53 protein-coding genes (1 of these 53 running past the window's edge) are annotated in these 57,671 nt (G+C 38.5%); 1 reads left to right on the forward strand and 52 read right to left on the reverse strand.

Annotation, left to right across the window (positions count from 1 at the left end):
- Nucleotides 1–128: 128 nt before the first annotated feature.
- The 3 genes from gap to HMPREF1639_RS00445 form a co-directional block, all read right to left on the reverse strand.
- Complete coding sequence (gene gap / locus HMPREF1639_RS00435; RefSeq protein ID WP_036762078.1) at nucleotides 129–1,136, reverse strand: type I glyceraldehyde-3-phosphate dehydrogenase; 1,008 nt, start codon at nucleotides 1,134–1,136, stop codon at nucleotides 129–131.
- Nucleotides 1,137–1,239: 103 nt separating this feature from the next.
- Complete coding sequence (locus HMPREF1639_RS00440; RefSeq protein ID WP_036762079.1) at nucleotides 1,240–2,265, reverse strand: sugar-binding transcriptional regulator; 1,026 nt, start codon at nucleotides 2,263–2,265, stop codon at nucleotides 1,240–1,242.
- Between the two features lie 236 nt (nucleotides 2,266–2,501).
- Nucleotides 2,502–3,287: a Cof-type HAD-IIB family hydrolase gene (locus HMPREF1639_RS00445; protein WP_036762081.1), complete on the reverse strand. Its 786-nt coding sequence runs from the start codon at nucleotides 3,285–3,287 to the stop codon at nucleotides 2,502–2,504.
- A gap of 162 nt (nucleotides 3,288–3,449) precedes the next feature.
- On the opposite strand from HMPREF1639_RS00445, the gene HMPREF1639_RS00450 reads away from it, so the two are divergent.
- Nucleotides 3,450–4,808, forward strand: coding sequence for an MATE family efflux transporter (locus HMPREF1639_RS00450; protein ID WP_036762082.1), 1,359 nt, complete (start codon nucleotides 3,450–3,452; stop codon nucleotides 4,806–4,808).
- 207 nt (nucleotides 4,809–5,015) lie between these two features.
- Here the strand turns inward: HMPREF1639_RS00450 and HMPREF1639_RS00455 are convergent, their stop codons facing one another.
- From HMPREF1639_RS00455 to era, 49 genes are all read right to left on the reverse strand, one after another.
- Nucleotides 5,016–7,370: a sensor histidine kinase gene (locus tag HMPREF1639_RS00455; RefSeq protein WP_156955918.1), complete on the reverse strand. Its 2,355-nt coding sequence runs from the start codon at nucleotides 7,368–7,370 to the stop codon at nucleotides 5,016–5,018.
- A complete protein-coding gene (locus tag HMPREF1639_RS00460) occupies nucleotides 7,357–8,070 on the reverse strand; it encodes a response regulator transcription factor (RefSeq protein ID WP_036762087.1) in 714 nt (237 codons plus the stop codon). The genes HMPREF1639_RS00455 and HMPREF1639_RS00460 overlap by 14 nt, the downstream gene beginning before the upstream one ends.
- 77 nt (nucleotides 8,071–8,147) lie before the next feature.
- Entirely contained in the window at nucleotides 8,148–8,834 is a 687-nt protein-coding gene (locus tag HMPREF1639_RS00465) for a thiamine diphosphokinase (protein ID WP_052045358.1), read from the reverse strand.
- Nucleotides 8,835–9,494 carry a ribulose-phosphate 3-epimerase gene (gene rpe / locus HMPREF1639_RS00470; protein WP_036762089.1) on the reverse strand — a complete coding sequence of 220 codons (660 nt, stop codon included), beginning with the start codon at nucleotides 9,492–9,494 and terminating at the stop codon, nucleotides 8,835–8,837. It lies immediately after the preceding gene.
- Nucleotides 9,491–10,390, reverse strand: a complete 900-nt coding sequence (rsgA, locus tag HMPREF1639_RS00475; RefSeq protein WP_036762091.1) for a ribosome small subunit-dependent GTPase A — start codon at nucleotides 10,388–10,390, stop codon at nucleotides 9,491–9,493. The genes rpe and rsgA overlap by 4 nt, the downstream gene beginning before the upstream one ends.
- A gap of 62 nt (nucleotides 10,391–10,452) precedes the next feature.
- On the reverse strand, nucleotides 10,453–11,187 hold the full coding sequence (gene ymfI, locus HMPREF1639_RS00480; RefSeq protein WP_036762094.1) for an elongation factor P 5-aminopentanone reductase: 735 nt from the start codon (nucleotides 11,185–11,187) through the stop codon (nucleotides 10,453–10,455).
- A gap of 78 nt (nucleotides 11,188–11,265) precedes the next feature.
- Nucleotides 11,266–13,143 (reverse strand): Stk1 family PASTA domain-containing Ser/Thr kinase, encoded by a 1,878-nt coding sequence (gene pknB, locus HMPREF1639_RS00485; RefSeq protein ID WP_036762097.1) that lies wholly within the window; start codon nucleotides 13,141–13,143, stop codon nucleotides 11,266–11,268.
- A gap of 12 nt (nucleotides 13,144–13,155) precedes the next feature.
- On the reverse strand, nucleotides 13,156–13,905 hold the full coding sequence (locus tag HMPREF1639_RS00490; RefSeq protein WP_036762100.1) for a Stp1/IreP family PP2C-type Ser/Thr phosphatase: 750 nt from the start codon (nucleotides 13,903–13,905) through the stop codon (nucleotides 13,156–13,158).
- Nucleotides 13,906–13,917: 12 nt separating this feature from the next.
- The gene (gene rlmN / locus HMPREF1639_RS00495) at nucleotides 13,918–14,955 is read right to left on the reverse strand and encodes a 23S rRNA (adenine(2503)-C(2))-methyltransferase RlmN (protein ID WP_036762102.1); all 1,038 of its coding nucleotides are present in this window, start codon (nucleotides 14,953–14,955) and stop codon (nucleotides 13,918–13,920) included.
- Between the two features lie 22 nt (nucleotides 14,956–14,977).
- The gene (rsmB, locus tag HMPREF1639_RS00500; RefSeq protein ID WP_036762105.1) at nucleotides 14,978–16,321 is read right to left on the reverse strand and encodes a 16S rRNA (cytosine(967)-C(5))-methyltransferase RsmB; all 1,344 of its coding nucleotides are present in this window, start codon (nucleotides 16,319–16,321) and stop codon (nucleotides 14,978–14,980) included.
- A 72-nt stretch (nucleotides 16,322–16,393) separates the two neighbouring features.
- The gene (locus HMPREF1639_RS00505) at nucleotides 16,394–17,083 is read right to left on the reverse strand and encodes a zinc metallopeptidase (protein WP_036762107.1); all 690 of its coding nucleotides are present in this window, start codon (nucleotides 17,081–17,083) and stop codon (nucleotides 16,394–16,396) included.
- Nucleotides 17,084–17,097: 14 nt separating this feature from the next.
- Nucleotides 17,098–18,027, reverse strand: coding sequence for a methionyl-tRNA formyltransferase (gene fmt / locus HMPREF1639_RS00510; RefSeq protein WP_036762109.1), 930 nt, complete (start codon nucleotides 18,025–18,027; stop codon nucleotides 17,098–17,100).
- Nucleotide 18,028: 1 nt separating this feature from the next.
- A complete protein-coding gene (gene def, locus HMPREF1639_RS00515) occupies nucleotides 18,029–18,484 on the reverse strand; it encodes a peptide deformylase (protein WP_036762111.1) in 456 nt (151 codons plus the stop codon).
- 16 nt (nucleotides 18,485–18,500) lie between these two features.
- Nucleotides 18,501–20,813, reverse strand: coding sequence for a primosomal protein N' (gene priA, locus HMPREF1639_RS00520; protein ID WP_036762113.1), 2,313 nt, complete (start codon nucleotides 20,811–20,813; stop codon nucleotides 18,501–18,503).
- 78 nt (nucleotides 20,814–20,891) lie between these two features.
- Entirely contained in the window at nucleotides 20,892–22,103 is a 1,212-nt protein-coding gene (coaBC, locus tag HMPREF1639_RS00525) for a bifunctional phosphopantothenoylcysteine decarboxylase/phosphopantothenate--cysteine ligase CoaBC (protein WP_036762116.1), read from the reverse strand.
- 108 nt (nucleotides 22,104–22,211) lie between these two features.
- The gene (gene rpoZ / locus HMPREF1639_RS00530) at nucleotides 22,212–22,478 is read right to left on the reverse strand and encodes a DNA-directed RNA polymerase subunit omega (protein ID WP_036762118.1); all 267 of its coding nucleotides are present in this window, start codon (nucleotides 22,476–22,478) and stop codon (nucleotides 22,212–22,214) included.
- Nucleotides 22,456–23,097: a guanylate kinase gene (gene gmk, locus HMPREF1639_RS00535; RefSeq protein ID WP_036762120.1), complete on the reverse strand. Its 642-nt coding sequence runs from the start codon at nucleotides 23,095–23,097 to the stop codon at nucleotides 22,456–22,458. Before gmk ends, rpoZ begins: the two co-directional genes overlap by 23 nt.
- Before the next feature lie 13 nt (nucleotides 23,098–23,110).
- Complete coding sequence (locus tag HMPREF1639_RS00540) at nucleotides 23,111–23,992, reverse strand: YicC/YloC family endoribonuclease (RefSeq protein WP_036762123.1); 882 nt, start codon at nucleotides 23,990–23,992, stop codon at nucleotides 23,111–23,113.
- Nucleotides 23,993–24,141: 149 nt separating this feature from the next.
- Nucleotides 24,142–25,488, reverse strand: coding sequence for a glucose-6-phosphate isomerase (locus tag HMPREF1639_RS00545; protein WP_036762125.1), 1,347 nt, complete (start codon nucleotides 25,486–25,488; stop codon nucleotides 24,142–24,144).
- Between the two features lie 92 nt (nucleotides 25,489–25,580).
- Nucleotides 25,581–27,194 carry an NAD(P)/FAD-dependent oxidoreductase gene (locus tag HMPREF1639_RS00550; RefSeq protein WP_036762127.1) on the reverse strand — a complete coding sequence of 538 codons (1,614 nt, stop codon included), beginning with the start codon at nucleotides 27,192–27,194 and terminating at the stop codon, nucleotides 25,581–25,583.
- A gap of 166 nt (nucleotides 27,195–27,360) precedes the next feature.
- Entirely contained in the window at nucleotides 27,361–27,735 is a 375-nt protein-coding gene (locus tag HMPREF1639_RS00555; protein ID WP_036762131.1) for a hypothetical protein, read from the reverse strand.
- An 8-nt stretch (nucleotides 27,736–27,743) separates the two neighbouring features.
- On the reverse strand, nucleotides 27,744–28,811 hold the full coding sequence (locus HMPREF1639_RS00560) for an SEC-C domain-containing protein (RefSeq protein ID WP_036762134.1): 1,068 nt from the start codon (nucleotides 28,809–28,811) through the stop codon (nucleotides 27,744–27,746).
- Between the two features lie 175 nt (nucleotides 28,812–28,986).
- Nucleotides 28,987–29,421 carry a hypothetical protein gene (locus HMPREF1639_RS00565; protein WP_036762137.1) on the reverse strand — a complete coding sequence of 145 codons (435 nt, stop codon included), beginning with the start codon at nucleotides 29,419–29,421 and terminating at the stop codon, nucleotides 28,987–28,989.
- 12 nt (nucleotides 29,422–29,433) lie between these two features.
- Nucleotides 29,434–30,879, reverse strand: a complete 1,446-nt coding sequence (locus HMPREF1639_RS00570; RefSeq protein ID WP_036762140.1) for a hypothetical protein — start codon at nucleotides 30,877–30,879, stop codon at nucleotides 29,434–29,436.
- 27 nt (nucleotides 30,880–30,906) lie between these two features.
- Nucleotides 30,907–31,344 carry a type II secretion system protein gene (locus HMPREF1639_RS08880; protein ID WP_052045359.1) on the reverse strand — a complete coding sequence of 146 codons (438 nt, stop codon included), beginning with the start codon at nucleotides 31,342–31,344 and terminating at the stop codon, nucleotides 30,907–30,909.
- Nucleotides 31,345–31,468: 124 nt separating this feature from the next.
- The gene (locus HMPREF1639_RS00580) at nucleotides 31,469–32,521 is read right to left on the reverse strand and encodes a type II secretion system F family protein (RefSeq protein WP_036762143.1); all 1,053 of its coding nucleotides are present in this window, start codon (nucleotides 32,519–32,521) and stop codon (nucleotides 31,469–31,471) included.
- Nucleotides 32,487–33,728 carry a GspE/PulE family protein gene (locus HMPREF1639_RS00585; RefSeq protein ID WP_036762189.1) on the reverse strand — a complete coding sequence of 414 codons (1,242 nt, stop codon included), beginning with the start codon at nucleotides 33,726–33,728 and terminating at the stop codon, nucleotides 32,487–32,489. Before HMPREF1639_RS00585 ends, HMPREF1639_RS00580 begins: the two co-directional genes overlap by 35 nt.
- A 162-nt stretch (nucleotides 33,729–33,890) precedes the next feature.
- Entirely contained in the window at nucleotides 33,891–35,765 is a 1,875-nt protein-coding gene (locus tag HMPREF1639_RS00590) for a cation:proton antiporter (protein ID WP_036762146.1), read from the reverse strand.
- 17 nt (nucleotides 35,766–35,782) lie between these two features.
- Entirely contained in the window at nucleotides 35,783–36,343 is a 561-nt protein-coding gene (locus HMPREF1639_RS00595; RefSeq protein WP_036762149.1) for a nitroreductase family protein, read from the reverse strand.
- Between the two features lie 108 nt (nucleotides 36,344–36,451).
- Nucleotides 36,452–36,712 (reverse strand): hypothetical protein, encoded by a 261-nt coding sequence (locus HMPREF1639_RS00600; protein WP_036762152.1) that lies wholly within the window; start codon nucleotides 36,710–36,712, stop codon nucleotides 36,452–36,454.
- Nucleotides 36,713–36,923: 211 nt separating this feature from the next.
- Nucleotides 36,924–37,415 (reverse strand): DUF1097 domain-containing protein, encoded by a 492-nt coding sequence (locus HMPREF1639_RS00605; protein ID WP_036762154.1) that lies wholly within the window; start codon nucleotides 37,413–37,415, stop codon nucleotides 36,924–36,926.
- 168 nt (nucleotides 37,416–37,583) lie between these two features.
- Nucleotides 37,584–38,897 (reverse strand): GTPase, encoded by a 1,314-nt coding sequence (locus HMPREF1639_RS00610; protein WP_036762156.1) that lies wholly within the window; start codon nucleotides 38,895–38,897, stop codon nucleotides 37,584–37,586.
- Between the two features lie 8 nt (nucleotides 38,898–38,905).
- Nucleotides 38,906–40,309 carry a [FeFe] hydrogenase H-cluster radical SAM maturase HydG gene (gene hydG / locus HMPREF1639_RS00615; protein WP_036762157.1) on the reverse strand — a complete coding sequence of 468 codons (1,404 nt, stop codon included), beginning with the start codon at nucleotides 40,307–40,309 and terminating at the stop codon, nucleotides 38,906–38,908.
- Nucleotides 40,310–40,420: 111 nt separating this feature from the next.
- Entirely contained in the window at nucleotides 40,421–41,473 is a 1,053-nt protein-coding gene (gene hydE / locus HMPREF1639_RS00620; RefSeq protein WP_036762159.1) for a [FeFe] hydrogenase H-cluster radical SAM maturase HydE, read from the reverse strand.
- A 16-nt stretch (nucleotides 41,474–41,489) separates the two neighbouring features.
- On the reverse strand, nucleotides 41,490–41,741 hold the full coding sequence (locus tag HMPREF1639_RS00625) for a TM1266 family iron-only hydrogenase system putative regulator (RefSeq protein WP_036762160.1): 252 nt from the start codon (nucleotides 41,739–41,741) through the stop codon (nucleotides 41,490–41,492).
- A 252-nt stretch (nucleotides 41,742–41,993) separates the two neighbouring features.
- Nucleotides 41,994–43,871, reverse strand: coding sequence for a PTS fructose transporter subunit IIABC (locus tag HMPREF1639_RS00630; RefSeq protein WP_036762161.1), 1,878 nt, complete (start codon nucleotides 43,869–43,871; stop codon nucleotides 41,994–41,996).
- Nucleotides 43,872–43,884: 13 nt separating this feature from the next.
- Nucleotides 43,885–44,799, reverse strand: a complete 915-nt coding sequence (pfkB, locus tag HMPREF1639_RS00635; RefSeq protein WP_036762162.1) for a 1-phosphofructokinase — start codon at nucleotides 44,797–44,799, stop codon at nucleotides 43,885–43,887.
- 224 nt (nucleotides 44,800–45,023) lie between these two features.
- Nucleotides 45,024–45,773: a DeoR/GlpR family DNA-binding transcription regulator gene (locus HMPREF1639_RS00640; protein ID WP_036762163.1), complete on the reverse strand. Its 750-nt coding sequence runs from the start codon at nucleotides 45,771–45,773 to the stop codon at nucleotides 45,024–45,026.
- Nucleotides 45,774–45,797: 24 nt separating this feature from the next.
- Complete coding sequence (locus HMPREF1639_RS00645) at nucleotides 45,798–46,577, reverse strand: N-acetylmuramoyl-L-alanine amidase family protein (protein WP_036762164.1); 780 nt, start codon at nucleotides 46,575–46,577, stop codon at nucleotides 45,798–45,800.
- Between the two features lie 162 nt (nucleotides 46,578–46,739).
- Nucleotides 46,740–48,662, reverse strand: a complete 1,923-nt coding sequence (locus HMPREF1639_RS00650) for an OPT family oligopeptide transporter (protein ID WP_036762190.1) — start codon at nucleotides 48,660–48,662, stop codon at nucleotides 46,740–46,742.
- Nucleotides 48,663–48,756: 94 nt separating this feature from the next.
- On the reverse strand, nucleotides 48,757–49,659 hold the full coding sequence (locus HMPREF1639_RS00655; protein WP_036762165.1) for an alpha/beta fold hydrolase: 903 nt from the start codon (nucleotides 49,657–49,659) through the stop codon (nucleotides 48,757–48,759).
- A gap of 484 nt (nucleotides 49,660–50,143) precedes the next feature.
- Nucleotides 50,144–50,569 (reverse strand): flavodoxin, encoded by a 426-nt coding sequence (locus HMPREF1639_RS00660; RefSeq protein ID WP_036762166.1) that lies wholly within the window; start codon nucleotides 50,567–50,569, stop codon nucleotides 50,144–50,146.
- A gap of 13 nt (nucleotides 50,570–50,582) precedes the next feature.
- The gene (locus tag HMPREF1639_RS00665) at nucleotides 50,583–51,167 is read right to left on the reverse strand and encodes a DUF3793 family protein (protein WP_036762167.1); all 585 of its coding nucleotides are present in this window, start codon (nucleotides 51,165–51,167) and stop codon (nucleotides 50,583–50,585) included.
- Nucleotides 51,168–51,621: 454 nt separating this feature from the next.
- Complete coding sequence (gene glyS / locus HMPREF1639_RS00670; RefSeq protein ID WP_036762168.1) at nucleotides 51,622–53,691, reverse strand: glycine--tRNA ligase subunit beta; 2,070 nt, start codon at nucleotides 53,689–53,691, stop codon at nucleotides 51,622–51,624.
- Entirely contained in the window at nucleotides 53,684–54,568 is an 885-nt protein-coding gene (gene glyQ, locus HMPREF1639_RS00675; protein ID WP_036762169.1) for a glycine--tRNA ligase subunit alpha, read from the reverse strand. Before glyQ ends, glyS begins: the two co-directional genes overlap by 8 nt.
- Before the next feature lie 98 nt (nucleotides 54,569–54,666).
- The gene (locus HMPREF1639_RS00680) at nucleotides 54,667–55,272 is read right to left on the reverse strand and encodes a DUF4342 domain-containing protein (protein WP_036762171.1); all 606 of its coding nucleotides are present in this window, start codon (nucleotides 55,270–55,272) and stop codon (nucleotides 54,667–54,669) included.
- Nucleotides 55,273–55,309: 37 nt separating this feature from the next.
- Entirely contained in the window at nucleotides 55,310–56,056 is a 747-nt protein-coding gene (recO, locus tag HMPREF1639_RS00685) for a DNA repair protein RecO (protein ID WP_036762172.1), read from the reverse strand.
- An 86-nt stretch (nucleotides 56,057–56,142) separates the two neighbouring features.
- Nucleotides 56,143–57,519 carry a magnesium transporter gene (mgtE, locus tag HMPREF1639_RS00690; protein ID WP_036762174.1) on the reverse strand — a complete coding sequence of 459 codons (1,377 nt, stop codon included), beginning with the start codon at nucleotides 57,517–57,519 and terminating at the stop codon, nucleotides 56,143–56,145.
- Between the two features lie 12 nt (nucleotides 57,520–57,531).
- A protein-coding gene (gene era, locus HMPREF1639_RS00695) for a GTPase Era (RefSeq protein WP_036762175.1) crosses the window boundary here: on the reverse strand, nucleotides 57,532–57,671 show its 3' portion. The gene runs 763 nt beyond the window's last position; 140 of the gene's 903 nt are visible here — the last part of the coding sequence; its start codon lies beyond the right edge, outside the window; it ends in the stop codon at nucleotides 57,532–57,534.

The following is a 57,671-nucleotide window of genomic DNA, read 5'->3' on the forward strand; positions in this document are numbered from 1 at the left end:
GCCCTACGTGGACTTTCACCACAGACTGACGGCATGCCCGTCATACATAAAAAAGTCCGAGGGATTTCACCTCGGACTAAAATAACTTGCATCAACGAGGCTTTATCTTATTAAAAGCCAGGCCTATATTATTTAGTCATACTTCCAACTAAACCTAATGTTCTAACTAACTGAGAAGTATAAGACATTTCGTTGTCATACCATGCAACTGTCTTTACTAACTGCTTGCCAGCTACATCCATAACCTTAGTAAGTGTAGCATCGAATAGTGAACCGTAGCTAATACCTACTATATCACTTGATACTATTTCATCTTCAGTGTAACCAAATGATTCATTTGCAGCAGCCTTCATAGCAGCGTTGATTTCTTCAACTGTTGTATTCTTGTCAAGTACACAAACTAATTCAGTTATTGATCCTGTAGTTACTGGTACTCTCTGTGCAGCACCATCTAGCTTGCCAGCTAATTCAGGGATTACTAGGCCGATTGCCTTAGCAGCACCTGTTGTATTAGGGATTATGTTACCTGCAGCAGCTCTAGCTCTTCTAAGGTCACCCTTTCTGTGAGGACCGTCTAGAGTATTCTGGTCGTTTGTATATGCATGTATAGTAGTCATTAGACCCTCAACTATACCAAACTTGTCCTGTAGTACCTTAGCCATTGGTGCTAGGCAGTTAGTAGTACAAGATGCACCTGAAACAACTGTTTCACTTCCGTCTAGTATATTAGAGTTTACATTGTAAACTATTGTCTTAAGGTCTCCTGTAGCTGGTGCAGAGATTAGAACCTTCTTAGCTCCTGCTACTATATGAGCTTCTGCCTTTTCCTTTGATGTGAATAGACCAGTACATTCTAGTACTATATCCACATCTAGGTCACCCCAAGGAAGATTTTCAGGATTTCTTTCAGATATTACCTTTATTTCGTGTCCGTTTACTATAAAGGCACCTTCTTCAACAACTATTTCACCCTTGAATCTACCCTGAGATGTATCATACTTGAATAAGTGTGCCAACATATTAGCATCTGTCAAGTCGTTTATAGCAACTACATCAAACTTATCAGTTTCTTCCATCATCTTTCTTAAAGCTAGTCTACCTATTCTACCAAATCCATTAATTGCAACTTTTACCATTTTGTTACCTCCAAAAATACTTTTTGTTTTTATATTACCTAATTCTACCAAAATTAAGATTTTGTCTTTTACCTTCTACCATAACAACATTTCTGTTCTTGTGCTACCCCTGCTTGGACAGCCTGTTAATCAATTCTTTTGCACATTCCTCATCTGTTATCAAATTCAGATTCTTGTTCATCTTGTACAAGGCTAGGAAGGCATCTACCTTATCCTTGCCTGAAAATACCAAGCTTGCATTTTCAGAATTCTTATACATATCAATATCTATACCTACTGTATTGAGCTTCATGGCTATCTGACCATCTCTGTCAAAATAGTAACCAAAAGCCTCTCCTACTGCTTGTTTTTCCTTGAGTAGGTCGATTTCTTCCTGTGACATTCCTCGTCTCTGAGCCATTACGTCTGCCCTACCTATACTGAAGAATATCTTGTCAGCCTTCTTTAGATCGTCTAGCGTTCGTTTGATATCGGGTACCGACATGAGAGTATGTCTAGCATTTCCATCTAAATTATCCGGTATATATAAGAAATCAACTTGTGAGCCAAGTTTCTTTGCCGTCAGAGCCGCTATACTATTGGCCTGCAGGTCTATTTCTGCTCCAACACTTCCCCTTGTAGGCAGTATCTTTACTCCCTCAAATCCAGTGTTGGTATCAATATTCTCTGCCAACTCTCTCATAGTAGAGCCACCTGCTATAGCAATAATATCATCCCCATTAATTTTCTTTAAAAGATATTCAGCCGCAGCCTTGGCAACAGACTTGAGACTATTTTCTCCAACCTTCTTGGCTATGACTACATCCTTGATTCCAAGCAATTCTCTCAACTTCTCTTCCATATCACTGATGCCCATTATTTCACCCATGACAGTCTCTAGATTTTCCAAGACTTCCTTACCCTCACTAGTGATGGTCATACCGGATACATCTATGTTGATGAATTTATGTTCCTTCAAGAAGTCTATCTCTGTTCGAGTGGTCCTCTCACTTAGATTCAGTACCGAAGAAAGCATCCTTCTACCAATCGGTTGACTGATATTTATTTGCCTCAATATGGCATATCTCTTTTCCATTAAGTCAATAGCCTGAGGAATGATCTTCTTTTGAACTTCTATTAAATTTTTCATAAGTCTTCCTCCATTTTATATGGCTATCTGTGTCCCAGATGTATCTTATCCGTCCCACAATCTTATTATAAACTAGTGGGACAAATTTTGCAAGGCTTTTTTAAATTTATTTTTTATTTGCCTTTCTATTTTTAATATTACCCACAAAAACCCACAAATATCAATAAATTTCATATTTTCCCAAAAGAAAAAACAGGGGACGTTTTTTGTCCCCTGCCATCTATTATAACTACTAGTTACAAGACTCCAAAATATTTCAAGGCATACTCGACACCATCATCATCTATGTCCCTAGTAACGAAATCCGCTATTTCCTTTACTGGAGGATTGGCATTACCCATAGCAATTCCTCTTCCAACATATTTCAACATAGCTATATCATTGCCACCATCTCCAAAGGCCATACATTCATCCTTTGAAAGCTTCATGTAATCCAATACTATTTCTATTCCCTTGTCCTTACCGCCATCAGCTATGACAACATCCGCAAATTCAGGACACCACCTCAGCATCTTACAATTAGGCATGTGGTCCAAAAATTCCTTTTCATCTTCTTCGTCTACATATGCTAATAATTGGTAAGTGTTGTGACTATGTATCCTAGACAAGTCTTCAACCTGAGTATCATAGCCCGTACCACCAATCTTTTCCCTAAAATTCAAGACTCTCTCGTTAAGCAGGTTTATGTACATATGACCTTCTTCAACAAACTCACATGCTATCTTATTCTCTTCAATATAAGGCAACAAGGACTCTAGACTTTCTACTGGTATCGGCACATCTCTCAATACCTTGCCCTCATATATACAGTACTGGCCATTGAGCATTACATAGCCATCAAACTTAAAGTCCAACATACCTTCTATTGTATCCAACCAAGCTGGCGACCTTCCAGTTGCCAAGAAAAGCTTAATCCCTTTTTTCCTCAATGCCTCCAAGGCTCTCCTAGAAGATTCTGGAACCTGGTGGCTCTTCAGACTCAGAAGAGTACCATCAATATCAAAAAAAATTACTTTTACCATAACTTCCCTTCCTTTATCTATTATAAAATCTACCATCAACATTATAACACATAAAGCTGGAATAAAAAATTGAAAAAATAGTTGACTGCACAACCTTATTTTTGTTAAAATATTTCGATGGAAATAATAACTACAAAAGTAAGAAGGGAGACCCAGACAAAAATGACTAAGACTGATAAGGCCTTTAGGGACAACCCCCTAGGCTATGAAAAAATATCAAAACTACTATATAAATTTTCTCTTCCTGCCATCATTGGTATGTTTATAAACGCCTTGTACAATGTTGTAGACAGGATTTTTATAGGCAACAGCCCTGACCTTGGGGCCAACGGACTGGCTGCCTTAACCATATGTTTCCCTGCCATGATAATTATGATGTCCACAGGAATACTCTTTGGCCAAGGTGGGGCTACCCTATTTTCAATAAATCTAGGCAGACAAGATTACGAAAAGGCTGACAAGGCCCTTGGTAATGCCACATCCCTCCTAATTATATTTGGACTCTTGATTACAGTATTTGGTGAGATATTCCTAAACAAGATCCTAGTCTGGTTTGGTGCCAGTCCAGCCATCCTACCCCACGCCAAGGAATATATGAGGATAATTCTAATCGGTACCATATTCCAGGTAATTGGTATGGGTATGAACAACTTTTTGAGGGCAGATGGCAAACCCAAGCTATCTATGGTGACCATGTTCTTTGGAGCTGGTATTAATATCATATTAGACCCAATATTTATATATGTTTTCAGGATGGGTATGAGTGGAGCTGCCATAGCAACTATCACTTCCCAGTTTATATCCATGGTTTGGAGCATCCACCACTTCCTAAAGAAGGATGCACTTCACAGGATACAGGCAAAATACATGAAGCTAGATGCCAGCCTAGCCCTTGAGATAACTAGCCTAGGTATGCCTGGATTTTTGATTCAGCTATTTAGTAGTATCTTGAACCTAATCCTAAACAGGGCCTTGCTGGAATACGGTGGGGATATAGCCGTATCAGGTATGGGTATTGTAACCAGCCTAGCCATCCTCTTAGTACTTCCTGTTATAGGTCTGAACCAAGGACTCCAGCCTATAGTCAGCTTTAATTATGGGGCAAGAAAATTTGACAGGGTCAAAAAAGCTGCCATGCTTACGATTGTAGCTGCAAGCTGTATCACAGTATTTGGTTTTGTACTTACCAGAATCATACCAGACCTTCTAGTATCTATGTTCAACAGGGACAAGGAACTTGTGGATTTCGGCGTCCATGCCCTACAGACTTGGCTAATGTGCCTGCCTCTAGTAGGTTTTCAGATTATCGGTTCCAACTTTTTCCAGGCAATAGGTCTACCAAAGAGAGCCATGTTCCTCAGCCTACTTAGACAGGTCTTAATCCTGATACCAGCCATAATAATCCTATCAAATATGTACGGTATAAATGGTATCCTATTTGCAGCACCACTAGCAGACCTAGTAGCTGCCATAGTAACTGCCATATTTTTCTTTAGCTTTACTAAAAATCTAACAGACTAGACACTAGTATGGACTCTCAATGACGAGGCAAATATCCTATTTATCCAGACAATTTGAATACTATAATAAAACACACCGAAAATGACTTCTATACCAAGTTCGGTGTGTTATTTTATTTTATTTTATTATTAAGTTATCTATATTTTCTAATTACATGTAATCTTTAATTGTATAGTTCCTTTACTTATCTTTAAATCTTGAAATCTATTATTTACCAGCTCCATCGTTTGATTTATTAAAGGTAATAATAGCCTTGAACAAGTCACCGTCCAAGTCAATATTTAAGTCTCCACCCTGAACTTGAGCATAGCTCTTTGCTATAGATAAGCCTAAGCCAAAACCTTCAGTATTCCTAGACTTGTCACCTCGCCTAAACCTCTCAGTGATGTCTTCCCTGTCATAGTCTATTTCTGTTGCAGATATATTTTTAAAGACTATATTTACCAAGTCATCAAAGTCCTCAACTTCAATATATGCCCTAGACCCTTCCATGGCGTACTTGGCCATATTTACTAACATATTTTCAAATATTCTGTATGTCTTTTCCCCATCCAAATAAAGCATTATCTTTTTATCTGGGAACTTGGTCCTAAGAATCAACTTCCTTTCATTAAACCTATCCTCAACCTCCCAGATACACTGCTTGACCAATTCAACTACATCTATCTGATTTATGTCGAGTGTAATGCTTCCTGACTGGGCCTTGGATATTTCAAACATATCATCAATCAGTACTTTTAGCCTTTCAGACTTTCTAAATATGGTATCCACATACTCCCTAGATCTATTTGAGAGATCATCCTCGTTCCTTAGTAGATCAGAATAGGATATTATTGATGTCAGAGGCGTCTTTAGGTCATGAGATACATTGGAAATCAATTCACTCTTTAACTTTTGACTCTTTATTTCGTCCTCTACAGTCTTCTTATATGCCTCCTGTATGCTCATCAACTGTCTCTTCAATTCCTCATATATACCTACATCCTGACTCATAATATCTACATCCAAGTTACCCTTGGCTATATTCTCAGTCAGATTAAAAAGACTCCTGTAATCATCTTTACTCTCTCTGATTTCTCTAATTACTATTTTTTCAAATATGAACACAACTATAGCATATGCAAATATGATTAGGAACCAAGTCATGTTACTAGTAACAAATCCACTTACAATTAAAAATATAGATCCCAGACTCACAATTACAACGCCTAATATGCATAGCCTGTTATACCTCCTACTAAAGTCTACTTTAATAAATTTTCTTATACTATTGACTATAAAGTTGTAGAGGAATAAAAACATCTTAACCAACAAACTCTTCTTTAGGAAGTATTTTTTGACTCCAGTAGCTAGCACCATCCTAATCCAAGCTGCAAAAACAAATGATACTAAATAAACGATAAACCAATACCCTATATTTATACCATTTACCACCTGTTTAGATATCCATATAGGTATATTGTTGGCCATAACCACCTTCAATAGGTTACCATTTATAGTTTCTCTAACTATCTTGACTGGTACATCATTGCTAAGCAGGGAGTAGTCAAGCTTTATCAATATAGCTATCAAAAGCTCAAAAGGAAGCTTGAATACACTCTTTATCCCATAAAAACCTATCAAAACTTTTTTTGGAAGAAGTAGGGTAATTATAAATATTGATATTAAAAGAAATCTTGCTATACTCTCTATAAGAGAAAGTTTGCTCCTCTCAGCCCTATTAATATACCTACTGATGGTATCGTTACTGGCATAAAAATCATTATTTAATTTTCTAGGAACAGCATACATAAATAACCTGTTCTTGATAGGCTTGGTGTTATAACTATAAAAGTCACCTGGCAATTCACCATCAAAATTATATTTGACCTTCATCTTCCTATTTGATTCATGTCCCAACATAAAATCGTCTATCCTTTGCTTATTAAAGCCACTCGTATACAGGAGCCTGTATTTACCGTACTTGTCGTATTCTATCAAGATACAATTTCTAAAATCCTTGGATATAGCCTCATCTACAGATTTATATTCTTCGACCAACTTCTTGTAATTATCTTGACCTGGTTTGGCCTCCATATATTTCTTCAAGGTATTAACATAGTCCTTAAAATCATAGTTAGAAAAGGCATAGTCACTCTCTGTATTTATACAAGAAAACTTTATATTCCCATCGGACCCCTTGATCATAGACCCCAAGTCCGTATTGGCAGCCAAGTTAAATTCGTTTTTTATAGATATTTCATCTAGCTCACCGGAATAATAGTCTATACTAGCATTTTTAATAATGGAATTTATAGTTTCTTCACTAAGAAACAAATCCGCCGGGTCTACTGCCTTGTCCATTTCCGTCTGATAAGTCTTATAGTATAGATAAAAATTAGAGTCAAATATATCCGATGTATAGGCTTCTGTTTCAAAGGGATCGCCCTTTAACTCAGATATTTTTGTTTCTACATAGTGGTACCTATAAATCATATTAAGTGACAAAAAAAACAATATGAGTATGACTATACCACTAAATAAACGTCTCTTATTTATTTCGTCAATCTTAAATTTTGTCAATTTTATATCCAACTCCCCATACTACTTTCAAGTATTTAGGTTTTTTAGAATCGAGTTCTATTTTTTCCCTAATATTTCTTATATGAACCATAACGGTATCAGTATTGATGGCATTCTCATTCCAAACCTTCTCATATATCTCTTCTGATGAAAATACCCTACCTGGATTTTTCATCAGTAGGTTCAATATCTTAAATTCAGTAGGTGTAATCTTGACTGGATTATCATCTACACTTACAGTTCTCTTGTTTTCATTAAGCTCTAGGCCACCTATCACATAAACACCTTCGTCGTCTTTATCGCCCTTGTCATCTCCATTTATATTCATATACTTTGTGTACCTTCTCAGCTGTGAATTGACCCTGGCCAAGAGTTCCAGCGGCTTGAATGGCTTGTTTACATAGTCATCTGCCCCTATATTTAGGCCCATTATCTGGTCTACTTCTTCTGACTTGGCCGATAGTATAATCACAGGGAAGTTATGCTTTTCCCTCAACTTCATTATCATAGTTGCCCCGTCCATCACAGGCATCATCATGTCTATAATGGCTAGATGTATTTCTTCCTTTTTAAGTATTTTCAAGCCTTCCAGACCATTATTTGCCTTAAAAACTTTATACCCCTGGTTCAATAAATATATCTCTACTACGTCTGCTATCTCTTTTTCATCATCTACTACCAATATATTATATGATTTCATAGGTCACCTCATTTCTATAATATTATCTACCACTAGTTGGGTCAGACAATTACCCTCGACTAAGTATCTTATTTCAACTATCTTCCCCTCTTTATATTTCTTACAACTAGCATACAACCATCCCTGACATTTATAAAGGCTTCCTCTGCCTCCATTACATTGGATATGCCTCTTGTTATGGAATATTTCAAGTCTAATTCCTCAACGCTGTACTCCATATTAGCCAGGGTAATTCCCCTTGCATCGCCCATTATAGGTATGATAGAAACAATATCCCCGATATTACCCTTTAGGTTCATTTCATCATTTTTCAAAATATATATTTCTTCATTTTCCGATATAATCCTAGGATACATACCTCTTTCCAAAATATAATAGAGAAGTTGTATATTAGCTAGTTCATGATCTATACGTCCTCCTAGAGCTCCGTATATATCGATTCCTAAAAGCCCCTCTTCTTCAACTAACCAGACCGCTAATTCAGCATCAGTTTCGTCCTTTTTTGTGGGGAATTTTTTAAATACCACCTCAGAAGACTCATAATATTTTCTAATTTCTTCGTCTATTGAGTCTAAATCACCTAGTATATAGTTTGGCATTATCCCCATCTTGTAAAGGTGGTTGGCTCCACCATCGACAGCAATTATCAACTCATATTTATTATAATTCACGACATCCCTTATATAGTCATAGTCGTCTAACTGACCATTCAATACCAGGCAAGCTGTCTTGCCATGAATTATCCTGCTCACTAAAGTTCCCATTTATTCTCCATCTACAGCCCTTCTTAAATCCATTACTGCCTTGTCTATATCTTCTTTACCGAAAATAGCTGATCCAGCTACCAATACATCTGCACCAGCATCTACCAAGGCCTTGATATTTTCACTTGTAACTCCACCATCTACTTCTATCTCTATATCTAGACCCCTTTCGTCTATCATAGCCCTTAATTCCTTGACCTTGTCTATGACTACCGGTATAAATTTCTGTCCACCAAAACCTGGATTTACTGACATCAGTAGGACCATATCTAGGTCTGCCAATACATGTTGAATCATACAGACTGGTGTAGCTGGATTTAAAACTACGCCCGCCTTGATACCATGTGACTTGATATTCTGTATAGTCCTATGTAGGTGGGTACAAGTCTCCTGATGGACTGTAATTATATCACAACCTGCTGCAGCTAGGTCAGGTAAAAACTTGTCTGGATCAGATATCATAAGATGGGCATCAAATACCATATTTATATCCTTTCTCAGGCTCTTAATTATAGGAGCCCCAAAAGTTATGTTTGGCACAAAATGTCCGTCCATTACGTCTAGATGTAGGTATTCACATCCTGCCGCCTCTACCTTCTTACATGATTCTAATAGTCTAGCAAAGTCTGCTGATAAAACTGATGGTGCTAATTTCATTATAAATTCCTCCTAAGTTCTCTAATCTTCAAATTATTTATTTCATCTAGTATCTGTAGGTACGACCTGTACCTAGTCTCTGATATTTTTCCTGCCTCAAGGGCCTCTTTAACCGAACATGAGGGTTCATTTTTATGTATACATTTTCCTCCAAATCTACATCCATCATACTGGGCAAATTCTATAAAGTACTCCTGTAATTCTTCAATTTCTATGTCGGTTAGCTCGAAAGAACTAAAACCTGGTGTATCTGCTACTATAGCATTTTCACCTATCTTGTATAGCTGGGAATGCCTAGTCGTATGCTTGCCCCTGCCTAACTTTTGGGATATCTCAGCTGTATCAAGGGCAAAACCTGGCTCAATAGCATTTAATATACTTGACTTACCAACTCCTGACTGGCCTGCAAACACAGAAATACAACCCTCTAGCTCTTGTCTAACCTGGTCTATACCTTGGCCTGTCTTGACACTGACCGGTATGACCTTATAGCCTACCCTCTCATAGTCAGTTACAATACTGTCAACGATTGAGCCATCAGTATCTAGGTCTATCTTTGTCAAGATTATCCTAATATCTAAATTTTCTTTTTCTGAAAATACTATAAACCTATCCAAGAGAACCATATTAGGATTTGGCTCCTTAACAGAAAAAGTAATCAAAACCTTGTCAATATTTGCAACAGGTGGCCTTACCAACTCAGACCTTCTTTCATATATTTTTTCTATATTGCCTTTTTTATCGTATTCATCTATTATGCTGATAGACACCCTATCTCCTACCAAGGGGCTAAGTCCCTTCTTTCTAAAGATGCCACGAGCCTTACATTCATAAAGGTCTTGGCCTACTTCAACATAATAAAATCCACTGATACCCTTAATTATTATTCCGTCTTTCATTATACCTCCCAGTCTACATTACTACTTATATGATAACACAAGACTCCTGCCAGTTAAAGCTCCTAAATAACAAAACCACCATTGCTAGCCAGCACCTGACCCGTAATAAAATCAGCCCTGTCTGATGCCAAAAAGACAACCAAATTGGCTATATCTATAGGATAACCCAACTTCATAAGGGGAGTCTCATCCCTCAGATAGTCTATATCTTCCTGGCTAAATTCCTTCATCATATCAGTCATAATAACGCCTGGAGCAACTGCATTTACATTTATTCCAGAAGGACCAACTTCCTTGGCCAAGGCCTTTGTAAATCCAATAACACCTGCCTTGGAAGCTGAATAGGCGACCTCACAAGAAGCTCCAACCTGCCCCCACATGGAAGATATATTTATAATCTTGCCGCTATGGTTGGATAGCATATGCTTGAGGGCCTCCTTGGAACATAGGAAAACTGACTTCAAATTTGTATCCATCATTCTATCCCAATCGTCTTCTTCCATATCGGTAATCAAGCCCTCATAACTAATCCCCGAATTGTTGACCAGGATATCTATAGTTCCAAACCTATCCATGCAAAAATTAAACATGGCCCTTACCTGGTCTTGCCTAGATACATCCGCCTGAAAAATTTCTACTGGGTAATTTTTATCCTTTAAAATACTGGCTAGTTCTAGAGCTGCCTCTTCTGACTTATTATAGTTTACCAGCAGCCTATATCCTTCTTCGGCTAGTTGAATCACTACTTCTCTACCAATCCCCCTAGCACCACCAGTTACCAATGCTACCTTACTCATCTGATTTCCTCCTAAAAACAAGGAGCTACCTCTAGGCAACTCCTTGTCATAATCTACTCAATAATTATCAAAATTATCTTAGTTATTTGTTCCACCAATTATATTTTCACTAGTAGTACCACTTGAAGAATCTTGATTGTTATCAGGAACAATTATGCTACCACCGCTATTATTTCCATTATGACTAGTGTCACCGTTCGGCCTACTAGTACTTGGGTTTATAGGTCTGGATGGTCTACTAGGTGTCCTACTAGTTGAAGGATCTGTACTTCTGTTCGTATTACCATTAGAATCATTGCCATCCGGTATACTTGTATCTGGTTCTTCAATTATTGATGGCTTTTCCTGTTTCTCCTTCTTGCCCTTGCTGACAACTAAAGATACCTTTTGACCCTCATCACTAGAACCACCGACTAGACTCTGACTCAGAACTGTACCTTCCTTGGCATCATTATACTCATATTTTACATTGCCGAGAACAAGATTATTGTCATTCAATAACTTCTCTGCCTGACTTAAATTAAGTCCTACCACGTTAGGTACTGGAACCTTTGATTTACCCTTGCTGACAATTACGCTGACAGAATCACCCTTCTTAAGGGTTGTGTTCTCACTTGGTGTCTGAGTTATTATCCTGTCCTTGCTGACTCCATTACTGTATTCTTCTGACTTGACTACTAGCTTTAGACCTGTTCCCTCTAGACTCTTTTGTGCTTCTTCAACAGTCATGTTTACCACGCTAGGAACAGTTACATTTTCTGAACCATTTTTATTAAATAGGCCTAATCCAAAATACTTCATGAAAAAGGCTGCATAACCTATCAATATCAGTATAAGAATAGCTGCCAATACCTTGAGTCTTCTACGTGCCCCAGGTGTTTCCTTCTTCTTGGATTTATTTTTCTTTTTTTCTTTTTTCAACTCTCTCCTAGACTTAGGTTTTTCTTCGTAGTAGTCGTCTTCATCTTCATCATCATAGTAGTCTTCATCATCGTAGTAGTCGTCTTCGTCATAGTAATCTTCATCATCATAATCATCATACTGGACTGGCTTCCTACCATTGAAAACTTCTGGATCTCTCCTATCTACATCAGTCGTAGCAAAGTTGTTGTAGTCCTTTATATATGGAAGGTCTATATTTCTCTCTACAAACTCTATATCCTCTATCAATTCCTCAGCAGTCTGGTACCTATTAGCAGGCTCCTTCTGAGTCAACTTGCTGATAATAGTCCTAACGCTATTTGGAATATCTATCTTTTCCTGGTCTGTAAAGGCTATATCCTCGTTTATATGCTTCAAGGCTATAGATATAGGACTGTCACCACTAAATGGTACCCTACCTATAATCATTTCATATAGGACTATACCCAGTGAATATAGGTCGGCATTGCTTGTCAGGTGCTTGCCCTTGGCCTGTTCAGGAGATATATAGTGGACTGAACCAATCACACTCCCCATATTCGTCATAGTTGAACTGCTGACAGCCTTGGCAATACCAAAGTCTGCAACCTTTACCTGCCTACCATCCTTGGATATCAATATATTGTGAGGCTTTATATCCCTGTGAATTATACCACTTCTATGGGCTGCACTCAGTGCCCTAGCTATCTGCTTGGCTATATCCAGAGAAGTATATTCTTCCAGAGAACCCTCATTTTGTATTATTTCCTTCAAATTCTGACCATCTACATATTCCATTACTATGTAGTGGACCTTGCCGTCCTCACCTACATCGTACACATTCACGATATTTGGGTGGGATAGACTAGCTACGGCTTCTGCCTCCCTCTTGAACTTGACCAAAAACTCCTGGTCATCGACAAATTCAGGCCTCAATACCTTTACTGCAACAACCCTGTTTAAGAGTTTGTCCCTAGCCTGGTATACAAATGCCATTCCACCGTCGCCAATTTTCCTTAAAATTTCGTATCTATTTCCTAATACTGTAGCTCCCATAATAACACCACCTTACACCATAACTATTATTACAGTAACATTATCTTTACCAGATGCATCATTAGCCAAGTCCACTAGGTCTTGAGCTAGATCATCAGAATCGCTATTTAACAATGTTTGTTCTATATCTTCCCTGTCTACGGCACCTGTTAATCCATCAGTAGCCAATAATATTCTGTCACCCTCCTCAAGGTCTACATCATATATGTCCACCAATACTACCGGTTCCGTACCGACTGCCCTTGTTATCTTATTTCTATCCGGATGATTTCTGGCTTCTTCCTCAGTTATTATATTTGCCTTTACATATTCCTCTACAATAGAATGGTCATATGTAATCTTTTCCAAGCTTTCACCCTTTTTCAATATATAGCACCTACTATCTCCAACATTGGCTATATGGGCCTTGTTCTTGTATACTACTGCTAGAGTTAGGGTCGTACCCATACCGTCATAGATTATATCTTCCTTGGACTTGTCATATACCATTGAATTGACAGTGTTATAGGCCTGCTTGATTATATCTTCTATATAATCTATTTTCACTACGCCATTTTGTATCAAATTATCATTAAAAAATTCTATCAAATTTTCTACTGCTAGCTGGCTGGCAACTTCACCCTTATTGTGACCTCCCATGCCGTCTGCTATGGCAAAAATCCCTACATCACTACCATCTTCGGCTTCTATTATCTCACCCTTACAATAGTCTTCATTATTTTTTCTGACCATCCCTATGTGAGACTTAAACAAAAAATCCATATGAGTCCTCCTTTACCCCTTACTTACACTCCTTCTAAGCTGGCCACAGGCACCACTTATATCTGCCCCCATAGAGTTTCTAATAGTAACAGGTATATTATTTTTTTCTAAATAAGCTTTAAATTTATTTATGTATAAAATATCAGGTTTTTCAAAGTCCCTCTCCTCTATTGGGTTTATAGGGATTAGATTAACATGACACAACATTCCTTTCAGTAATTTAACTATTCTGTCTGCTTCCTTATTTGAGTCATTGACCCCCTTTATTAGGGAATACTCAAAGGTAATCCTCCTATTGGTCTTGCCAATATAGTAGTGACAGGCCTCTATTATCTGGTCTATCCTGTACTTGTTGGCAACAGGCATTATCTTTTGCCTCTCCTCGTCAAATGGTGAATGAAGTGATATGGCTAGGTTTATTGGAATCTCCAAGTCAGCCAGGTCCCTAATCCTATCTACTATACCACAAGTGGATAGGGTTATATGTCTGTTACCTATATTCAATCCATTTTCTTCATTTACCAGTTTCAAAAACCTTATGGAGTTTTCGTAGTTATCAAGTGGCTCGCCACTACCCATCATTACGATATTAGACACCCTCTTGCCCAGGTCTTCCTGGACCTTCATTATCTGGTCTAATATTTCCCATGACTCCAAATTTCTAGATAGGCCGTCTATTGTAGATGCACAAAATCTGCAACCCATCCTGCACCCAACCTGGTTGGATACACAGACAGTCAACCTGGTATCGTAGTCCATGGCCACTGTCTCTATTATATTTCCATCGTCTAGCTTAAATAGATACTTCTTTGTACCATCTATCTTTGAATCTAAACGCAGGTATTTTTCTATATTACCTATTCTTGAGTGCTCTTCTAGTTTAGACCTTAGAGACTTGGGTATATTATTCATTTCATCAAAATCCCTAATATTCCTATATATCCAAGAGTAGACCTGACTTCCTCTGAACTTTTTTTCTCCTATTCCAACTAGAAAGTCTTTGAGTTCACCCTCAGTCAAGTTTTTGAGCACAACACTTCCTTTATACATTATACCACACCTCTATTGATTTTTAAATTTTTTTCATTCTGCAAATAAAGAATCCGTCCATATCTTGCTGGTCTGGCAAAATCTTTATTAGTCCCTTATTGTCTAGTTCCAAGGACTTATCCACATGACTTATGTCGTCTAAGATGAAATCTTCGTGGTTTGACAAAAACTTTTCCACTATATCAACATTTTCTTCACAGAAGATTGTACAAGTTGAATAAATAAGTATACCACCCTTTTTTAGGTAGGAGCTAGCATTTTCCAGTATCTTATACTGAATTTCTGGCAGGCCTAGAACCTCGTCTTCCTTCTTGTACTTAATCTCTGGCTTCCTTCTCACTATGCCCATACCCGAGCATGGCACATCACACAGGACATAGTCAAAGCCACCTATATAATTTTCATTAAGAACTAGGGCATCACCTAGGCCTGGCTCCATATTTTTAAGACCCAACCTATTTGCATAGGCCTTCATCAGCTTGATCTTGTGCTCATATATATCCTGAGATATAATACTACCCGTATTTTCCATCAACTCGCCTATATGGGTAGACTTGCCGCCTGGTGCAGCACAGAGATCCAAGACTCTAGCTCCCTTATCTGGATTCATTACCTTGCCTACTAGCATTGAACTAATATCCTGTATACTAATATATCCCTCCCTAAATAGGGGGTGCTTGTCTATAGCCTTGAGTCCCTTCACCCTTATGGCCTCTTCAAAACCGACTATCCTACTGGCATCTAGTCCTTCACTCCTCAAGTCTTCGATTATTTTTTCTACTAGCCCATCAATATCCTGGCCCGGACCTAGCTTGGTCCTATTAACTCTCAAGTATATATTTGGCTTTTTAGATAGGGTTCTCAATATACTTTCTGTCCTCTCAAATCCATACTCCTTGACTAACCTCTCCACTATCCATTTTTCATATGAATAATATAAGGCTAGCTTATCTATAGTATTTAAGCTGATATCCTTGACCTCGTCCAAACGTCTGGAAATATTCCTAAGAACTGCATTTACAAAAGAAGCCGACCTCTTATCCAGCCTCTTCATCATGTCCACAGACTCATTTATGGCAGCATAGTCTGCCACGCCGTCCATATATAACAACTGATAGACTCCCATCCTAAGGACTAGCTTGACAGAGTGTTGCATCTTCCTAGCCTTAATCTTTGATACCTTGTTTATCATATAGTCTAGGAACCTTTTTCTCTCTACCACACCATATACTAGGTCGGTCACAAAACCCTTGTCTTGATTATCTAAACCAGCATCTTTTATATACTTGTTAAGAGCCATGTTAGAATAGTTACCATTGACTTCTATATCAAATAATATTTTATAAGCTACCTCTCTAGCTGTCATATTTTCTCCCTTCAAACAGATGTGACTATATACATTTGTATATAGTCACAATACTTTTATATACCACTAAAGCTAGTCATCACTCCTAGCAATTAAGATCAACCTTACCAATTGCAATATTGATGCCATGGCAGCTGCCACATATGTTAGGGCTGCCGCATGCAAAACTTTCCTACTTTCCTTTTTTTCATCTAGACCTACTATGCCTAGGCTTTCCAACTGTTTCAAGGCTCTAGATGATGCATTAAACTCAACTGGCAGAGTCACAAGCTGGAATAATACTGTCGCTGAAAACAGGACAATACCCATCCACAAAAACTGCCTATTTACAAAAAATCCCATCAATATAATTATCCAAGATGCAGAAGATGCAAAATTTACCACTGGTACAATAGCACTCCTAAACATCATAGGCACATAGGATTCCTTATCCTGAATTGCATGGCCACACTCATGGGCTGCAACCGATATTGAAGTAATAGACGTTCCGTAAAATACCTCTTCTGACAGACTCACTGTCTTACCCCTAGGGTCATAGTGGTCAGTCAAGGTTCCTGATACAGGCATTACAGGTACTGAAGATAAACCGTTATAATCTAGTATCCTTCTGGCTACTTCCTGACCTGTCATACCCTTCATGGCCCTGACCTTAAAATATCTACTTGTAGTTGAATTTACCTTGAAAGATGCATACATACTCAGCAAGATTGCCGGTATCAAAATCAAGATAGTTCTATCCATATATAATCCATAAGGATACATAATCATCACTCCTATTAACTTAATACTTTACCTGTCTCTATTGTATTGCCCTTTATATACTCAGATACAGGCATTCTCTTCTTGTTTGGCATCTGTAATTCTTCAATTAGTACTACACCTATACCACAGGCAACCTCTATACCCTGCTTGTCAACCGCAACTATTGTACCTGGCGCACTACTAGTTTGGTTAGAGCTAATACTAGTCTTCCATATCTTTATTTTGCCATATGGGCTTTCACACCAAGCTCCCGGCCATGGTACAGTTCCCCTTACAAGGTTGTGAACACTTACTGCTGACTTCTTGAAATTTATGTGACCTAGGTCTCTGTCCATCATAGGTGCATATGATGATTCATCGTCATTCTGCTTTGTCCTGTTGGCACTACCATCCTCTATGGCCTTGATAGTTTGGCTCAAAACCTCTGCACCCTCATCCATCATTATATCATGAAGTTGGCCTGCATTTATTTGGTCGTCTAACATAAATTCCTTAGTCTTTATAATATCACCTGTATCTAGGCCTTCATCCATAAACATAGTAGTTACACCTGTTTTTTCTTCGCCATTTATGATTACCCAGTTTATTGGGGCAGCCCCCCTATATTTAGGCAATAGGGACACATGGACATTTATACAACCATATTTAGGTAGGTCCAGCACATCCTTCTTCAGTATTTGACCAAAGGCTATAACCACTATTAGGTCTGGATTTAGTTCCTTTAGCCTATCTACAAAGTCTGCTTGACTGGCTTTTTCTGGCTGTAATACCTCTATGTCGTGTCTGATAGCTGCTTCCTTTACTGGTGAAAAGGCCAATTTCTTGCCCCTGCCCTTGGGCCTGTCTGGCTGAGTTACTACGGCACATACATCATAACCATCATTGATCAAACGCTCAAGCGAAGGTACTGCTATCTCTGGAGTTCCCATAAAAACTATACGCATATTATTCACCCTTTTCTGATTTTTCTACCTTTTCAACAAATAAAATCCCTTCCAAATGATCTATTTCGTGGCAAAAAGCTCTAGCCAATAAACCATGCCCTTCTACCTCTATATCCCTGCCAAACCTGTCCTGGGCCTTGACCTTTACGTAGTTTGGTCTTGTAACCTCCCCTACATAATCGACCACGCTTAGGCAACCTTCTAGGTCTGTTTGCTGGCCTGAAGTCTCAACTATAACTGGATTTACTAGTTCTATCAAACCTTCTCCAATGTCGACTACTACAGCCCTCCTAAGAACACCTACCTGAGGTGCTGCTAGACCAACTCCATCTTCCTTATACATAGTATCTGCCAAATCATCTAGTAGTGTGTGTAGTCTCTCATTAAAGTCTACCACCTGCTTAGACTTTTTATTCAATAGGGGTTCTCCCATCTTCAATACATTCCTTATCGCCATTTCAAATCCTCCTCCACTATATAAAACTGTTTGGGTTAATCTCTATATTTATATTAACATTTTTATCAAAAATTTGGTCAAACTTGCTAATACAAATATACCTCAGCATAGATTTAATACGCCTTATATCCATAACCTCATCTTTAATAATAACCTGCCACCTATACCTATCATTTATCCTGTTGATAGAACACTCATTAGGTCCTAGTATCCCCTTAACTTCGATTGACTGAGATTCCAAAAGATATTTAACAGTCTCTATAAATTTAGCGGCATTATTCTTTACTATATTATAATTCTTACCCGAAAAAACTATTCTGAACATATTATTGAAGGGTTCATATCCAAAGGCCCTCCTCAGCCTAATCTCATCCTGGTAAAAACTTTTATAATCATAATTCACTGCATGCCTGATAGCAAAATGGTCCACATTATAGGTCTGAAGTATTACATGTCCCTTTTTCTGACCTCTTCCTGCCCTTCCTGCAACCTGGGTTATCAGCTGGTAGGTCTGCTCAAAGGACCTAAAATCAGGATAATTAAGCATCATATCTGCTGAAATTATACCGACCAGGGTTACATTCTCAAAGTCATGACCCTTGCTCAATATCTGAGTACCTATCAAGACATCCGCATCCTGTCTATTGAACTGGCTCAGTATAGACTCCAATTGACCCTTTCTCGAAGTAGTGTCCTTGTCTATCCTCAGAGTCCTTATAGACGGATATTTCTTATTTATATATTCTTCAATTTTTTCTGTCCCCAAACCTAGGGTTCCTATGTTTGTACTGGAACACTGGGGACAGGTATCTGGTATTAATTCTTCGTGGCCACAATAGTGGCATACACCCTTATTTTTGAACTTGTGGTAGGTCAAGGATATATCACAATTCTTACATTTAATGACATGTCCACACTCTCTACAGGTCACAAAGCTAGCATAGCCCCTCCTATTCAAAAATAGTATGGCTTGATTGCCAGACTCCACAGTCTTTACTATCTCATCTTCCAGACTCTTGCTTATTTCTGACCTGCTACCCCTGTTCATTTCATACTTCATATCCACAATCTTTATATCAGGCATGGCTCTTTCATTGGCCCTCTTATTCAACTCCAAAAGAGTATACTCACCCTCTTGAGCCCTGTAATAGTCTGATACAGAAGGTGTCGCCGAACCCATCAGCAGGGTCACATGATGTTTTAGGGACATATATCTAGCAACCTCTATAGTAGAATACTTGGGAGTCATTTCGGAATTATAGCTCATATCATGTTCTTCATCTATTATAATCAATCCCAAGGACCTAAAAGGCAAAAATATAGCCGACCTAGTTCCTATTATGACCCTTATATTCCCATTTTTTATTTCCCTATAGACATCGTGCTTTTGTCCCTCGGACAAACCACTGTGGAATACTCCAACTATCTCTCCAAATCTAGCCTTTACCCTGGATATCATCTGGGGTGTCAGGGCTATCTCTGGTACTAATAAAATACTATCTAATCCTTGATTTAGACTATATTCTATCAGTTCCATATACACTTCAGTCTTGCCACTTCCTGTTACACCATGTAGCAAAAAGGGCTTTTTATTCTCTAGTGGGAAATCCTTCTTTATATGGTCTACCACATATAACTGGTCCTTGTTCAAACTCACTTCTTTTGAGTAGATCTTAAATTTGCTATCGGACTTCCTGTAATAGTCGAGTTCTTCAACATTTAAAAAATCCTTGTCTACCAAGCTCTTTATACTTTGACTTGAAACACCTAAAATTTCCATTAGCGTCTTATACTCTACAGACTCATTTGAACTTAGAAATTTAATTATTTCCTCTTGTTTAAGACCAAGTCTATATTTATTTTCAGAAATCATCTGGTCTATTTCTTCTAGTCCATATTTGAGTGATAGGTAGCTGATTTTTTTTTCATTTTTCTTATCTGTATATGTCCAAATTACTTGTCCATCTTCTTCTACCTTCTTGGCCTCCAACTTGTATCCCTTGGGATAAAAGAGGTTTAGAGCATCCATATAGGTGCACATATACCTATTTCTAATCCAAGCTATTAGCCTTATATTTTCCTTACTCAACATGGGCTCTACATCTAGGATTTCAAATATTACCTTTATCTTATCTGGCTCAATATCGTCTTGTCCTAGCCTATCCCTCTTCCTCACTACAAAGGCCTCTGTTGGCTTGTTTGACTTGCCAAAGGGAAGGCTGACCCTATGACCAACCATAATTTTTTCTTCCATATTATCTGGAACCTTGTATGTAAAAATCATATCGGCAAACCTGCTCTTATTTCTAAGTATTAAATCAATATACACATTCCATACCTCCCTCCAGATAATCACAAAAATAGCTAAATGGTAAAGGGTCAACATTTACATTTAGCTATCTTCATCCTACTTATTTTCTAATATATCTCTTACCTTATCTAGTATCTTGTCTCCTACTTCAGATTTCAGTAGCTTTGGATATTCATTAATCCTTCCATCTGCATCTATTATCTTAACTATGTTGGTCTCTGTAGCAAAACCTGCCCCCTGCTTTGTCAGGTCGTTGGCAACTATGAAGTCAAGATTTTTCTTTTTAACCTTCTTGGCTGCATTTTCCAAGACGTCATTAGTTTCGGCAGCAAAGCCAACCAAAACCTTGTCGCCCTTTATCTTACCCAACTCATGGGCTATGTCCTTATTTCTAGATAATTCAATACAAAGGTCTGAGTCCTTCTTCTTTATTTTCTTATCAGAGTATGACTTTGGCTTGTAGTCAGCTACTGCGGCACTCTGGATAACCACCTCATTGGAGTCAAACTCGCTCACTAGGTTTTTATATAGGTCATCTGCACTTTCGATAGCTATAAATTTAGCCAAACCTTTAGGAATATCTAGGTCAGTCTTTCCTGATACCAAGGTAACCTGAGCCCCTCTAGCTACTGCCCTTTTGGCTATTGCATAGCCCATCTTGCCACTAGACCTGTTGGTAATATACCTGACTGGGTCAATGGCCTCTATAGTAGGTCCAGCACTTATCATTATCTTCCTGCCCACTAGGTCCTTGTCAGTAGATTTCTCTTCAAAAAATGTGACTACATGCTTAATTATGTCATCTACATCAGCTAGCTTTCCTGGACCTATATCTCCACATGCCAACCTACCTGATGCTGGTTCTATAAACATATAGCCTAGGTCAGAAAGTTTATGTATATTATCCTGAACAATCTTATTTGTATACATATTTGTATTCATAGCTGGTGCCACTATAACCTGCGCCCTAGTAGCCATTACTGTTGTTGTCAACATATCATCAGCTATACCACTAGCTAGCTTGCCTATAAAATTAGCAGTCGCCGGCACTATCAAAAAGGCATCTGCCTTTTTTGCCAACTCTATATGCTCTACCTCCCAAGTCTTGGGTTCCTTGAACATATCATTTATCACAAAATTATTACTCAAGGTCTGGAAGGTCATAGGATTTACAAACTCACAGGCAGACTCTGTCATTACAACATGTATATTTGCATTCAACTTTTTCAATTTACTCACGACATCACAGGCCTTGTAGGCTGCTATGCCACCTGTAACACCTACTACAATAGTCTTATTACTTAGCATGTCAATAGACTCCTTTTCATAGTTTTCATTAAATTCATATAGTTGTCTTACTAAAATTAAATGGCTTTAGTAACTTTCAAGTGCCATCCTACATTCATGGATTTATTATTAGTCCTGTTCTAGTAATTTCTTCTCCTGGGCCAACTTATGAGCCAATTCCTTAGCTTCAATCTCATCATCAGTAAGGAGTCTATATCCTACCTTACCTGCTATAATTTCTTCACTAGCCACTACTACTGGCTTGTCTTTGGAGTCAGCCTTTATAAGAGGTTCTTCCTTGTCAACCAATTCTCTTGCCCTCTTTGACACTGTTGCAATTAGGTAGTATCTATTGTCTATCTTTTCTACTATATCATTTAATGATGGTCTTAACATTTTCTATCTCCTTCTCAAACATATCTAATATATCTTTTTTGTATCTCTTAACCTTGTTCTTTTCAACTTCTAATATATTTAAAATCTCTTCTGAAGACTTTTCGACTATATTGTTAAATATAAAGTAGTCATAATCTCCCAAGAGCTTGATTTCATCATAAGCACTGTTGAATCTCTTTTCTATCTGTTCTTCTGTTTCTGTGCCCCTTCCTACAATTCTATTCTTTAATTCCTGAAGGCTAGGTGGCAAGACAAATATGAATACAGCCTGTGGATAGACCTCCTTTATCTGCATGGCTCCCTGCATCTCTATCTCTAAAATGACATCTCTACCCTTGTCTAGTTCGTCAAAAATTGCCTTCTTAGGCGTACCATAGTAGTTGTCATATATCATGGCATGCTCTAAAAACTCACCATTTTCAACCATGGCCTCAAATTCTTCCTTGGTCTTAAAAAAATAAGACTTTCCTTCTATCTCTCCTACCCTAGGTTTTCTAGTAGTTGCCGAAATAGATAAATTGATGTCCTCATGCTTAGAAACTATATCCTTACAAATAGTCCCCTTACCAGTCCCGCTTGGACCGGACACAACAAGTAATAAACCCTTTTTATTAATCATATTATCCCCCAAACTACTCTATATTCTGGACCTGCTCTCTGATTTTTTCCAATTCAGCCTTCATATTGATAACTAGGTTGGCTATAGAAACATCAGACGACTTTGAACCCATAGTATTGACTTCCCTGTTCATCTCCTGAATCAAGAAGTCCATCTTCCTACCAACTGATTCATCTGCTGTTACAGTGTCCCTCAGCTGGTTTATGTGACTCTTAAACCTTACTATTTCCTCTGTAATGTTGGACTTGTCAGCATATATAGCTACTTCCTGGGCCAACCTGTACTCGTCCACTACATTTGGATCGTCCAATAGCTCGCCAATCCTGGTATTTAATTTTTCCTTGTACTCTTTTTCAATAGTTCCTGTATGTAATTCTAGATCACATACCGACTTTTCCAAGAGGTCTGCCCTGGCAAGAATGTCTTTTTCTAGTTTTTGACCTTCTACTATCCTCATCTGACACAAGTTTTCTAGGGCCTTCTTGCTAGCTAGTGATAACATGTTCCACAACAACTCTTCGTCATCTTCAGCCTCAGTAATCTTGACCACATCAGGAAACTTGGCTATATCTACCGGATTAATAGCTTCTTCCATACCAAAGTCACTCTTTATATTTTTAAGAATGTCATAGTACTGTCTAGCCAGCTCCGCATCATACACCAGATGGGATCCGACAGAAGCAACCGTCTCAAACTTAACGAATATATCAACCCTACCCCTGTTTAGGTAGTCCTTAACCAAAAATCTCAACTTGTCTTCCAAGAAGGATAATTTCCTAGGAAGTCTAGGATTTATGTCCAAATACTTGTGATTTATTGTTTTGCATTCAACCGAAAGATTATAGTATTGGTCCTTAAAGTCGCCCATACCAAATCCCGTCATACTCTTCGCCATAACTAATCTCCAATCCAATATAAAATTGCTACTAATCTTTATTATAACATATTGGACAGGCTCTCACAACACATAAAACCTCTCGACTGGCTGTTAAACCAATCAAGAGGTTTGTACTTATAAATATTCTATTATCGTCCAAATAAAAACTATAATCTAGCTTCTAATTTTGCCTTTTCTTCTTCGTAGCCTGGATTGCCTAGTAGGGCAAACATGTTTCTCTTGTAGTCTTCTACACCTGGCTGGTTGAATGGATTAACTCCTAGGATTACACCTCCTATACCACAAGCCTTTTCAAAGAAGTATACCATCTGTCCAAATGTATACTCATCTAATCTAGCAACATTTATCACTAGATTAGGAACATCTCCATCTGTATGAGCTAGTAGGGTACCCTGGAAGGCCTTCTGATTTACGAAGTCTACTGTCCTGCCTGCCAAGTAATTTAATCCGTCCAAGTCATCCTTGTCCATCTTTATTTCTAGGTCTCTTCTTGGATTTTCTACGTTTATTACAGTTTCAAAGATAAACCTTCTACCATCCTGTATGTACTGTCCCATTGAGTGTAAGTCTGTTGAGAAGTTTACTGAAGCTGGGAAGATACCCCTCTGGTCCTTACCTTCACTCTCACCAAACAACTGCTTCCACCATTCAGCAAAATACTGTAGCTGTGGTTCGTAGTTTACCAATAGTTCAGTTTCCTTGCCCTTTCTCTGTAGTACTGTTCTGGCAACAGCATACTGGTAGGCCTGATTGCTAGCTAGGTCCTTTACTAAATATTCTTCTCTGGCATCAGCTGCCCCCTTCATCATGGCATCTATATCAAAGCCTGCTGCTGCGATTGGAAGTAGTCCAACTGCTGTTAGGACTGAGAACCTACCGCCTACATTATCTGGTATTACGAAAGTTTCATAACCTTCTGCTTCAGATAGACTTCTAAGAGCCCCCTTGTTGGCATCTGTAGTAGCATATATCCTTTTTGCAGCCTCTTCCTTACCATATCTCTTTTCTAGGTCTTCCTTGAAAATTCTAAAGGCAAGGGCTGGCTCAGTTGTTGTACCTGACTTAGATATTACATTTACAGAATAGTCCCTATCTGCTACTAGGTCTAATAGGTCTAGTAGGTATGATGAACTGATACTGTTACCTGCAAAGTATATCTCTGGAGCCTGTCTCTCTTCCTTGCTCAAGTTATTCTTAAAATTCTTGCCCAACATCTCGATAGCTGCCTTGGCACCTAGGTAAGAACCACCAATACCTATTACTACCAAAACCTCTGAATCAGACTTAATCTTGTCTGCTGCCTTTTTAATTCTAGCAAACTCATCCTTGTCATAATTGACAGGTAGGTCCATCCAACCTAGGTAGTCATTACCTAGAGACTCACCTTCATGTAGTAGGTCATGTGCTACGTCAACAAATGGCTGCATAGCCTCTACTTCTCTCTTAGCCAAAAACTTTTCGGCCTTACTGTAATCAAATTTAATGTTACTCATATTGCCTCCTCTATTACTTTCTATTTATAAAACCAACTCCACCACAGTCAGTTTATTACCATAACCATTATTTTATTATTACCATTATACCACTACTTCTTATTTTTAGTATCTAAAGGTAAATATTTTTCAATTATTTTTTCTGCACACTTTATACCATCAACAGCAGCAGTCACTATACCACCAGCGTAGCCAGCACCTTCGCCACATGGGTATATATTTGATATATTGACAGACTGAAGACTCAACTTGTCCCTACTTATCCTAACTGGGGCTGATGACCTAGTTTCTATCCCTGTCAGGACTGCATCATCCATAGCAAATCCCCTCAGTCTCTTGTCCATGTCAATTATTCCCTCTCTCATGGCATCCACCACAAAGTCAGGTAGACATAAGCTTAAGTCCGTAGGCTTTACACCTGGCCTATAAGATGGTCTCACACTAGCAAGACCACTTGAAGGTCTTCCCGCTAAAAAGTCCCCAACTAGCTGGCAAGGAGCATGATAGTTAGATCCACCCACTTCAAAGGCCATGGCCTCATATTTTTCCTGAAAATCTATACCTGCCAAGGGGTGGTCTGAGCCGTAATCCTCTGTAGTGATATTTACCAATAGTCCACTATTGGCATTCTCCTGGTCTCTGGCGTGTTCACTCATACCATTAGTAACCAGGTGCCCCTGACTACTAGCAGAAGCTATTACACTGCCTCCAGGACACATACAGAAGGTATATACACTCCTGCCATTAGATACTTGACTAGTCAACCTGTAATCCGCAGCCCCCAACCTCTCATGTCCTGCAAACTTGCCATACTGGGCCCTGTTTATTAGGTCCTGTGGGTGCTCTATCCTGGCCCCAATGGCAAAGGGTTTTTGCTCCATATATAGGCCCCTCGAGTTCAGCATCCTATAGCTGTCCCTGGCGCTATGGCCGATAGCTAGTATTAGGTCATTGCAGGCAAGTTCTTCATCTCCATTTATAGTGACTGACACCAAGTGAGCATCTTCTACCTTTATATCTGTCACCTGACTTGAAAACCTGACCTGGCCACCAAGATGGATAATCTCATTCCTGATGTTTTTTACCACATTCTTCAAAATGTCAGTTCCCACGTGGGGCTTATGAGAATAGAGGATATCCTCCGGTGCTCCTGCTAGGATAAACTCTCTTAGGACCTTGTCACTCCTGATATCCTTTATCCTAGTAGTCAGCTTGCCATCAGAAAATGTACCTGCTCCACCCTCACCAAACTGAACGTTTGACCTATCATTTAAAATACCACTTTTCCAAAACTCGTCTATATCTTGAGTCCTGGTGTCCACATCCTGGCCTCTTTCCAATAGTATGGGTCTATATCCTCTTTGTGCCAACAAAAGGCTGGCAAAAAGACCCGCTGGACCCGCACCAACAACTATTGGCCTCTTCTTCATGACCACATGACCTGATTCTATATCTTGGTACCTATTACTTGCTATAAATACCGTATCTTTTGATTTTCTTGCTAGAAGCTTTTTTTCAGACTTCAAGCTCACGTCCACTGTATAGACAAAGCTTATCTGCCCCTTTTTCCTAGCGTCTATAGACTCCTTATAGATACTGTAGTCTATTATATCACTGTCATTTATCCTCAATTTTTTACACAGCTTGGACCTTACTAGGTCTATGGGCTGGTCTATATCTATTTTTATGTTAGATACTCTTAACATTGGTCCTCCTTGTCTTATTCACACCTACCAATTCACTTCTGCCAACAAATTCACTACTAGCCTAGGATTAGATATTTACCTATGACTATTATAGCCATAAATACACAAAAAAGACTAAATCACAAACAATACTCGCAATTTAGTCTTTTAATCTTCCAAATTTAGCCTAGTCCTTTGTAATCAAGCCCCTGATAACCTTCATATTGTTGAATATCTTTTCAACAAAGTTCTCTGCTATCTCGTCATCCAATAGCTTGATTTCTAAGTTTTCGTCACCTTCAATACCCTTGTCCCTACAATACTGGTTAGCTATTTCCATTATAGCTTCCTTGTTGTCTGGTGCCAGAGAATACTCCTTGTAGTCCACTATGACATACTGAAGCACTTCCTGCTTGCCATCCTTGTTGTATCCAATCTCTATATGGTAGATTACGGCAAATAGGTTTTCTATCTTCTCCTCACCATTGTAAACTGGTATAGCTGGATTTGACTTTATAAAATTAGTAGATACCGGTATACTATTTCCTACTTTTAACTGCATATTTCCTCCTATTGACCTTCAACAACTGCTAATATTTCCTTGTTCCTCTTGGCTAGGGTACTAGTACTCACATCATACTTCTGAGCTATAGAATTCTGAGTAATAGTCTGCCCTATAGACTTCCTGTAATAGTATTCCAAACCTGAAGCCCATCCATTTTCCGCTCCAGATAGGTTTAACTTTGACGAAATCTCTGACCACAGCTCTATCATCTTAGCCAATATATCTTCCTCTTCAACTTTTTCCCTAAGCAGACCTTCTAGGTTTAAAGAATTTGATTCTTCTTCATCTCCCTCAAGTTCATGTAGGCTTTCTTCCATCATGCTATCCTTGTAGTCGCTCATCTGCAATAGGTTCAGCATATGTTTGTAGAAGTATAGTGAATTTATAGATATAAAGTAGTCTATATTGGCCATATTGTTTACATCGCCCTTGTATTCACTCATCACATCCTTGTATATGTAGTCTTTGACGTCTTCCTGTATCCTAATTGTTAGGTCAGTCAGCACATATACGCTTCCAATTTTAACCGGCCTTGCTAATAGGTACTGACCTACCTCAAAACCTGCCAAAATTTCCGCATCTAGTGTATAATACTGGATACCTGTAAATATATCCCTTATAATTACCTCTAATCCGTCAAACTTATCTATAACAAACAAACTTGGGTGAGAATTTAGGCAACTAACAACTACCTCTCTATCTTTTTTATCAAATTTCTTGTGACCCAATACATACATAGCTGGTGTATTTTCCCCATCTATCATGTAATCATAAGAGAAATATGATGCAAAGAACCTATTTGAAGCTATATTATTGACAATCATATCATCAAAAAATACATTTCTAGCTTCTTCTTCCTTGCCTGCAAATTTCTCATCATTTTCAATTAAGTCTTCCAAACACTCGCTAAGACCTATAATAGCCCTTGAGTATGTTTCATTAGCCTTTTTCTTCTTGTCAACTAATGTTTTTTGGTCCAATATCTTCCTATGTTCGGCCAAGTCTTTTTCCATACAACACTTTTTATATTTCTTGCCACTTCCACAATGGCACAAATCATTTCTATTCAACATATGTAACTGCTCCCTACTCTTTTCTATTAAAAGACCTTTCACACATAAATATTGATCTATTAAATATCTTTTGTCGTTAGTACTACTATAAAATAATAAACAACATTTCTAATTATATCATAGTCAATTTAATCTGACAATATAGTGTTAATTATATTACCTCTATTATGGCCTTCTAATCAAAAAAATGGAGTTTTATTGAATATTTTGGCACATTTTGCCCATCATAAGACAAGGAGTCTACTACAACTTTATTTTTTACTGACCTCAACCCCTTGATAAATTTAAGAAGTGAGTCCTCATTTCCTGTTAGACTTAATTGATACTCTCTATACTCGTCATTATCATTAACCTCCATGGACTCTATATCTAACCCACTATTAGATAGTTCATATAGGTCTAAATCTCTAACTACAGTCGAATCTGGCCTGATTTTTCTACGCCTATCAATTCCATCAAGGTTAGCCCGATTTTTATCCTCTCTTATAGTTTCTATTTGAAGAGATATTCTCTTATTTTCATCTTTCATTGGATTGACTACACTAGTATTAATTAAGACTATAATTGCTAAAAAGGCTAAAATATAAAGTAAATTTTTGTCAATCCTCATTTTTATCTCCTCTTATTCTTTTTGATTTTTTCTACCATCTTTTATTTCGATTTTAACCGCATACTTATTCTTTTTCTTTTTCACCTTTTCTTTGACGAGCTCAAATTTTTCATCAGCCCTATCTTCATCACTTGCTCCCTCTTCAGACTCCTCCTCATTTTCCAGCCTATCTTCGGGCTTTTTTTCTCGTTTATGTTCTACTTCTTCTTCAACATAGTATTCAAAACTATTGATAGACAAAATACTCGCCTTATTAAGGACCTTATCCGACATCAGACTTCTTATTTTTCCCTTGTCGTCAACCTCAAATTCTAACAGCAGTCTAGAATCATTACATTCAATTTTTTTCACCATCTTGCCCAACTTTTTATGAATCTCATGCACCCCAACTATATCGAGTCCATATATATTCCCATCAATTTTTTTTACTGCCTCATATTGCCTCGTTTCCCCGGTTCTGGTTTGTGACAATACCTCATCTAGTTCCTTATTAAGACTATGATTAGCCATAAATACTTGACTCGTCATAACTATATAAAATACAAATATTAAAATTATAGATCTTACTAGGTAAATATTTGTTTTTGACTTTCTGATATTTTCAGAATAAAAGTCTACTAGTATATTTTTCCTATGCCTTGAGCTAGCACAAATATTTTTCCCTGGAAGAGAGAATTTCCTATCTTCTTCCAATATTTTTTTACAAATATAACTTGTATAGTCTTTAAATATTTCTATACTTGTCAGGGATTGTATAAGTTCATTAAATCTCTCCCTACTGTAGTCTCCAAATACCAAAATCTTGCCCTTGCTGTTCAAGTATGATATAAAGTTTTCATCCCTGTAAGCCTGGTCAACAACAATCGAATTTTCAACCTCACCATTATCCAAAAGACTTAAAATTAAGTCTTCTTGTCTTATTTCTACCATCGCAAAATAGTCCGACAAACCGTCCATAAATTTTTCTGCCACTTGGTAGTTGCTATATATGGCCTGACACCTAATCTTTAAGTTTTTTTCAATAAACCTGGCTATATTGTAAAAATAATTGGGAAATATACATACATCAAGACCTACCATGTCATTTTCTTCAACCTGTCCCTTGGCATATGCTATGCAATAGTCATCTCTGCTTAAATTCATCAATTGCATTATTTCTATATCTATTACTAGGTCTATGTCCTTCTTTTTTGAATTCTTTAAAACTTCAATAGTCTTCACGAGGACATGACTATTCTGACATACCATATAAAACTTCTTAAATTTGCAAGACAGCTTCTTTTCTAACTGGTCTATATCTTCACAAATCTTGTAGGCTATTTCACCTTGATTATCAAAAATAGACCCTTGGTCTATATCTAGGGGGTAGTATTGGTCAAATGTAAGACCCGACTCCTCCGAAGTCGAAAAGGCAATTATCCTATATCCACTTGTCTCAAATCCTACAAATAAAACCATACTCTTCCCCCCCTAAAATACAAACTCTTAATCTGTAGTAGACTTATCATCTGGCTTTGGATAGAAGACCTTTTCTCCTGAACCAGTTCCACCTGTTGAGCTCACCTCCACAACAACCTTCAACTCATTTTTATCATTAGGTGGCTCTATCTTAAATTTTCCTGATACACTCTGTGGCTTTGGCTCACTTGATAAGTACTTTCCCTTTACCAAATTTTCTATATTGTATGCATCATTACCTTCCTTACCTTCACTCTCTGCCATATATGCAGCCGTTGCTATATTAGATGCATTTGCATAGTCGGCATTTTCCTTGGCCTTTTTCTGGGCTCCAGAAAACTTGATTGCTACAATACCAGCAAGTATGCCTATTATAGCAACCACAATCACTAATTCCACCAGGGTAAAACCCTTTCTCTTCTTACAAATATCTATACGATTATTATTCAGTTTTAACTTATTCATCAAAAATCGCCCCCTAAAAAATCAACTTCTCTACTCCTACGAGAAAATATTTAACAAGATATAAACAATAAGCAACCACTACAGGATATAAATCATTCACAAGTCAAAATTCAGGTTCCAAACACTAACCCAAGTTAGAAATCATGTCAAACATAGGTGATAAAATAGCATATAGACAAACGCCTATAATCAGCCCCATAACCACTATCAATGCTGGTTCAACAATTTTGACCAGATTCTCTAGCTCCAGGTCCAGTTCCTTTTCACAGTAGATACTGGCCATCTCCATACTACGAGCAAAATTACCAGACTCTTCACCAGACATCAGCATAGATATAAATATCTGAGGGAATATACCTGCTATCTCCAAGGACCTAGTCACAGAGTTACCCTTTTTAATTCGTTCACCTACCAATTTCATCTTTCTCTCTAGATGCCTATTATCGAGTAGCTTGGTAGTAATTTCTATAGACTCGCCTATATGCACACCACTTCCAAGCAGTATAGCCATAGCCCTAGAAAAGTTATCTGAAATGATCATTGTATGTATCCTGCCCAGTTTGGGTATTTCAAATTTCTTCTCATCATACCAGGACCTTATCTCCCTACTATTTTTAACCATCTGAATAAGGAAAAGTATCAATACAGTTGAAAATACTATAAGTATCAGCAAGTTTGCCCTCAAAAATCTAGACACAGCAAACAAACTCCTGCTAGCCACTGGCAACTGATCCATATCTATTGCAAAGGCCGACTCAAAATTAGGTACCACAAAGACCAGGATAAAAATTAGGGAAATCAAGGTTACAAATACCAGTATTAATGGGTATATTGCTGCTGCCAACAATTTACTCTTGAGCCTGTACTCCCTGTCATAATAGGCAGACATTTTTTCAAAGACAAAATCTATATTACCGCTTATCTCTCCAGCCCTTATCATGCTGATAAAAAACACAGAAAAGGCATTTGTCAAATAAAAGGCCTCCGTCATGGTCCTGCCCCTCTCTATATTTCTCTTTACCATTGTCATAACGCCTGCTACCTTCTTGGAAGATGTCTTGATTATAGTATCAAATATACTCATCAGGTCACATCCAGACTTTTCCATACTGGCTATCTGTTGGCATATTACCTTGAGTTCTTTATCTTTTATTTTTTTCTGCAATAGAATCTTCATATGTCACCATTCCGTTTTCTATAGCCAGAGACCTTATCCTCTTGGCCTCCCAGCCAGACTTTACAGCAGACCTAATCTGGTCATCTATGGCCAAGAGCTCGTATATAAGGGTCCTAGTCTCATCATCAGACCCTCTAATTACCAACTTTTTCTTGACCAGACGTTGGGCTATGACACCCACCAAGGCCGAATTGATAAGGTACTTGTCAATACCCATATCTTCTAACCTAACAATAGCTGATATTGCGTCATTTGTGTGCAGGGTAGTAATTACCAAGTGCCCAGTTATAGCAGCCCTAACTGCTATTTGTGCTGTATCGATATCCCTGATTTCACCCACGACTATGCAGTCAGGGTCCTGCCTCAATATAGACTTGAGGCCATTATCAAACCTTAGGCCGGCCTTGTAATTTACCTGGACCTGGTTTATGCCGTCGATTTTGTACTCTACTGGATCTTCTATAGTTGTTATATTAATATTTTTATCTTTCAAGTAATTGAGCAAGGAATATACAGTCGATGACTTGCCGCTGCCAGTCGGTCCAGATACAATCAGCATACCACAGCCCTGCTTGAGGATAGTGCCTATAATATCCACTGCCTTGTCAGAAAATCCCAATTCCTCCATACTCTTTAGGGATGAAGCCTTGTTGAGAATCCTCATAACCAGCTTTTCACCATATATGGTAGGTATGGTGCTCAACCTTATATCGACATCTTGGTCCTTGTACTTGTAGCTAAAACGACCATCCTGTGGTAGCCTCTTTTCAGTTATATCACAACCTGCCTTTAGTTTTATAATAGTGCTGATCTCATGGTGGTTGCTCAGTGCTATCCTGTCCACCAATACAAGGTCACCATTTAGCCTGTACCTGACCATTATTTCCTTACTAAAGGGTTCTATATGAATATCACTGACATTGGACTCAATGGCCCTAGTGATTATATCCTCTACCATCTGCCTGCCAACAGTTTGGGACCCCCTATCAAGTTCCCTGTAATTTTCTTCTATCTTGAGGATTATATTATCCCTATTGTCAAGTTTGACCACAATCTCTCTTCCTGATATAGCCCTCAAATTATTGACTAGGCCAATATCGAATTCTGCCATCAAGACCTCCAGTTTGGTATCACTGGCACTTAGGGGAAATATACAATATTTCTCCGCCATCTTTTTGGGAATTAGTGTCGACAAAATATTCTCCAAAATCATCTACCTCCTTACTCATAAATATATAGACAAAAAAATAAAAATAACCCCAGAAGAGTTATTTTTATTCAATCATATATTTAATTTTCAGGCCTAAAGTCCTTATATATTTTTATATTTTATAAGCAGACAGCCTATTAATAGCTTTATAGCAGCCTCCTACCTAGTCCAATTATTTTGTAGGGTATTAAAGGCAGACTTGGAGTTAACAAATTCCAAGTGCTGGCCAGAGTCATCCGGACTCGGTGGCGCAAGCGACACTATATAGTCTCCATTAGAAATCTTTGGCCTATGCCCTGTAGTAAAGAAGTCTATATCACCAGCATCATTCATGGTAAATATATTTATCCTCCTGTAGTCTGTATTCTTGTAGTAGCTCTCCTCTGTCAAGGCTTCTGTAATCTGTGTAGCCGAGAAGGTATAACCCTCTTCAACCAATCTGATAAGACTCAGGTATGTTGCCCTGTAGTCACCCAACCTAGGTACACCTATATGCTGTAGTTCCTTGAAGTCACTCCTTATCTTGTCACCCAAGACATTTATGATGCACATATTACCATGACCAAACTTGCCTACAAACTCATTTGATACCAGTATGTTGTATAGTGGTATAGGCGTATTTAATAGCATCTTCTTGTAGATTACCAGGTCTAGATTGTAGTTGGCTACCTCATAGAGGATTTCTCCCTGGTAGCTCTCTATGTCTGTATTTATAGCATGTTCTAAATTCTTGTCACTATAGTCAACTATCAAACTAGGTATGTCATATTCCTTCAAGAAGTTGGCCATGGCTACAGAAAACCTATTAGAACCAACTATGACCAAGCCTGGTTTACCTGCGTGGGCTAGTCCAAGCCTCTTTGCCAGTGGCTGAATAGAAAAACCATGGGCAACCACTGTGACTATCACCAAGGCAAAGGTAAGGGCTAGTAAAAGCTCTGCATCCTGGTGGCCTTCCTCAACCAATAAATTAGTAAAGTAACCTGTAACAGTCAGGGCCACTATACCCCTAGGTGCTATCCAACCTATCAGGGCCTTTTCCTTGCTAGTCAGGTCTGTTCCAATTGTAGACAACCATATTGATAGGGGCCTAACTATAAACAACATTGACAAGACAAAAAGTATTATCTTTAACTGGAATATATCCACCAAAACCGACCTGGATAGGGAAGCCGTAAGCATTATAAAGACTGACGATGTCAATATTACAGATATATTTTCGTTGAAGTGCTTTAGCTGTTCAATAGATGATATATGCATATTGGCCAAAATCACACCCATGACAGTAACTGCCAAAAGGCCTGTCTCGTGGGTGATAAATTCACTTAGACTAAATGTTCCCAATACCAGACACAATACTATGGCTGACTTGAGGTATTCAGGAAAGTAGTTCTTCTGTAGGGCCCTGCCTGTAGCCAGACCCGCTAGGCCACCGATTATCACTGCAATCACGACACCTATACCAAACTGTACCAATATACCTGCACTCACACTTGTAGATGTAAATACCTTGGCTGTTTCAAATGACAAGACTGCCAAAATGGCCCCCATCGGGTCAACCAATATACCCTCCCACTTCAAAATAGTGGACACCTTGGAATCCAACTTTGCCTGCCTTAATAGGGCTATTATTACAGTCGGTCCCGTAACAATCAAGACAGCCCCTATAACTAGGGACGGCGTAATTGATAGGCCTGCCAAGAAATAGGCACTCAAACTGCCCAAAATCCAAGCTATTAGGGCTCCAAAGACCACTATCCTCTTGATGGTCATCTTTGTATCGGTAATCTCCTTAAAATCTAGAGACAGGCTACCCTCAAACAATATCAGGGCAACCGATATAGAAATTATAGACTTGTATAGGCTATCTCCCAAGATCTGTGACGGCACAATTATATTCAAAAATGGCCCAACAACTAGGCCTGCCAAACTCATTATAACTATCGCTGGCTTGGAAATCTTCCAGGCCAACCACTGTGAAAATATGCCTAGAAAAATTATTAAAGATACTGCAAAAGTGGCTGATATTTTCATCAAACCCCTCCCTTCATTTATTTTTTAGAAAAAATAAGGGCATCCTTCCTCTTAGGTGGCTTTGGCTTTGACTCCATATAGCCCATAATCAATGGAGCTATAGACACATAAGAATCAGGTATATTATATTCTTTCTTGAAATCTTCCCTATTGAATATCTCCTGACCAAAACCTATCCAGCAAGATCCAATCCCCTTACTAAACCCAGCTAAAATCATATTTTCAGCTAGGCAGGAACAGTCCTCCATATACCAAGGAGAGCTAGTATCACCAAATACTATAACTAGGTTCTTTGCTCCGTAAAATAGGTTGAAATCTGGATCTGTAAACCAATTCGTATACTTCTTGTAGGCTGGTAGGTCATCTATCCTAGCCAAGATATCCTTTTTACCAATATCCGACCACCTCTTTATTTCCTCAGGGTCCTGTATAATTACAAATCCCCATGGCTGACGGTATTGACCTGTAGGCGCACACATACCCAAATCGATCAAATCCATAATTTCATCATAAGTTAATTCCTGGTCAGTAAAGCTCCTAACACTCCTCCTAGACCTAATGCACTCTAATATATCCATACTCTTCCTCCTTAGATAAACTAATAGCACAAGACTAACCTTATCCATACTTACCTCATTAGAATAGAGGGTTAACCTTACATACAATTATAGGTAAATTATATACCCCTAATCTTCAGAAATTCTTGACTCCATCATATATATTATAGACTCAGCAGGCATATTACCCAGATCGGCCAAATCACTAACTGTCATCTTATCAAGCCCACCTATACTAGCCATAGACTTTAACTGGTTAAACTTAGGATTTACCATCACCAGGTACTCTTTCAAATAACTAAATTTTTCAAAAAGCTCCCTAACCGGCGTATCCAACCTAATACCAGACCTACTCTCAAGAAAAACCTCTTCCGACTTTAAATTACTCATATCACTGCCTCCTACTAACTTAAATTTTATACATAGTTATAATTACTTTTTATCCACAAACAAGCCCTTTCATTCAAATATTTAAAAATAAATCTTCCCTCAAAAATATTTTGTAGATAGCACTTGAAAAATAAAACGAGGCAAAGCATCCATTTGACATAGCTTAGGATGCAAACCTCGTTTTATTTTGAATCAAATTATCTATAAAACTCTATTCTTCTTTACCAAACTTCTTCAACAAAAATTCTCCTGTTTTGTCGCATGATAGGGCCAATACGCCGCCACATAAAAGTGATAGCACTACATGTACGATTTCACTGCTCATGACATTTATACCCATAGCCATAGCTCCAAAAGTAGTAAAACATCCCATAAATGCCCCTGGTATAAACCATAATTCCTTGGCCTTAGCCTGCCAACACATAGTAGCTGAAATTATACCTGTCATTATAAATGGGATAGCCACTACATTTGGCACCAAACCTGATATAAAGATAGCTATTAAGGCAGATATCATACCTGAAAAAGTCGAAAGCATTGCTGTCTTGACACCTTCTAAACCATGCTTGCCAGAAGCAAAATAGGCTGTACATCCAGAGAAACCGATCCATGTAACCAAGCCGAGTGATGGTATTGAAGATATGGCCCCCCATATGCCACAGCAAATACCAGTTCCCAAACCTAAAGCAAATAAAGCACTCATCAAAATCCTCCCATACTTAAAATAACGAATATTGTCTTACAATAGTATATCATGGCGAATTAAGACTTTGCAATTATTAAGTTATATTCAGCCTGCTTTTTAAACTATCATTCTCTCCAAAATCAGTCTTAAATTAAGGATAGAGTGCTGCTAGCAGGCAAATATAGCCTAGTAGATTGCCCTTTCAAAAACTCCCTTTAGGTAGGCCAAGACCACACCATAGTTGGTAATCGGTACATCCGAGCCCTGTGCTAGGCCTATTCTATTTATCATATTATTTCTAGTCATCATGCAACCACCGCACTGGATCATTAGGGCAAACCTCGATAGGTCTGTCTCGTTCAATTTACCCTGCGAAAACTCAAAGTGGAGGTCCTTGCCTGTCTTCTTCCTTATCAAATTTGGTATCAGGACAGTCCCTATATCCTCATGCGAAGTGGTATGGGTGCAGGACTCAGCAATTAAAATCCTATCCCCATCATCAAGCCTATCGAGATAGGCAGCCCCCTCTAAAAAGACATCTATGTCGCCCTTTTGTCTGGCAAAGACGATAGAAAAGCTAGTCAAATCGATATTTCTACCGGCCTTATCAAGCGTATCTGCCACCTTATCAAAAATTTTTGAGTCAGTAACCACCAGGTCTATATCCTGAATTTTATTTAGGGCTGGCTCTAGTTCTGTATCCTTGACCACAAGGGCTATTATTCCATCATCCAGGCAGGCCCTAATCATCTGGACCTGGGGCAGGATCAGCCTTCCCTTTGGTGCCTCTGAATCTATGGGAACAACCAATAGGACTGTATCACCTGGCTTGGCTAGTCCCTCCAGTAGACCCTTGTCCTCTAGCTGGTCTTGTAGGTTGTCGACTATAAACTTACATAGGATATCTTTTAAGCTACTAGCAGACCTTTTATCATCCCCATTAGTAACTACTGATTTTTTATTGTTATCTCTATTTTCATTAATAGTTATACCTATATTGCTAGGTATATCTCCATTGACACCTAGCTCATCTTGACAGCCTGTCATACTCGATATAAAGATACATCCAGATGTATCTCCAATAGCTCTCTTGTAGTCCTCTAGGTCATCCACCTGGTCACACTTATTAAATATATATATGGCTCTTTTATTTAGCTTTTTGTAGTTGGCCCTAGCCTCTTGCAATTCATCTGCAAATTCTAGACCTGCCTTAAACACATGAACTACCAGGTCGGCCTCACTTATTTCAATTTCAGTTTTTTTGACCCTCATCTGACCTAGGTCACCTTCATCATCTATACCAGCTGTATCTATCAGCCTAATTGGGCCATAGCCTATTAGCTCCATAGACCTGGCTACGGGGTCTGTAGTTGTACCTGCATAGTCCGATACTATGGACATCTCTTGACCCAAAATGACATTGAAAATAGTCGATTTACCACTATTGCGGTTGCCCGCAAGGACTACTGTCTTTCTATTTGCAATTGGTGTATTGTTCATAATCCCCCCTATATATATAGGTCTCTAATTCCAGACTTCAACTTGTCTATATTGTCTAGGGTAAACTTCTTGATATCTTCCCTATCTATTTCTTCTGCCTGGTATCTTACAAATCTCTCAGCCTTTTCTAAGAATTTTTCGTCCCCGTAGTCTACTGCATATTCCATTAGGGTAGTCAAGGCATTCGGCTTGCACATATGATGGATCTTTTCTGACTTGGCTATATTCATAAACTTTTCACCTGTACGACCAGACCTATAACAAGCTGTACAATAACTAGGTATATAGCCATGGTCTATCAGGTCGTCTATCACCTCTATAGGCTTTCTATTGTCTGCCATTTCAAACTGACCTATATTCTCTCCCACCATAGATTCATGGTAGCCACCAACACCTACGCATGATCCAGCAGATACCTGTGATACGCCGTACTCTATCAACTCTTTTCTCATATCTTCATCTTCCCTAGTTGATAGGATCATACCTGTATATGGCACAGCTAGCCTTATAATGGCGACAATCTTTTTGAACATATCATCATCCAGTAGGTGTGGGAAGGTTTCTAGTGATACTCCTTCTGCTGGACGTAGCCTAGGCACTGATATGGTATGGAAACCTACACCGTACTTCTTTTCTAGGTGTTCATTGTGCATCATAAGTCCCAATACCTCAAATTTTGGGTCAGCCAAACCAAATAGGACACCTGCTCCAACGTCATCTATACCGCCCTCCATGGCCCTATCAAAGGCTGTTAGGTGGTAGTTATAGTCTCCCTTTAGGCAATTTGGGTGCATTCTTTCATATGCCTGCTTGTCATATGTCTCCTGGAAGAGGATATATGTTCCTATCTGGGCATCCTTTAGGGCCCTATAGTTTTCCACAGTGGTAGCTGCTATATTTACATTAATTCTCCTGATGACTCCATTCTTTTCATAGGTATCATATATAGTATCTATAGCCTCCAATACGTAGTCAATTGGACAGTTTAGTGGGTCTTCACCTGCTTCCAAGGCCAATCTCTTGTGACCCATCTTCTCTAATATCTCTACTTCTCGCCTAATTTCGTCCATAGTTAGGCGCTTCCTGTTGAACTTGTTCTTGCACTTGTATCCACAATATACACAGTTATTTACACAATAATCGCTAATGTATAAAGGTGCAAACAATACTATCCTATTACCATAGACATCCCTCTTAATCTTACCTGAAACTTCAAATAGCTTCTGAACCTGGTCAGGATCCTCAATCTCTAGTAAGGCTGCAATCTCAGCATGGTCCAAGCCCTTCTTGTGCAAGGCCTTTTCCAGAATTCTGTCGATGTCTTGTCTTGTAGTATTTTTTGCACCATCAATCAAAGATAGGATATAATCCCTATCTATACTTACGTTCTCTTCAAATCTTTTCCTATTCATTTTTGTCCACCTTTCAAATTAGAAATTCTTTTTTGTCAGATTTAATACTTTAACACACTTATAATCGACTTACCAAGAAGGGTCTTTTCATCTCATTGAACCCTAGCTCGACTAGTCGCACATCTTGCTATCACCCCTGGACATATCCGCCATATACCCATAGGATTCTAGCTCCTGCTTAATCATTTTTAGTGCCTCAGCAGATTCACTACCTGTACTTTTTTTGTTGTTGTAAAGGCTGTAATCCCCCCTATATCTTAGAGGAGTCAAATTAGGCATTATTACATTCGCCCCGGCATCCAAGCCCTTCTTCCTACCCCTTGTATCTACACTAGCAAGGGCTGTAGTTGCAGGCAAGAGTACCTTAGGTAGCAGGAGCCTCAAAATAGCCAACATTAGAACTGTTTGATCCAGACTCCCCGGCCTATAATCCTTCATACTAGTACTGGAGTGCGGTATAAAGGGTCCTATACCTATCATCTCAGGCTCTAGTTCCTTCAAAAACCTTAAATCACGAGCATAATCCCTATTGGTATACCAGGGTAGTCCCACCATAAATCCTGCCCCAGTCTGAAAACCCGTATACTTCAAACTATGCAGACATTCAATCCTAGAATCCAAGCTGGAAAATGGGTGCAACCACCTATAAAGGTCTGGATTGGACGTCTCATGCCTAAGCAAGAACCTATCAGCACCTGCCATCTTCATGACCTTGTAGGATTCTCTTGACCTCTCACCTAGGGACAGGGTAACAGCAACATCAGAAAATCGTTCTTTCACAGTTCTTACGATATCACATATACGCTTGTCTGTAAAGTAGGGATCTTCCCCACCCTGGAGCACAAAGGTCCTAAAACCTAGCTTATAGCCTATAGAGCAAGTAGACAGTATGTCTTTTTTAGACATCCTATACCTCTTGGCATCCTTATTATAGGCATTGATACCACAGTATTTGCACTCTCTCTTGCAGTAGTTGGTAAACTCTATCAGGCCCCTCATGTAGACTGCCTTTCCATAGTGATTATTTCTAGTATCGTAGGCTAGTCCCAAAAGATAGGTCCTAGTTTCATCCTCCAAATTGTCCAAGAGATAGACTAGGTCTTCCTCCATCAGGTCATGCTCGAAGTATAGCTGGTTTATTAGCTTGTATATTTTTTCCTTCATAAACTACCTACTTGTCTTATGTCTGCTTTGAAATGGCAGTCTTGACTGTCACTCCATATAGGCTACCCAACCTACCAGTCATGGTATTGATTTGGTCCATGCTACCAACTACAGTGATACTGATGACAGACATACACTTGTCCTTCAAGGGAAGTCCCATCCTCCCCCTAACTAGGTCATGGTATTCAGCCACTATCTTATTGAATTGGCTCTGACACCTAGTAGGATCTTCCAAGATAGCACCTATAACAGCTACTCTTTCGTCCATAATTCCACCTCCAAAAGTCATCTTAGTCTTACTTAATATCCTAGTCTTACTTAAAAAGTATATCACAAAAGAATTCCTTTTAGAATATAAAACTCTGGAAATGACAAAGAAGCCCCATCCACTCAGCTACTCAGCTGTATGTGAACAGAGCTCCTACTTATATCATATATTAAATATTTTATCAAGATATTTTAAGTCGTCTGATATATAGGACAACTTAAAAGATACATTTATTTCTTTGTCAAGCAATAACTAGACTAACTTCTTCTTCCAAATACCATAAATCATACCAGATATTACTGTACCGATTATTATTGATATAAAGAAGAATAGTACATGGTGTGGATTCATTACGAAGGCTACCAAGACACCACCATGTGGGGCTGGAGCATTTACATGCCACAACTGAGTCAAACCGCCGGCGATTGCTGAACCTATTACAGAACTCACAATTACCCTGACTGGATCTGCTGCTGCAAAAGGAATAGCACCCTCTGTGATAAATGTTGCACCCAATAACCAGTTAGTCATACCAGATTCTCTTTCCTTGTCTGTGAACTTGTGCTTGAATACTACAGTAGCAAGAGCTATAGCCAATGGTGGAACCATACCACCTGCCATTACTGCTGCCATAAAGGCACCTGACTGAGTCGCTGTAAATACTCCAATAGAGAAGGTATAGGCTGCCTTGTTGACTGGACCACCCATATCTACCGCCATCATACCTCCTAATACTGCACCTAGAAGGACTGCATTACCTGTACCTAGGTGGGTAAGGGCTGTATTCATAGACTTGTTGATTCCTGCAAATATTGGATTTACACCAAAGTACATCACAAGACCTGTCAATAGTAAACCAAATACCGGATATATAATCATAGGCTTGATACCATCAAGTGACCTAGGCATACCTGATGTCAACTTCTTCAAGAACTGGACTATATAACCTGCTATAAAACCGGCAGCTAGACCACCCAAGAAACCTGATCCACTATTAACAGCCAAAAGACCACCAACCATACCAGGCATTAGACCTGGTCTATCAGCTATACTCATAGCTATATATCCTGCAAGGATAGGTATTAGCATTGTAAAGGCTCCATTACCTCCAATATCCATCAGGAACTTGTATATCTGACTATCTGGTCCAAATGAACTCTCTGCCATAAATGATACAGCTATCAGGATACCTCCACCTACTACAAATGGTAGCATATGGGATACACCATTCATTACATCCTTGTATATCTTGCCTCCTATAGAAGTTTTTTCCCTGCTGTTTTCCTGTGACTTGACCTGACTATCAGCCTTGAATATACTTCCTTCCCTGTTGAGAGACTTATTGATTAGTCCTTGAGGATCTCTGATTGCTTCACTTACTGGTGTCTTTAGTAGGTGCTTGCCATCAAACCTATCCATTTCAACATTCTTGTCAGCTGCCACTATTACACCTACAGCCCTATCTATTTCTTCTCTAGTCAGTACGTTCTTAGCACCATCGCTGCCGTTAGTCTCAACCCTGATATTTACGCCCATCTTCTTGGCCTGGTCCTTTAGGGCATCTTCTGCCATATATGTGTGGGCTATACCTGTTGGACAAGCTGTTACTGCTACTACTAGGGGTTTTTCTCTATCTACCTCTTCCTTGGCCTCTTCCTTCTTGGCCTCCTTGACCTCTGCTTCACCAGCTTCCACTAGGGCAAGGACCTCGTCTGCATCCTTGGCTGCCTTTAGGGAATCTATAAAGTTTGGCTTTAAGAGTAACCTAGATAGGTTGGCCAAAGTTTCAATATGGGTATTATTTGCCCCGTCCTCTGCAGCTATCATAAAGAATAGGTAGGCTGGTTGACCATCTAGAGAATCGTAGTCAAGTCCCTCAGACTTCCTTGCAAAAAGTACACATGGAGTATTTACTGCACTTGTCTTAGCATGAGGCATGGCAATACCATCACCTAGACCTGTAGACGACAATTCTTCACGATTCATAATCTCCTGTTTAAATACTACAGGGTCATTTATCATGTTTTTTTCACTTAACTTGGCGATCATTTCATCTATTACGCCTTCCTTAGTATCAGCACTAAGGTCCATAATCATAATTTCTTTTTTCAATAAATCCGAAATTTTCATAATAACTCCTTTACTAATCTACTTTCTCTATTTTAATTTTCTTATAAATCTCTTCAATCTGGTCTTTTGTAGCTATATCCTGGCAAAAGGCTGTTCCCGTACCACTGGCAACTGACCACTTAAAGGCCTCTAGCGGGTCTAGACCTGACTTGATACTTCCTACAAAGCCTGCGAGCATAGAGTCTCCTGCCCCAACTGAATTTACCAGGACACCCTCAACAGCAGGTGCATAGTATACATCCTCCCTGTCAAAGAATAGGGCTCCATCACCACCCATAGATACTATTGCATACTGGGCTCCCATATCTAGACACCTCTTGCCATAAGGTATTATCTGGTCCTTGTCAGTGAAATTCTGACCAAAGAGCTCGCTTACCTCATCAAAATTTGGCTTGATCAAGAGAGGCTCCATCTTAATCGCTTCCTTAAGGGCCTGGCCACTAGTGTCTATTACAAAGTCAGCCCCCTTGTCCTTGCAGATTCTAATTATCTGGTCAAATATATCCCCACTGAGTCCTGGTGCTGCACTCCCTGATATAATAACTGTATCATCCTCTGTCAGACCAGCCAACTTGTCTAGAAAATCTCTTTGCTCTTCTGGAGAAATACTTGGCCCCATGCCATTGATTTCGCTTTCCTGTATGCCCTTAAGCTTTACATTTATCCTTGTATTATGGCCTACCCTGGTAAAGTTTTCCTTCATAGCCTGGTCCTTGAACCAAGAGTAAATATAGTCTCCTGTGAAACCACCCAAAAAGCCCAGCGCCTTATTATCTACACCTATATTAGTGAGTAGCTTTGACACCATTATCCCCTTGCCACCTACGTTTACATATTCGCCCTGCGACCTGTTTAGCTTTCCTTCACTAAATTCGTCCAATTTAACTATGTAGTCAATAGATGGGTTGAGTGTTACTGAATATATCATGAAACACACCTCTTTTCTATCATAATATATTATTTTCATTCATTTTCTATCACTTTATGCCAAGTATACCACTATAAAAACCAAAAATCAACCATTTTTTATAATTTTCTTTCATTTTCTTTCATGAAATATTCAAACAAGCAACCGCTTATATTGTCCAATAAAAAATTGAGGTCATATATTCCCCCTTGATTGAAATATATAACCTCAATCCGTCATCTTATTTATACACTTATTATCCTAGTTTTTTCTATAATCCTCTCATCTATATCCTCTAGCCTGGCATCAGTTACTATAGATACCTCATCTAGGTCGCATATCTTGGCAAAGGATACCTTGCCAAACTTACTGGAATCTGTAACAATATAGACCTCCTTGGACCTCCTAATTGCCTCTGCCTTTATACTTGCCTCGCTAACATCTGGAGTAGTAATAGATGAATTAGCACTAATTCCATTTGTACCTATAAAGGCCTTGGTAAACCTATACTTACCCAGGTCAACTATGGCCCCTTCACCTATTATAGCCTTGGTGATTGGCTTGACGTATCCGCCCAAAACATAGGTCTTGATATTATTTTCCAGTAGCCTGTCTATATTATGTATTCCATTTGTCACAACCACAATATCCTTACCCTTGAGAAATGGAATTATCTCGTAGCAAGTCGTTCCTGCATCTATATATACAAAGTCACCGTCCTTGACTAAATCACCACAGTAACGTCCTATGGCAAGTTTTTCACTTGGCGACTTTTCACTTCTCTCATAAATTGTATTGTCAAAGGTAAATGCCCCATCTATACTCATGGCTCCACCATGTATTCTCTTAATAAGCCCCCTATCCTCTAGGTCGTCAAAATCTCTCCTAATTGTTGACTCACTGGCTCCTAATTCAACTACTAGGTCTTTTAATTTAACGGTTTTATACTTATTAACCTTATCCAGTATATAGGCCTGTCTCTCCTCAGTTAACATAAGTCAAATCTCCTTTTATATCTTTTATATTTCAAAGTACTTGTCAACACCATTGGCAATACCCTCTACTATCTTGGCCTGGTATTCTTGAGTCTGCATCAACCTGTCCTCATGTGGGTTTGACATAAAGCCCATCTCTATAATGCTGACTGGTATCCTACACCAATTGATACCACTCATATTATTGGTCTCTATTAGCCCCTTGTCGGCCGCACCTGTAGAACTAAGCATCTGGACCAGGATCAACTGTGATAGACGCCTGCTATCCCTAACAATATCCGGTGTATATGGATTATCGCTGGCTGGACACATTGTCAGCATACCAGAAGTAGATGAATTGGAATCTCCATTGGCATGAATCCTTAGAAATATTCCATCTGTATACTGGTTGGCTATTTCTGCCCTGCCCTTATTACTGATAGGACAGTGATTATCTTCCCTTATCATAACAACCCTATAGCCCCTTGCCTCTAGTTCGTCTCTCAACTTTAGGGATACGTCCAGGTTCAACTGGTACTCTGTGACACCTGTCACCACACCAGCAGTTCCAGATGACAGCATAGGCTTGGACTGGCTAGCACCAGGACCAATTGGTTCTAGTTCATTCATCGGAGCCTCTTGATGACCGGGGTCTATTACCACTGTATGCCTTACTACAGCTTTTTTATCTTTATCCCTAGAAGTCTCCCTATGAGACTGGTTGGACTGTCCCTTGTCCACTTGACCAGAATTTTGTGGACCACATGCAACTAGGACAAATGAAACCACTACCAACAATGATAATACATAAATAAATTTTCTCATTAATTACCCTACCTTCTTAAATTACCTAAAGTCGCCTTTATATTAAAAACTCACTCTTGACTATTTATATCACAATAACTAATCCTACTTCTTTTTATTATACCACAAAAAGCGACTACATAAGTAGTCGCTCTTGGTCAATATTAATTTCTAATAAAATTATTAGTCATCTGTCTTCAATTTCGTAGCCATAATTGCTATCACGGTTGCGATTACCATTGCAATCAACAATACAATAGCCATGCCGTTACCTGCAGCGAATCCCTTAGGACCATCTCCGCCAATTACACCAGCTACCTGAAGTATGATACCTATTAGACCTATGATAGATCCACCAGCAACTAGACCAGAAGATAAACTAATACCCCTAGATACTCTTGCTATCTTTTCAGTTTCAGACTTGGCCATCTTTTCTACCAAAACTCTAATAAGGGCACCTATCAAGATTATAGAACTTGTAGAAATTGGTAGGTAAAAACCAATAGCAACTGTCATGATTGGAAGGTCTAGGAAGAACATAAATAGGGCCATTACAACACCTACTATGATCATTACCCATGGCAACTCTCCAGACATGATACCAGATGTAAGTGTAGCCATCAAGTTAGCCTGTGGTAGGGCAAATGGAGGGTTAGCTCCTGTAATTGACAACTGGTCAGCAAGTAGGATCATTACTCCTATTACAACAACAACACCAACAATACCTGCTATAGCATAGTGCTTCTGCATTTCTGGCTTGTTACCTCCGATTACAAATGTAACCTTCTGTGACTGTGTATATCCACCTGCCATAGCTATGGCAACAACTATAAATGATGCAAACATCAATAGAGTCTTGTTACCAGCCGGGTCAGTCCATCCTGCTATAACGAATATTAGAGTTGCTATAACTAGAGATGCGATTGTCATACCTGAAACTGGTAAGTTTGAAGTACCTATAGTACCTGTCAATCTACCTGCAACTATTACAAATAGAGCTGATAGTATGAATGATATAACTATACCAACAATAGCCATTATGATACTTCCTGATACCATTACGGCACCAACAAAACCTATTATTATACCACCGAATAGTATTAATTTCTGAACTGTAGAACCTTCCTGGTTTCCACCGGCTGCCTTAGCACCCATTGTCTGCTTGATAGATGTAACGATAACTGGTATAAGTTTGATAGCTCCTATTACGCCACCACACAACATCATACCTGCACCTATATACTTGACATAGGCTCCTGAAATTGTATTTACATCCATCTGTCCTATAGCTGTAGATGCATTATTCCAAACTACGTGCCCTTGACCAGCCATATCTGAGAAGTAACCTATCAAAGGTAGTATACCGAAGTTTGATAGGATTGATCCAGCAAACATTGCTAGTGATACTTCTAGACCAACTATAAATCCTATACCTAATAATAGTGGGTTGGCTTCTATTTCAAACTTGAACTTGTAACCTGTTTCTCCCAACTTACTGTAAACACTGTTACAGATATTTAGGAATGAACCTGTTAAAACTGTTATAATACCACTGATTACAAATCCTACACCCATAAACTTAACTGAGTCACCAGCACCTTCTGATGCAACAAGTGTTTCAGATATAGCCATAGATTCTGGGTACATTAGGTTACCGTGTTCTTCAACTATAAGATAGTCAAGAACTAGAGATGCAATACCTAGACCGAATAGGACACCTCCAACTCCTATTACTATACCTTCGATGAAAGATATCTGGCTTCCAACCAATAATATAGCTGGTAACACGAAAATCAAACCGCTGGCTACTGACTCACCACCACTGGCCATACCCTGAACAAGGTTCTTTCCTAGTAGACCCTTCTTCTTTGCAAATGCAGCTATAAAGGCAGAACCTATTATGGATCCTGGTATACCGGCAGCAACCGTTAACCCAGCCTTCATACCTGAATAAGCTGTAGAAGCCGCAAACACTATTGTTAAAATCAAACCGATAATCATAACAACGGCATTCGAACCTCTCTTTGTCTCATCAGTGTTGTAAGGTATATAATCTTTACCCTTTACACCACCGTAAGCTTCTTTTGATAATTTTTTAGCACTCATTATCACAATTTCCTTCCTTTTAAAATTTAAATTAAAAATAATATTTTAATTCAAGTTCTATTATACCACAAAATACTGGTCTGTGGTGGTTTTTCTATATATTAACCATCCAATTGAAAATATATCTAGTTATTTCATCCCTATTTAACTCATTTAATATTTCATGCCTACAATCCGGAAATAACTTTTTAATAACTTTTTCAAATCCCTCTTTCTTGAGGATCGAATAGTACTTGTCTACTCCTTTTCCATAGTCACCAACAGGATCTTCTTGGCCAGATATCAAAAGAATTGGAAGGTCTTTGGGCATCTTGGCTATATTTTTCTCCTTGGCTACATAGTTGACCCCTTCAAATATAGCCCTATACATGCTGACAGAGGGTATGAACCTACAATACCTATCAGCTAGGTAAGAATCCACAGTAGTCTCATTCCTAGTCAACCAGTCAGATACGGTCCTCTTGTTCTTAATCCTGTCATTGTAGGACCCCAGTGAAGTCACATGCAGAAACTTACTCTTGTACTTGTCACCCTTAAACATCTTCATAAGACCTGATGCAAGCAGTCCAAATCTAGAAGCTGATAGGGGAACCTGTCCAGTCCCCATTACGATTAGTCCGTCTATCCTATCTCCATATAGGGAGGCATATGTCCTAACAGCAAAGGACCCCATAGAATGTCCCAACATAATATAAGGTAGATCTGGGTACTTGGCTGCCGTCTGTCTCTGAAGGTCTGCAATATCCTCAACTAAGTCCATCCATCCTGCAGTAAATATGCCAAAGTTCTCTTTGTCTCCAGCCGTCCTTCCATGGCCCATATGGTCATTGCCAACTACTACATATCCTTCTCGATTTAATTCCTTGATAAACCTCTCATACCTGCCAATATGCTCTATCATACCGTGAACTATTTGCACAACTCCCCTAGGATTGTCTACAGGCCACTCAGACGCATATATATTTCTTTCTCCATAATACCATTCCAACTTATCCATCCAAACCAACTCCTTACTCTTAAACAAATACTGCCCTTAAAACTTATTTATAGCTAAAAATCCACCCTATAGACACGTGATTTTTCAAATACCTTATCTATGTCATAATAGAACATGCTTTCATCTGGCTCCAATAGCCTTTTTCGTAAGTGGCTGCACTTATTCCAATCAAATTTCTGAATTTTAAATCCATTTAAGCTGATTATACTCTCATCAACTTTTTCTTTCAAGGTATATTTTCCAAAGCTTTAGAATATGCTATATCTTGAAATATGAAGAATCTTAACAAGAAAAAGAGAGCTATAAGCCAGCTCTCTTTTTAAACGATTATTTTATTTTTTGGGTATGTCAAAAAACTTAATTTACTATTATATAAATCAAATTACTAAATATACTAATTTATTCTTCACTATTACTTTATTTAAATTTTTAATGTATATTAGTACATGAAATGACTAACTGTAATACCAGCAGGTATTTATCACTACTTAGCGAATGTTTCTCCTAGTTCTACGCACATAGCTAGACCTTCATCATTTGGAGTTTCGTTGATGATCAATCCATCATCAAATAGGTTAGCACCAGCATCTTCTACTCTTGACTGCCAGTTTCTCATCCATTCACCATCTCCCCATCCGTATGAACCGAATAGAGCAACTCTCTTACCACCTATTGAACCTTCTGCATCTTCAAAGAATGGTTCAAATTCAGCTTCTTCTAGAACTTCTGATCCCATTGATGGGCAACCGAATATTAGAGATTCATAGTCCTTTACACTCTTATCTGGGTCATTTGATATGTTGATTACATCGTATTCAACTCCAGCCTTAGCTAGACCTTCACCAATAGCCTCTGCCATTGCCTGTGTATTACCTGTTCCACTCCAATAAAAAACTCCAACTTTCTTCATTTTGTAATTCCTCCTATGCTATGTATAATTGATTTTTAAACTGGTCTAATATATTTTCCAAGCACTCTCCGCAACTCATCTTTTCCATCATCATACATCTAGACCTATCATATAGTTCGAACAACTCCTTGGCCTCTTCAGTATCACCATAGACCTTCCAATAGCCACTGTACTTATAATTCTTACCATTATTCTCAATAAATCCTAAGATATCTGATACAGGATAACCCAAAAAAGCACCGATTTCATGGGGAAAGTCTCCCTTGCTCATCCTCATCTTCAAAGTAGCAATATACCTGTTCAATGACCAAGAGCTAGAGTAACCATAGTCCTCCAAGATTGTATTTACATCGGCCCTTCTCAAATACTTGTAGAGTTCGGCTTGCTTATAGACAAATACTAAAATCCTCTGACCACACTCACATATTGGATTAATCTTTATATCATATTTTCCAAATTTCCTATTATAGTACTGAACCAGTCTACCATATTCGGGCAACTCTTTCTTAGATATGGATACCAGATTAGAAACCTTTGCCCCAGTCAGTACCGGCGAACAGTAGTATGCGAGTATGTTTTCAAACTTTAAATCTGCCATAAAATATACCAACCTTCCTTAGATGCAAGACTGAATTTTTATATCAATCAAAATCTATTATTATTATAGCAAGCTTGATAATTCCTGTCAATACTTTTTGATAATAATTTTCGACAGTTTTTACACTTTTCTTTATTAAATGTATTACAAATTGATATTGCAATTTTGGTAAATGTATTATCTTTAAATCTGCATAAATCAAAAGATTTTTCATATAAGAATTTTATCGATATCTCTTTTACTATATAACTCACCTCCTAAAACCCCTTTTATATGAAAAACACAAATAGACCTTGTAAGTAACAATTGGAGAAGAATTACAGTAATATCATTACGAAGATGAAGAACAGAAAATTCAAGTGCAAAGCACGTTTGAATTTTTCTGAATCAAGCAACGATATTACCAATTCTTAATCCAAGTTAATACAAGGTCTATTAATATTTACCTATAAATCTACTTATACACTATCTTTGACAAGTCGCATATCTTCAGCATAGCCTTATAGATATTAGCAAGTAGGGCCAACCTATTCTTTCTAACATCCATATTCTCATCCATTACCATGACTGTATCAAAGAAAGCATCTATGGCTGGCTTTAATGAAGCAAATGAATCAAGAGATTCTGTATACTTTTTCTGTCCCATAAGGCTTTCTATATCCTTTTCTACTAGGACAAACTTAGCATATAAGTCTTTTTCTGCACCTTCCACAAAGGCTCCTTCACTTATATCTAGTCCTTCAGACTTTTCTGCTAGTGTAGATACCCTGTTGAAGGCTACTAGCATATCATTTAGACTTGGCTTGTCTATCCAAGCATTTATCGCCTGGGCCCTAGCATATAGGTCGGACATATTCTTTTCATCACTAGCCAAGACTGCATCTACAACATCATACCTGATGCCCATATCCTTGAACATTACCCTAGTCCTATCATTGAAGAAGGCAACTATCTGGCCAACTACTGCATCCTTATCAAAGTCTACACTTGAATACTGGTCAAGGGCTAGTCCTGCCAACTTGGCTATATCTAGCTCTATATTCTTTTCTAGCAATATAGTCAGGATACCTAGACACTGACGTCTAAGGGCAAATGGGTCTGCTGATCCTGTTGGCTGGATACCTATAGCAAAGAAGCCTGCAATAGTATCTATCTTGTCTATAATTGACAAAATAGCACCTTCTGTCGACTCAGGAATCTGGTCTCCACTAAACCTAGGCATATAGTGTTCATATATAGCCTGAGATACTATAGGATCTTCACCATCTAGCTTTGAGTATTCCATACCCATATATCCCTGTAACTCATCAAATTCAAATACCATACTAGTCACTAGGTCTGCCTTAGATAGGTAGGCTGCCCTTTCTAGTAGGTCTTTATTAGCTCCTGTTTCTATAGCATCAGCTAGCTTACCTGCTAGTAGGTCTAGTCTTTCTGACTTGTCTAGTAGGGTACCTAGCTTTTCCTGGAATACAACTGTATTCAACTGCTGCCTATAGTCTGCTAGAGACTTCTTCCTGTCTTCATTGAAGAAGAATAGGGCATCTGCCAACCTAGCCTCTAGGACTTTTTCATTACCCTTCTTTACATTTTCTATCATGTGGTCGCTACCATTTCTAACAGCTATAAAGTTAGCCAATAGGTCACCCTTGTCATTTACTACTGGGAAGTACCTCTGGTGGGCCTTCATTGGAGTCTTTACTACCTCCTTTGGTAGACTAGAGTATTCCTTGTCAAACTCTCCGTAAAATGCTGTCGGATATTCAACTATATATGTTACCTCTTCTAGTAGGTCTTCATCCATGTCTACCCTACCATTGATACTAGCTGCCACCTTGTCTATCTGGTCTCTAATTATAGCCTTCCTCTTGTTCTGGTCAAGGATTACATAGTTTTCTTCTAATTTTGCTAGATAGTCTTCTATGCTTGTTACCTCTATTGACTTGGCTCCTAGGAACCTGTGTCCTACAGTCTTGTTAGAGGCTATTATACCTTCCATGTTCACTGGAACTATCTTGTCATTCATCAAGGCCACAAGCCACCTGATAGGTCTCACGAACCTCATATTCTTGCCTCCCCAACGCATTGACTTAGGGAATACTACTGCCTTTACTATATCGACTAGGACCTGACTCAAAATTTCCTCAGTTTCCTTGCCTTCCTCTTTTAGGGTTGCATATATATATTCAGTTCCATCTAGGTCCTTGAAGTATACATCAGCCTCTGTAAGACCCTTGCCCCTCATAAATCCTAGGGCTGCCTTTGTGAAACTTCCGTCTTCTTCCAAGGCTATCTTCTTAGATGGACCCTTTACCTCTTCTTCTAGGTCTGCCTGCCTATCAGCCAAGCCCTTGACCACTAGGACTAGTCTTCTTGGTGTTGCATATGTTTCAATACCAGAAAAATCAACCCTGTTATCTGTTAAGGCCTTTGTAAGGTTGTCCTTTAGCTGACCAAGAGTAGACTCCACAAACCTTGATGGCATTTCTTCTACGCCTATTTCATATAATAGATAATTATTCATTTCTTTCACCTGCCTTCAATAATGGATATCCTAGTTCTTCTCTCTGCTTGACATAGGATTCTGCTACTATCTTGGCCAAAGACCTTATCTTGCCTATAAAGGCAGCTCTCTGGCTAACACCGATAGCACCCCTAGCTTCTAGGGTATTAAATGTATGAGAACACTTCAATACATAGTCATAGCAAGGTATTACTAGACCTATTTCAGCTAGACGCACTGCCTCTGCCTCATACATATCAAATAGCTTGAATAGCATTTCTGCATTACACTCATCAAAAGCGTATCTAGAATTTTCATATTCCTGCCTTTTGAATACCTCTCCATAAGTGATTTCGTCATTCCATTTTAGGTCATAAACGCTATCAACATCCTGTATATACATACCTATTCTCTCAAGACCATAAGTGATTTCTCCAGTCTCAAGTTCACATTCAATATTACCTACCTGCTGGAAGTAAGTGAACTGAGTGATTTCCATACCATCTAGCCATACTTCCCAACCTAGGCCCCACGCACCTACTGTAGCTGCTTCCCAGTTGTCCTCAACAAACCTAATATCATGCTCGTCTGGATTGATACCTATAGCCCTTAATGACTCTAAATATAGGTCCTGTATATCATCTGGTGATGGCTTAAGGATTACCTGAAACTGGTGGTGCTGGTAGAGCCTGTTAGGGTTTTCTCCATACCTACCATCTGCTGGCCTTCTTGATGGTTCTACATAACAAACACTCCATGGCTCAGGCCCTAATGACCTAAGAAAAGTATTAGGATTCATAGTTCCGGCACCCTTTTCTACGTCATATGGCTGTGTCATTATACAACCTTGCTTTGCCCAGAAATTTTGCAAAGTCAAAATCATTTCTTGAAAATTCATAAATATCTCCTCCTGATTAGTCTATTTTCTCCTTTTGATTTTTGAGTCTTATAAACTGCTATTTTTCTTTAAATCTTATATTTTTTGGCTTTTTGTGCTTATTTTTCTTCATCATCCTTTTTGGGATCATCTTCCTTGATCAATTCATAGATTATATCATCACTTGAATCATCGCCCTCTTCGTCCTTGGATTTTTTAAATGCCCCCCTTATATCATCAAAAGAATTGAAGATTATTTCTTTTAATATTTCTAATTTTTCCGGTGTCAAACTACCCATATCTACGCTTTCCCCGCTAGTTTCATCTGTGATCAAGACTGAGTACTTGCTAAGAACTGCTGCTGATAGGCCAAGTAGTGACAAGACTGGCATAGCCGCTATACCCAATACACCTACTGTCAAAGGTATGTTTAGGACAACCTTGCCCTCTTTTTGTACTATTATCCTAACAACTGTAGTCTTTTTGAATAGGTCAGCTAGCTGACCCCTAATTTTTTCTGATTCCTGGGATATATTCTCCCCAAACCTGCGTATCGATTCTTTTTTGTTCTCAAAACCTGTATCTTTCTGACCAGATTCAATGTATATTATTGCTTCTAGTACATTTCCATCAGTCTTGATTAAGGCTTCTCTAGCTTCCTTGTATGTTGCGTATGGAAGTCTATCCAATACTTGGTCTACCATCTCGATTGTTATCTGTGACATAATTATCATCCTTTCTCAAGCTATAAGTACTTAGTACTTACTTTAATGTCTTTAAGAGGCCTAGTGACTTGAAACTGACACTTTCAAAGTAATTGACCAGGTATCTCTTTAATAAAGAAAAAAGCTCCCTGACCAAGACCCCTGCCACTCTAGCCTTGCTACATACTATTATATCATTATTTAATATATATTGCATAAGCGATATAGTAGTTTGGTCCAATTTTATGTAAAATTTTTCCTTGTGGTAACAATTATTACACACCAAGCCGCCATCTTCAATAGAAAATACAGCATATTTCAAATTTTTGTTGCCACATATTGGACACCTATCCACCTGAGGTCTATAACCCATATAATCAACAAACTTGAGCAAAAAGGCATCTAAGACCAGCATCTTGTTTTCTATTTTCTCTGAGTACAAAAAAAGCGTCTGAGCCAGAAGCTCAAATAGCCTATTATTAGGCTGGCCTTCTACTATATTTTCCTCTACTAGCTTGACTATAAAGGATGCATAGGAAAAACTCTCAAAATCCATGGATATATTATAAAAGCTCTTTATATTATCTGCCTGATAGACTGTAAACATATCCTTTTGCTTCCTCAGGCTGTAGTTATTATAGGAAAATAACTGGGATGCAGATAAAAACCTACTCTTTTGCCCCTTGGCACCCTTAGCTATGGCCGACACCCTGCCGTATTTTCTAGTGAATATGGTCAATATAAGGTCTCTGTCCTTGTATTTGACAACCTTCAAGACTATGCCTTGCGTATCTAAAACTATCATTTTTAACCCTCATAAATTAATATAAAAATAGCTAAATTGTAATTTTCATTCCAATTTAGCTATTCGCTACCGTCATCCAATTATATCTATATCAGAAACAGTGTTATCATTATATAGTACACCACTATTCCTACAACATCCATCAAGACTGCCATTATAGGAGAGAATATAGCTGCTGGATCTGAATCCATTTTGGTTAGTATGATAGGCAATAGGGTACCTGCACATGCACCTAGTACCATATTAATCAAAACCGTCAAGGCAACAACCATTGTTATCTCCGGCTTGCCTATAAATATAGCTAATAGGGCAACTGCTATAATCGCTATTACAACACCATTTATCAAACTACTGATAATCTCCTTTAGTATGAGTACCTTGTCTATGCCCTTGTCCTTATCTGTCAAATTTATTATAGTTACAGACGATGATTGACTGCTGACACTTCCTCCCATAGCTACTACTAAAGGTGCTAGGAACAATAATTCTACTAGATTCTTATCTATGACCTTTTTGAAGTTCATAAATATTATAGCGGCTATAAATGAAATAAGTGCTGTCAGTATTAACCATCCTATCCTACAACTTACACAAGATATAATCTGCTGACTTAGGGTAGAGTTATCATCTTCATCAGTGTCTCTCTCCCTCTCACTGCTACCAGCTATCTTGTATAGGTCTTCTGAAGCCTCTTCTTCCATTACATCTATAATGTCATCAATAGTAATTATACCCTTTAAGATGCCTTCATCATCAACAACTGGAACTGCTACGAGGTTATACTTGGAAACTATCTTTACAGCCTCTTCCCTATCGTCATTGTCATTTACTGACTTGACGTTTTCCATCATTATTTCCTCAATTATCTCTGAGTCCTTGGCTAGGAATAGCTCCCTCAGCGAAAGAACACCCACTAATTTCTGTTCATCATTGAGTACATAGATATAGTAGATTGAGTCTGCATCAACTGCCTCAGCCCTTATATGCTTGATAGCCGCATGGACATTGAGGTTGTTGTTTACAGTTACATAGCCCTTCTTCATGGTAGATCCAGAAGTCTCATCCACATAGGCCAAGAGTTCTCTTAGTTCTGTCTCATCTTCCTTACTGACCATATCCAGAATCTTTTCTCTCTCTTCTTCGCCCATCTCTCTCAATATATCTGCTAGGTCACCTAGTGACATTTCTTCAAATATACTCCTGACATGGTCTATTTCCATTTCTGAAATAAGCTCTACAAATAGGTCTAGTTCACATTCTTCTAGAATTGACGCTGCTATATCCAAAGGCAGTATTTCAAACAACTTAACCCTATCAACCTCATCTAACTCCATCAATACATCATATATATCTACCGTATGGTACTCTTCTAATGTCTCCTTCAACTCAATGAGCTTGGATTTATCAATCATTTCTTTAACTTCATTGTACAACTCTCGCGACGAGTCCTGTTTTTTATCCATCACAACCACCTTTTAATCTCTATTTTCATTCAAACCAAAATCATTAATAAAATTAGTCAAGTTTCTCCAATTTTCTTTGACCTTCACCCATAGTTGGAGATTAACTTTTGTATCCAATAAAAATTCTATTTCTTCTCTAGCTGATTTTCCTA

The sequence above is a fragment of the Peptostreptococcus sp. MV1 genome (assembly GCF_000758885.1).
Taxonomy (GTDB): domain Bacteria; phylum Bacillota; class Clostridia; order Peptostreptococcales; family Peptostreptococcaceae; genus Peptostreptococcus.

Coding starts and splice junctions, on each gene's coding strand:
- glyQ (WP_036762169.1), bottom strand. CDS start 54,568: ATGAATTTTCAAGAAATGATTTTGACTTTGCAAAATTTCTGGGCAAAG.
- HMPREF1639_RS00460 (WP_036762087.1), bottom strand. CDS start 8,070: ATGAAATCATATAATATATTGGTAGTAGATGATGAAAAAGAGATAGCA.
- HMPREF1639_RS00680 (WP_036762171.1), bottom strand. CDS start 55,272: ATGTCACAGATAACAATCGAGATGGTAGACCAAGTATTGGATAGACTT.
- HMPREF1639_RS00625 (WP_036762160.1), bottom strand. CDS start 41,741: ATGGACGAAAGAGTAGCTGTTATAGGTGCTATCTTGGAAGATCCTACT.
- HMPREF1639_RS00445 (WP_036762081.1), bottom strand. CDS start 3,287: ATGGTAAAAGTAATTTTTTTTGATATTGATGGTACTCTTCTGAGTCTG.
- HMPREF1639_RS00565 (WP_036762137.1), bottom strand. CDS start 29,421: ATGAGGATTGACAAAAATTTACTTTATATTTTAGCCTTTTTAGCAATT.
- HMPREF1639_RS00540 (WP_036762123.1), bottom strand. CDS start 23,992: ATGGCGAAGAGTATGACGGGATTTGGTATGGGCGACTTTAAGGACCAA.
- HMPREF1639_RS00600 (WP_036762152.1), bottom strand. CDS start 36,712: ATGAGTAATTTAAAGTCGGAAGAGGTTTTTCTTGAGAGTAGGTCTGGT.
- HMPREF1639_RS00465 (WP_052045358.1), bottom strand. CDS start 8,834: ATGGGAACTTTAGTGAGCAGGATAATTCATGGCAAGACAGCTTGCCTG.
- HMPREF1639_RS00570 (WP_036762140.1), bottom strand. CDS start 30,879: ATGGTTTTATTTGTAGGATTTGAGACAAGTGGATATAGGATAATTGCC.
- HMPREF1639_RS00655 (WP_036762165.1), bottom strand. CDS start 49,659: ATGGATAAGTTGGAATGGTATTATGGAGAAAGAAATATATATGCGTCT.
- rsgA (WP_036762091.1), bottom strand. CDS start 10,390: ATGAAAGACGGAATAATAATTAAGGGTATCAGTGGATTTTATTATGTT.
- HMPREF1639_RS00590 (WP_036762146.1), bottom strand. CDS start 35,765: ATGAAAATATCAGCCACTTTTGCAGTATCTTTAATAATTTTTCTAGGC.
- HMPREF1639_RS00545 (WP_036762125.1), bottom strand. CDS start 25,488: ATGAGTAACATTAAATTTGATTACAGTAAGGCCGAAAAGTTTTTGGCT.
- rlmN (WP_036762102.1), bottom strand. CDS start 14,955: ATGTATAAAGGAAGTGTTGTGCTCAAAAACTTGACTGAGGGTGAACTC.
- hydE (WP_036762159.1), bottom strand. CDS start 41,473: ATGAAGGAAAAAATATACAAGCTAATAAACCAGCTATACTTCGAGCAT.
- HMPREF1639_RS00650 (WP_036762190.1), bottom strand. CDS start 48,662: ATGAGTGCTAAAAAATTATCAAAAGAAGCTTACGGTGGTGTAAAGGGT.
- HMPREF1639_RS00440 (WP_036762079.1), bottom strand. CDS start 2,265: ATGAAAAATTTAATAGAAGTTCAAAAGAAGATCATTCCTCAGGCTATT.
- HMPREF1639_RS00660 (WP_036762166.1), bottom strand. CDS start 50,569: ATGAAGAAAGTTGGAGTTTTTTATTGGAGTGGAACAGGTAATACACAG.
- HMPREF1639_RS00450 (WP_036762082.1), top strand. CDS start 3,450: ATGACTAAGACTGATAAGGCCTTTAGGGACAACCCCCTAGGCTATGAA.
- fmt (WP_036762109.1), bottom strand. CDS start 18,027: ATGCGTATAGTTTTTATGGGAACTCCAGAGATAGCAGTACCTTCGCTT.
- HMPREF1639_RS00665 (WP_036762167.1), bottom strand. CDS start 51,167: ATGGCAGATTTAAAGTTTGAAAACATACTCGCATACTACTGTTCGCCG.
- HMPREF1639_RS00560 (WP_036762134.1), bottom strand. CDS start 28,811: ATGTTGAATAGAAATGATTTGTGCCATTGTGGAAGTGGCAAGAAATAT.
- HMPREF1639_RS00550 (WP_036762127.1), bottom strand. CDS start 27,194: ATGTTAAGAGTATCTAACATAAAAATAGATATAGACCAGCCCATAGAC.
- rpoZ (WP_036762118.1), bottom strand. CDS start 22,478: ATGTTAAGACCATCATTAAATGATATAGTAGAAAAGATAGACAATAGA.
- HMPREF1639_RS00580 (WP_036762143.1), bottom strand. CDS start 32,521: ATGAAGATTCTATTGCAGAAAAAAATAAAAGATAAAGAACTCAAGGTA.
- HMPREF1639_RS00610 (WP_036762156.1), bottom strand. CDS start 38,897: ATGAACAATACACCAATTGCAAATAGAAAGACAGTAGTCCTTGCGGGC.
- rsmB (WP_036762105.1), bottom strand. CDS start 16,321: ATGACAGCTAGAGAGGTAGCTTATAAAATATTATTTGATATAGAAGTC.
- mgtE (WP_036762174.1), bottom strand. CDS start 57,519: ATGGATAAAAAACAGGACTCGTCGCGAGAGTTGTACAATGAAGTTAAA.
- def (WP_036762111.1), bottom strand. CDS start 18,484: ATGGCGATAAGGAATGTATTGAAGATGGGAGAACCCCTATTGAATAAA.
- gmk (WP_036762120.1), bottom strand. CDS start 23,097: ATGATTAATAAAAAGGGTTTATTACTTGTTGTGTCCGGTCCAAGCGGG.
- HMPREF1639_RS00505 (WP_036762107.1), bottom strand. CDS start 17,083: ATGTATCCTTATGGATTATATATGGATAGAACTATCTTGATTTTGATA.
- HMPREF1639_RS08880 (WP_052045359.1), bottom strand. CDS start 31,344: ATGAATAAGTTAAAACTGAATAATAATCGTATAGATATTTGTAAGAAG.
- ymfI (WP_036762094.1), bottom strand. CDS start 11,187: ATGAGTAAGGTAGCATTGGTAACTGGTGGTGCTAGGGGGATTGGTAGA.
- hydG (WP_036762157.1), bottom strand. CDS start 40,309: ATGAATAGGAAAAGATTTGAAGAGAACGTAAGTATAGATAGGGATTAT.
- HMPREF1639_RS00640 (WP_036762163.1), bottom strand. CDS start 45,773: ATGTTAACTGAGGAGAGACAGGCCTATATACTGGATAAGGTTAATAAG.
- HMPREF1639_RS00645 (WP_036762164.1), bottom strand. CDS start 46,577: ATGAGAAAATTTATTTATGTATTATCATTGTTGGTAGTGGTTTCATTT.
- coaBC (WP_036762116.1), bottom strand. CDS start 22,103: ATGCTAAGTAATAAGACTATTGTAGTAGGTGTTACAGGTGGCATAGCA.
- pknB (WP_036762097.1), bottom strand. CDS start 13,143: ATGGGAGCTACAGTATTAGGAAATAGATACGAAATTTTAAGGAAAATT.
- HMPREF1639_RS00555 (WP_036762131.1), bottom strand. CDS start 27,735: ATGCAGTTAAAAGTAGGAAATAGTATACCGGTATCTACTAATTTTATA.
- gap (WP_036762078.1), bottom strand. CDS start 1,136: ATGGTAAAAGTTGCAATTAATGGATTTGGTAGAATAGGTAGACTAGCT.
- recO (WP_036762172.1), bottom strand. CDS start 56,056: ATGATAGTTTTAGATACGCAAGGCATAGTCTTGAAGGTTGTCAAATAC.
- glyS (WP_036762168.1), bottom strand. CDS start 53,691: ATGAATAATTATCTATTATATGAAATAGGCGTAGAAGAAATGCCATCA.
- HMPREF1639_RS00605 (WP_036762154.1), bottom strand. CDS start 37,415: ATGAGTGCTTTATTTGCTTTAGGTTTGGGAACTGGTATTTGCTGTGGC.
- HMPREF1639_RS00595 (WP_036762149.1), bottom strand. CDS start 36,343: ATGGATATATTAGAGTGCATTAGGTCTAGGAGGAGTGTTAGGAGCTTT.
- pfkB (WP_036762162.1), bottom strand. CDS start 44,799: ATGATATATTCAGTAACACTCAACCCATCTATTGACTACATAGTTAAA.
- HMPREF1639_RS00490 (WP_036762100.1), bottom strand. CDS start 13,905: ATGGATTTTTTGTTTAAGTCTCACATAGGGATGGTCAGAAAAAATAAT.
- HMPREF1639_RS00630 (WP_036762161.1), bottom strand. CDS start 43,871: ATGAAAATTTCGGATTTATTGAAAAAAGAAATTATGATTATGGACCTT.